This is a genomic window from Streptomyces sp. NPDC051664, assembly GCF_044453545.1.
Lineage (GTDB): Bacteria > Actinomycetota > Actinomycetes > Streptomycetales > Streptomycetaceae > Streptomyces.
On sequence record NZ_JBITCU010000019.1, the window covers coordinates 56,669 to 113,507 of the forward strand.

The 56,839-nt window shown below is 70.1% G+C and carries 49 protein-coding genes and 1 pseudogene (2 of these 50 cut by a window edge); 25 read left to right on the forward strand and 25 right to left on the reverse strand.

All coding sequences use genetic code 11. The annotated features are described in order from the left end of the window. The 5 genes in view from ACIA8E_RS28555 to ACIA8E_RS28575 are tightly spaced (at most 53 nt apart) and all read left to right on the forward strand, a layout consistent with a single transcriptional unit that may run on beyond the window. Positions 1-169, forward strand: partial view of a beta-ketoacyl-[acyl-carrier-protein] synthase family protein gene (locus ACIA8E_RS28555; RefSeq protein WP_399302171.1) — the 3' portion only. The gene continues 1,100 nt to the left of window position 1, outside the view; 169 of the gene's 1,269 nt are visible here — the last part of the coding sequence; the start codon falls outside the window, past its left edge; the stop codon is at positions 167-169. After that, complete coding sequence (locus ACIA8E_RS28560; RefSeq protein ID WP_399302172.1) at positions 166-1,416, forward strand: ketosynthase chain-length factor; 1,251 nt, start codon at positions 166-168, stop codon at positions 1,414-1,416. Before ACIA8E_RS28555 ends, ACIA8E_RS28560 begins: the two co-directional genes overlap by 4 nt. A 16-nt stretch (positions 1,417-1,432) precedes the next feature. Next, positions 1,433-1,690, forward strand: coding sequence for an acyl carrier protein (locus ACIA8E_RS28565; protein ID WP_030975370.1), 258 nt, complete (start codon positions 1,433-1,435; stop codon positions 1,688-1,690). Position 1,691: 1 nt separating this feature from the next. Beyond that, a complete protein-coding gene (locus ACIA8E_RS28570) occupies positions 1,692-2,171 on the forward strand; it encodes an SRPBCC family protein (RefSeq protein ID WP_399302173.1) in 480 nt (159 codons plus the stop codon). 53 nt (positions 2,172-2,224) lie between these two features. Next, positions 2,225-2,557: a TcmI family type II polyketide cyclase gene (locus ACIA8E_RS28575; RefSeq protein WP_399302174.1), complete on the forward strand. Its 333-nt coding sequence runs from the start codon at positions 2,225-2,227 to the stop codon at positions 2,555-2,557. A 93-nt stretch (positions 2,558-2,650) separates the two neighbouring features. On the opposite strand, the gene ACIA8E_RS28580 is transcribed toward ACIA8E_RS28575, so the two are convergent. The 3 genes from ACIA8E_RS28580 to ACIA8E_RS28590 all read right to left on the reverse strand — a co-directional run bounded on the left by ACIA8E_RS28580 (position 2,651) and on the right by ACIA8E_RS28590 (position 6,653). Then, complete coding sequence (locus ACIA8E_RS28580) at positions 2,651-3,703, reverse strand: methyltransferase (protein WP_399302175.1); 1,053 nt, start codon at positions 3,701-3,703, stop codon at positions 2,651-2,653. Between the two features lie 35 nt (positions 3,704-3,738). Continuing rightward, positions 3,739-4,830, reverse strand: coding sequence for a nitrous oxide reductase family maturation protein NosD (locus ACIA8E_RS28585; protein WP_399302176.1), 1,092 nt, complete (start codon positions 4,828-4,830; stop codon positions 3,739-3,741). 194 nt (positions 4,831-5,024) lie between these two features. After that, positions 5,025-6,653: an acyl-CoA synthetase gene (locus ACIA8E_RS28590; RefSeq protein WP_399302177.1), complete on the reverse strand. Its 1,629-nt coding sequence runs from the start codon at positions 6,651-6,653 to the stop codon at positions 5,025-5,027. 167 nt (positions 6,654-6,820) lie between these two features. Here ACIA8E_RS28590 and ACIA8E_RS28595 point away from each other — a divergent pair, with 167 nt between their 5' ends. The 5 genes from ACIA8E_RS28595 to ACIA8E_RS28615 all read left to right on the forward strand — a co-directional run bounded on the left by ACIA8E_RS28595 (position 6,821) and on the right by ACIA8E_RS28615 (position 11,141). After that, the gene (locus tag ACIA8E_RS28595; RefSeq protein WP_399302178.1) at positions 6,821-7,621 is read left to right on the forward strand and encodes a crotonase/enoyl-CoA hydratase family protein; all 801 of its coding nucleotides are present in this window, start codon (positions 6,821-6,823) and stop codon (positions 7,619-7,621) included. Positions 7,622-7,636: 15 nt separating this feature from the next. Next, positions 7,637-8,581, forward strand: coding sequence for a Zn-ribbon domain-containing OB-fold protein (locus ACIA8E_RS28600; protein WP_399302179.1), 945 nt, complete (start codon positions 7,637-7,639; stop codon positions 8,579-8,581). Then, positions 8,582-9,634 (forward strand): thiolase domain-containing protein, encoded by a 1,053-nt coding sequence (locus tag ACIA8E_RS28605; protein ID WP_399302180.1) that lies wholly within the window; start codon positions 8,582-8,584, stop codon positions 9,632-9,634. Then, the gene (locus ACIA8E_RS28610) at positions 9,627-10,793 is read left to right on the forward strand and encodes a thiolase domain-containing protein (protein ID WP_399302181.1); all 1,167 of its coding nucleotides are present in this window, start codon (positions 9,627-9,629) and stop codon (positions 10,791-10,793) included. Before ACIA8E_RS28605 ends, ACIA8E_RS28610 begins: the two co-directional genes overlap by 8 nt. 105 nt (positions 10,794-10,898) lie before the next feature. Beyond that, a complete protein-coding gene (locus tag ACIA8E_RS28615; protein ID WP_399302182.1) occupies positions 10,899-11,141 on the forward strand; it encodes a DUF397 domain-containing protein in 243 nt (80 codons plus the stop codon). A 24-nt stretch (positions 11,142-11,165) separates the two neighbouring features. Here the strand turns inward: ACIA8E_RS28615 and ACIA8E_RS28620 are convergent, their stop codons facing one another. Further along, positions 11,166-11,360 carry a pyridoxine 5'-phosphate oxidase C-terminal domain-containing protein gene (locus ACIA8E_RS28620; RefSeq protein WP_399302183.1) on the reverse strand — a complete coding sequence of 65 codons (195 nt, stop codon included), beginning with the start codon at positions 11,358-11,360 and terminating at the stop codon, positions 11,166-11,168. Then, a complete protein-coding gene (locus ACIA8E_RS28625; RefSeq protein WP_399302184.1) occupies positions 11,353-11,601 on the reverse strand; it encodes a pyridoxamine 5'-phosphate oxidase family protein in 249 nt (82 codons plus the stop codon). Before ACIA8E_RS28625 ends, ACIA8E_RS28620 begins: the two co-directional genes overlap by 8 nt. An 86-nt stretch (positions 11,602-11,687) precedes the next feature. Here ACIA8E_RS28625 and ACIA8E_RS28630 point away from each other — a divergent pair, with 86 nt between their 5' ends. The 4 genes and pseudogenes from ACIA8E_RS28630 (at position 11,688) to ACIA8E_RS28645 (ending at position 15,699) form a co-directional block, all read left to right on the forward strand. Next, on the forward strand, positions 11,688-12,134 hold the full coding sequence (locus ACIA8E_RS28630) for a CGNR zinc finger domain-containing protein (RefSeq protein WP_399302227.1): 447 nt from the start codon (positions 11,688-11,690) through the stop codon (positions 12,132-12,134). A gap of 28 nt (positions 12,135-12,162) precedes the next feature. Continuing rightward, a pseudogene (locus ACIA8E_RS28635) lies at positions 12,163-12,558 on the forward strand (ACT domain-containing protein); the annotation flags it as partial. Between the two features lie 98 nt (positions 12,559-12,656). Continuing rightward, entirely contained in the window at positions 12,657-13,157 is a 501-nt protein-coding gene (locus ACIA8E_RS28640) for a hypothetical protein (protein WP_030928952.1), read from the forward strand. 307 nt (positions 13,158-13,464) lie between these two features. Continuing rightward, entirely contained in the window at positions 13,465-15,699 is a 2,235-nt protein-coding gene (locus ACIA8E_RS28645; RefSeq protein WP_399302229.1) for a glycosyl hydrolase family 95 catalytic domain-containing protein, read from the forward strand. Here the strand turns inward: ACIA8E_RS28645 and ACIA8E_RS28650 are convergent. Then, positions 15,675-17,888 (reverse strand): germacradienol/geosmin synthase, encoded by a 2,214-nt coding sequence (locus tag ACIA8E_RS28650; protein WP_399302185.1) that lies wholly within the window; start codon positions 17,886-17,888, stop codon positions 15,675-15,677. The genes ACIA8E_RS28645 and ACIA8E_RS28650 overlap by 25 nt on opposite strands. 387 nt (positions 17,889-18,275) lie before the next feature. On the opposite strand from ACIA8E_RS28650, the gene ACIA8E_RS28655 reads away from it, so the two are divergent. Next, complete coding sequence (locus ACIA8E_RS28655; protein ID WP_399302186.1) at positions 18,276-19,610, forward strand: N-acetylmuramoyl-L-alanine amidase; 1,335 nt, start codon at positions 18,276-18,278, stop codon at positions 19,608-19,610. A gap of 152 nt (positions 19,611-19,762) precedes the next feature. Here ACIA8E_RS28655 and ACIA8E_RS28660 read toward each other — a convergent pair whose 3' ends face one another. After that, entirely contained in the window at positions 19,763-20,899 is a 1,137-nt protein-coding gene (locus ACIA8E_RS28660) for an aminoglycoside phosphotransferase family protein (RefSeq protein WP_399302187.1), read from the reverse strand. A gap of 231 nt (positions 20,900-21,130) precedes the next feature. Between ACIA8E_RS28660 and ACIA8E_RS28665 the strand changes: the two genes are divergently transcribed. Further along, positions 21,131-22,627, forward strand: a complete 1,497-nt coding sequence (locus tag ACIA8E_RS28665; RefSeq protein WP_399302188.1) for a hypothetical protein — start codon at positions 21,131-21,133, stop codon at positions 22,625-22,627. A 121-nt stretch (positions 22,628-22,748) separates the two neighbouring features. Here the strand turns inward: ACIA8E_RS28665 and ACIA8E_RS28670 are convergent, their stop codons facing one another. Further along, positions 22,749-24,191, reverse strand: a complete 1,443-nt coding sequence (locus tag ACIA8E_RS28670; protein WP_399302189.1) for a PP2C family protein-serine/threonine phosphatase — start codon at positions 24,189-24,191, stop codon at positions 22,749-22,751. Positions 24,192-24,829: 638 nt separating this feature from the next. Between ACIA8E_RS28670 and rpmG the strand changes: the two genes are divergently transcribed. Both rpmG and ACIA8E_RS28680 read left to right on the forward strand, forming a co-directional pair. Then, a complete protein-coding gene (gene rpmG / locus ACIA8E_RS28675) occupies positions 24,830-24,994 on the forward strand; it encodes a 50S ribosomal protein L33 (protein WP_399302190.1) in 165 nt (54 codons plus the stop codon). 62 nt (positions 24,995-25,056) lie between these two features. Further along, entirely contained in the window at positions 25,057-25,317 is a 261-nt protein-coding gene (locus ACIA8E_RS28680) for a type B 50S ribosomal protein L31 (RefSeq protein ID WP_399302191.1), read from the forward strand. Positions 25,318-25,481: 164 nt separating this feature from the next. Here ACIA8E_RS28680 and ACIA8E_RS28685 read toward each other — a convergent pair whose 3' ends face one another. Continuing rightward, positions 25,482-26,159 (reverse strand): YoaK family protein, encoded by a 678-nt coding sequence (locus tag ACIA8E_RS28685; protein ID WP_399302192.1) that lies wholly within the window; start codon positions 26,157-26,159, stop codon positions 25,482-25,484. 24 nt (positions 26,160-26,183) lie between these two features. Here ACIA8E_RS28685 and ACIA8E_RS28690 point away from each other — a divergent pair, with 24 nt between their 5' ends. Beyond that, positions 26,184-26,657: a hypothetical protein gene (locus ACIA8E_RS28690; protein ID WP_399302193.1), complete on the forward strand. Its 474-nt coding sequence runs from the start codon at positions 26,184-26,186 to the stop codon at positions 26,655-26,657. On the opposite strand, the gene ACIA8E_RS28695 is transcribed toward ACIA8E_RS28690, so the two are convergent. Further along, positions 26,593-27,657: a phosphatidylinositol-specific phospholipase C domain-containing protein gene (locus ACIA8E_RS28695; RefSeq protein ID WP_399302194.1), complete on the reverse strand. Its 1,065-nt coding sequence runs from the start codon at positions 27,655-27,657 to the stop codon at positions 26,593-26,595. The genes ACIA8E_RS28690 and ACIA8E_RS28695 overlap by 65 nt on opposite strands. Positions 27,658-28,123: 466 nt before the next feature. Between ACIA8E_RS28695 and ACIA8E_RS28700 the strand changes: the two genes are divergently transcribed. Beyond that, positions 28,124-28,897, forward strand: coding sequence for a DUF4389 domain-containing protein (locus tag ACIA8E_RS28700; RefSeq protein ID WP_399302195.1), 774 nt, complete (start codon positions 28,124-28,126; stop codon positions 28,895-28,897). Positions 28,898-28,939: 42 nt separating this feature from the next. Beyond that, complete coding sequence (locus ACIA8E_RS28705; RefSeq protein ID WP_399302196.1) at positions 28,940-29,455, forward strand: DinB family protein; 516 nt, start codon at positions 28,940-28,942, stop codon at positions 29,453-29,455. A gap of 85 nt (positions 29,456-29,540) precedes the next feature. Here the strand turns inward: ACIA8E_RS28705 and ACIA8E_RS28710 are convergent, their stop codons facing one another. The 4 genes from ACIA8E_RS28710 to ACIA8E_RS28725 all read right to left on the reverse strand — a co-directional run bounded on the left by ACIA8E_RS28710 (position 29,541) and on the right by ACIA8E_RS28725 (position 33,812). Continuing rightward, positions 29,541-30,029: a potassium channel family protein gene (locus ACIA8E_RS28710; protein ID WP_399302197.1), complete on the reverse strand. Its 489-nt coding sequence runs from the start codon at positions 30,027-30,029 to the stop codon at positions 29,541-29,543. A 382-nt stretch (positions 30,030-30,411) separates the two neighbouring features. Further along, positions 30,412-31,008 (reverse strand): dihydrofolate reductase family protein, encoded by a 597-nt coding sequence (locus ACIA8E_RS28715; RefSeq protein WP_399302198.1) that lies wholly within the window; start codon positions 31,006-31,008, stop codon positions 30,412-30,414. Between the two features lie 186 nt (positions 31,009-31,194). Then, a complete protein-coding gene (gene asnB, locus ACIA8E_RS28720) occupies positions 31,195-33,036 on the reverse strand; it encodes an asparagine synthase (glutamine-hydrolyzing) (RefSeq protein ID WP_399302199.1) in 1,842 nt (613 codons plus the stop codon). Positions 33,037-33,326: 290 nt separating this feature from the next. Next, positions 33,327-33,812 (reverse strand): SgcJ/EcaC family oxidoreductase, encoded by a 486-nt coding sequence (locus ACIA8E_RS28725; RefSeq protein WP_399302200.1) that lies wholly within the window; start codon positions 33,810-33,812, stop codon positions 33,327-33,329. Positions 33,813-34,010: 198 nt separating this feature from the next. Here ACIA8E_RS28725 and ACIA8E_RS28730 point away from each other — a divergent pair, with 198 nt between their 5' ends. Together ACIA8E_RS28730 and ACIA8E_RS28735 are read left to right on the forward strand one after the other, a co-directional pair. Continuing rightward, positions 34,011-34,958: a MerR family transcriptional regulator gene (locus ACIA8E_RS28730; protein WP_399302201.1), complete on the forward strand. Its 948-nt coding sequence runs from the start codon at positions 34,011-34,013 to the stop codon at positions 34,956-34,958. Between the two features lie 523 nt (positions 34,959-35,481). Further along, a complete protein-coding gene (locus tag ACIA8E_RS28735) occupies positions 35,482-37,143 on the forward strand; it encodes an ABC-F family ATP-binding cassette domain-containing protein (protein WP_399302202.1) in 1,662 nt (553 codons plus the stop codon). A 30-nt stretch (positions 37,144-37,173) separates the two neighbouring features. Here the strand turns inward: ACIA8E_RS28735 and ACIA8E_RS28740 are convergent, their stop codons facing one another. Next, on the reverse strand, positions 37,174-38,064 hold the full coding sequence (locus ACIA8E_RS28740) for a helix-turn-helix domain-containing protein (protein ID WP_399302203.1): 891 nt from the start codon (positions 38,062-38,064) through the stop codon (positions 37,174-37,176). Positions 38,065-38,238: 174 nt separating this feature from the next. Here ACIA8E_RS28740 and ACIA8E_RS28745 point away from each other — a divergent pair, with 174 nt between their 5' ends. Continuing rightward, a complete protein-coding gene (locus ACIA8E_RS28745; protein WP_399302204.1) occupies positions 38,239-39,177 on the forward strand; it encodes an SDR family NAD(P)-dependent oxidoreductase in 939 nt (312 codons plus the stop codon). A gap of 136 nt (positions 39,178-39,313) precedes the next feature. On the opposite strand, the gene ACIA8E_RS28750 is transcribed toward ACIA8E_RS28745, so the two are convergent. Then, entirely contained in the window at positions 39,314-40,114 is an 801-nt protein-coding gene (locus ACIA8E_RS28750) for a hypothetical protein (protein WP_399302205.1), read from the reverse strand. A gap of 635 nt (positions 40,115-40,749) precedes the next feature. Further along, a complete protein-coding gene (locus tag ACIA8E_RS28755; protein WP_399302206.1) occupies positions 40,750-41,283 on the reverse strand; it encodes a hypothetical protein in 534 nt (177 codons plus the stop codon). 647 nt (positions 41,284-41,930) lie between these two features. On the opposite strand from ACIA8E_RS28755, the gene ACIA8E_RS28760 reads away from it, so the two are divergent. Beyond that, a complete protein-coding gene (locus tag ACIA8E_RS28760) occupies positions 41,931-42,191 on the forward strand; it encodes a hypothetical protein (RefSeq protein WP_389038165.1) in 261 nt (86 codons plus the stop codon). 41 nt (positions 42,192-42,232) lie between these two features. On the opposite strand, the gene ACIA8E_RS28765 is transcribed toward ACIA8E_RS28760, so the two are convergent. The 8 genes from ACIA8E_RS28765 to ACIA8E_RS28800 all read right to left on the reverse strand — a co-directional run. After that, positions 42,233-42,556, reverse strand: a complete 324-nt coding sequence (locus tag ACIA8E_RS28765; RefSeq protein ID WP_399302231.1) for a substrate-binding domain-containing protein — start codon at positions 42,554-42,556, stop codon at positions 42,233-42,235. 255 nt (positions 42,557-42,811) lie between these two features. Next, a complete protein-coding gene (locus ACIA8E_RS28770) occupies positions 42,812-44,758 on the reverse strand; it encodes a N,N-dimethylformamidase beta subunit family domain-containing protein (RefSeq protein ID WP_399302207.1) in 1,947 nt (648 codons plus the stop codon). Next, on the reverse strand, positions 44,755-46,200 hold the full coding sequence (locus tag ACIA8E_RS28775) for a condensation domain-containing protein (protein ID WP_399302208.1): 1,446 nt from the start codon (positions 46,198-46,200) through the stop codon (positions 44,755-44,757). The genes ACIA8E_RS28770 and ACIA8E_RS28775 overlap by 4 nt, the downstream gene beginning before the upstream one ends. Further along, entirely contained in the window at positions 46,193-46,519 is a 327-nt protein-coding gene (locus ACIA8E_RS28780) for a phosphopantetheine-binding protein (protein ID WP_399302209.1), read from the reverse strand. Before ACIA8E_RS28780 ends, ACIA8E_RS28775 begins: the two co-directional genes overlap by 8 nt. Further along, complete coding sequence (locus ACIA8E_RS28785; protein WP_399302210.1) at positions 46,516-46,722, reverse strand: MbtH family protein; 207 nt, start codon at positions 46,720-46,722, stop codon at positions 46,516-46,518. Before ACIA8E_RS28785 ends, ACIA8E_RS28780 begins: the two co-directional genes overlap by 4 nt. Next, a complete protein-coding gene (locus ACIA8E_RS28790) occupies positions 46,719-49,838 on the reverse strand; it encodes an amino acid adenylation domain-containing protein (protein ID WP_399302211.1) in 3,120 nt (1,039 codons plus the stop codon). Before ACIA8E_RS28790 ends, ACIA8E_RS28785 begins: the two co-directional genes overlap by 4 nt. After that, positions 49,835-51,394 (reverse strand): AMP-binding protein, encoded by a 1,560-nt coding sequence (locus ACIA8E_RS28795; RefSeq protein WP_399302212.1) that lies wholly within the window; start codon positions 51,392-51,394, stop codon positions 49,835-49,837. The genes ACIA8E_RS28790 and ACIA8E_RS28795 overlap by 4 nt, the downstream gene beginning before the upstream one ends. Further along, positions 51,391-56,839, reverse strand: partial view of an amino acid adenylation domain-containing protein gene (locus tag ACIA8E_RS28800; protein ID WP_399302213.1) — the 3' portion only. It continues 527 nt past the right edge of the window; only the last 5,449 of its 5,976 coding nucleotides appear in the window; its start codon lies beyond the right edge, outside the window; its stop codon occupies positions 51,391-51,393. Before ACIA8E_RS28800 ends, ACIA8E_RS28795 begins: the two co-directional genes overlap by 4 nt.

The following is a 56,839-nucleotide window of genomic DNA, read 5'->3' on the forward strand; positions in this document are numbered from 1 at the left end:
AGTGCCGCCGACGGCGAACTACGAGACGCCCGACCCCGAATGCGACCTCGACTACGTGCCGCGTACCGCACGTCCCATGAAGCTGCGCAGCGTGCTGTCGGTCGGCAGCGGCTTCGGGGGTTTCCAGTCCGCGGTGGCCCTCACCAGAACAGGCGGGAGGACACGATGAACGTCCGAGAGGCCCGGCGCACCGTCGTCACGGGCATTGGTGTCGTCGCCCCCAACGGCACGACCACGGAATCGTTCTGGAAGATGACGCTGGAAGGGATAAACGTCCTCGGCCGCGTCACCCGCGAAGGCTGCGAACATCTGCCCCTGCGGGTCGCCGGTGAGGTCCGGGGCTTCGACCCGGTGGCGCTGGTGGAAGAACGTTACCTTGTACAGACCGACCGGTTCACGCACTTCGCGATGGCTGCGGCGGATCTCGCGCTCGACGACGCCCGGCTCGGCCGGGCCGACTACGAGAAGGCCCCGTTCGGCGTGGGGGTGGTGACCGCCGCCGGGTCGGGCGGCGGCGAGTTCGGCCAGCGCGAACTGCAACGGCTGTGGGGTCAGGGGTCCAAGTACGTCGGCCCCTACCAGTCCATCGCCTGGTTCTACGCCGCCAGCACCGGCCAGATCTCCATCCGGGGCGGTTTCAAGGGACCGTGTGCCGTCGTCGCCAGCGACGAGGCGGGCGGCCTGGACGCGCTGGCGCACGCCGCCCGGACCATCCGCCGCGGCGCCGACGCGGTCGTGGTCGGCGCGGCCGAGGCTCCCCTGGCCCCGTACTCGGTCGTCTGCCAGCTCGGGTACGAGGACCTGAGTGTCTGCGACGACCCCGCACGGGCGTACCTCCCCTTCACCGCCGACGCCTGCGGCTTCGTGCCGGCCGAGGGCGGCGCCATGCTCGTGGTCGAGGAAGAGGGAGCGGTGCTGCGCCGCGGGGCCAAGGTCCGGGCCGAACTGGCGGGCCATGCGGCGACGTTCACCGGGGCGTCCCGGTGGGCGGAGTCCAGGGAGGGCCTGTCCCGGGCGATCAGCGGTGCGCTCCGGGAGGCCGACTGCGCGCCGGAGGAGATCGACGTGATCTTCGCGGACGCGCTCGGAGTACCAGCGGCGGACCGCGCCGAGGCGCTGGCCATCGCCGACGCGCTCGGCGCGCACGGCAGGCGCGTACCGGTCACGGCGCCCAAGAGCGGGATCGGCAGGGCCTACTGCGGAGCGCCGGTACTGGACGTGGCTGCCGCAGTGCTGGCCATGGAGGACGGTCTGATACCGCCCACCCCCAATGTGGTCGACGTGTGCCACGACCTCGACGTGGTCACCGGCCGGGCGCGCCCCGCCGAGCTGCGGACGGCGCTCGTGCTGAGCCGCGGCCTCATGGGTTCGAACGCGGCGATTGTGCTGCGGCACCCCACCGACACCCACGCGTGAGAAGGAGAACCCCCTCATGACCAATCCACTGACGTACCAGGAGCTGGCCGCGCTGATGAAGAAGGGCGCGGGAGTCACCGTCGACCCGACCGAGATGGAGAGCCGGCCCGCGTCCGGCTTCGACGAGTTCGGCCTGGACTCGCTCGGCCTCCTCGGCATCGTGGGTGTACTGGAGAACCGGCACGGCCAGGCGCTCCCCGCCGACGCGGACCGCTGCAAGACCCCTCGTGAATTCCTCGACCTGGTCAACAACAACCTCGTGACAGGAGCCTGAAGTGTCCGGACACACCGAGAACGAGATCACCATCGCCGCCCCCCTGGACCTCGTCTGGGACGTGACGAACGACCTCGAGAACTGGCCGCGGCTGTTCAGCGAGTACGCGTCCGTCGAGGTCCTCGAGCGGGACGGCGAGAGCACGAAGTTCCGGCTGACCATGCACCCCGACGAGAACGACAAGGTCTGGAGCTGGGTCTCCGAGCGCACCACCGACCGCGCTGCGCGTACGGTCATCGCCCGCCGCGTCGAGCCCGGTCCCTTCCAGCACATGAACATCCGCTGGGTGTACTCGGAGGCCCCCGGCGGCACGAAGCTGCACTGGGAGCAGGACTTCGCGATGCGGCCCGACGCACCTGTCGACGACGCGTGGATGACCGACAACATCAACCGCAACTCCCGCGTCCAGATGGAACTCATCCGGGACAAGATCGAGCAGCGCGACCGTGAGCGGCGCACCGCCCCGGTCAGCGCCCGCTGACGTTCCGCCCGTCCGCCCCGCCGCCCGGCGGGTACCAGAAAGGCATCCTCTCGATGCACCATGCTCTGATCGTCGCCCGTATGGCGCCGGATTCGGCGCCGGACATCGCCGACCTGTTCGCCGCCTCGGACGGCAGTGAACTGCCGCACCTCGTCGGTGTAGCCCGGCGCAAGCTGTTCCAGTTCGGTGACGTGTACCTGCATCTGATCGAGTCCGACCGCCCCCCCGGCCCGGAGATCGCCAAGGTGCACCAGCACCCGGAGTTCAAGGATCTCAGCGACAAGTTGACCGCCTTCATCAGCCCGTACGACCCGAAGACCTGGCGTGGTCCGAAGGACGCGATGGCGCACGAGTTCTACCGGTGGGAGCGGGACTCCACCGCCTGAGCGGGAATGCGCGATTGCCCCGGGTCCGGCTCGAGAGCCGGACCCGGGGCGATTCCACGGCCCGTAGCTTCCACGGTCCGAGGAGCGAACGGGTCAGGCGGGGACGACGCATTCGAATGCGTGCAGATACGCATTGACCGGACTGATGTCGCCGACGATCAGGCCGGCCTCCGCCATTCGGCTCATCAGACTTTCCCTGGTGTGCTTCGCTCCGCCGACATTGAGGAGCAGCAGCAGGTCCATGGCCGTGGTGAACCGCATCGACGGCGTGTCGTCGACCAGGTTCTCGATGATCACGACCCGGGCACCCGGGCGGGCGGCCGTCATCACGTTCCGCAGCGTCCTGCGGGTGCTCTCGTCGTCCCATTCCAGGATGTTCTTGATGATGTAAAGGTCGGCCTGGACGGGGATCTCCTCGCGGCAGTCCCCGGCGACGATGCGGGTCCGTCCGGCGAGCGGACCGCCGTCCCGAAGCCGGGCGTCGGCCCGCGCCACCACGCCCGGCAGATCCATCAGCGTGCCGCGGACGGACGGGTGCTTCTCCAGCAGGCTGGCGAGCACGTGTCCCTGACCGCCGCCGATATCGGCGACCTCGGACACCTCGGCGAGGTCGAGGAGTTCGGCGACTTCCAGCGCGGACTGCATGCTGGAGGTGGTCATGGCCCGGTTGAAAACCTGGGCCGACTCGTGTGCGTCCTGGTGCAGGTAGTCGAAGAACCCCTTTCCGAACACCTCGGGGAAGACGCTCCTGCCGGTGCGCACCGCGTCGTCCAGGCGGGGCCAGACTTCCCAGGTCCAGGGCTCGGTGCACCACAGGGAGATGTACCGCAGGCTGTTCGGATCGTCCTCGCGCAACAGCCGGGACATGTCGGTGTGGACGAATTTGCCGTCCTCGGTCTCGGCGAAGATCCCGTAGCAGGACAGGGCGCGCAGCAGACGCTTCAGCGGCATCGGCTCGGCGCGCAGCTCCGCCGCCAGCTCCTCCGCGCCGGCGGGACTCTCTCCGAGCGCGTCGGCGACGCCCAGCCGGGCCGCCGCACGCACGGCGGCGGCGCAGGCCGCGCCGAAGACGATCTCACGCAGTCGCATCCCCGGATGCGGGGTGAGGGGGGTGGTGGTGATGGGGGTGGTGCTCACGGTGGTCATACCGTCTCGCTTCTCCTCGTGCGGGGGGACATGGGTCAGCACATTCCGGTCGGTGCGGACGTCGCGCATACGTTGCGGGCGAAGCTGTTGCGCTGTGCGGTTTCCTGGTTGGTCAGGTCCGCGGGCCGGTTGCCCATCGCCCGGTTGTCGCTGATGGTGTTGCCGGTGTTGTGAGCGCCCACGAAGCTCTTGAACAGCACGATCCCGCCGGAGAGCGGTGTGGCGCCCACGTTGTTCTCGACGGTGTTCGAGCGCACATCGGTGTCCACGGTGCCGGTGAGGATGATCCCGGAACCCTGGATCGCGGGCAGTCGCTCGGTCTTGACGCAGTACTTGTTGTTCTTGGTGACCCGGTTGTCGTGGATGGACATCGCCCCGGCCTGCGGCTTGCCCTCGTCGCCCACGACGAAGACGCCGCTGCAGTTGCCGGTGAGGGTGTTGTTGTGGATCGAGAGGTTGCGGACCCGGCGGGCGGTGAGGCCGATCCGGTTGTCCGTCAGCGTGTTGCCCTGGACCTTGGTGCCACGGGTGTCGGTTGCGCCACCCTCCTCGTCCACGGTGTTCGCGACGAAGATGCCGGCGTCGCCGTTGGAGCGGGCGGTGTTGTCCCGGATGTCGGAGCGGGTGGACCGCTCCTGGGCGATGCCCCAGATGCCGTTGGACCGGGACGTCACCTGCCGGACCGACAGCCCGTCGGTCCAGGAGGCCCAGACTCCGTTCTTCTTGAATCCGGAGACGGTCAGCGAGCGGATGCGCACACCGTCGACGGGATGTTTTGACGTGCCCTGGACGCAGATGCCGTTTCCGGCCTTCGCGCAGGCGTTGACTGCCTTGGTCCCGGTCCCGGTCGCGCGTGGCATGAGCACGGTCCCGGCCGTGGCACCCCGCAGGGTCAGGTTCGCCTTCTTGATCAGGACACTCTCGTGATACGTACCGGCCCGGACGTCGATGGTGTCACCCGGCCGGGCGGCATCCACCGCGGCCTGGATCGACTGGCCCGGACGCACCACGCGCACGACTGGGGAATCCACGGAACGGGAGGCAGCCGCGGTGCAGGCCGGCACAGCGGCGCCCACGGCGCTGGCCGCCACGGCGAGGCACAAGAGTTTGGTGTGACGTTTCTCCATGAGCCGAAACTATGGGCGAACACCCCTCGATGCCACGCAGGGTGAGCGGTTGGACACATCACGTGCCCGAATGGCTTACGTCGGAACAGCCGCCGCGCGCAAGTGGTGGACGCGCGGCGGCGCACTCGGGTGAGATTGCACGGCTCGGTGCCGGTCCTCGCACCCGGGACGGGCCCGGGATCAAGGAAAGGCGTTCAGGCCTGCGGTCCGCGGCCGGGCGCGACGATCGAGCGGGCCCACCGGTAGTCGGCCTTGCCGCTGGGTGAGCGCTGGATCCGCGGGGCGATCACCAGCTGCCGGGGGATCTTGTATCCGGCGAGACGGGTCCGGCAGTGCGCCTGGACCTCGTCGAGCGAGGGTTCGGCCGCTCCCTCCCGCAGTTGCACCACCGCCGCGACGTGGTTTCCCCACCGTTCGTCGGGCACCCCGGCGACCAGCGCGTCGTACACGTCCGGATGGGACTTGAGCGCCTGTTCGACCTCCTCCGGGTACACCTTCTCGCCCCCGGTGTTGATGCACTGCGAGCCGCGGCCGAGGACCGTGACGATGCCGTCCGCGTCGACGGTGGCCATGTCGCCGAGCAGTACCCATCGCTCCCCGCCCCTGCGGAAGAACGTCTCCGCGGTCTTGCGCGGGTCGTTGTAGTAGCCGAGCGGTACGTGGCCCCGCTGGGCGATCCGTCCCGGCTCGCCCGGCGCCACCGGTTCGTACGTCGCCGGGTCGACGACCGCCGTACGGGAGTTGACCTGGATGCGGAACCCGTTCTCCGGCCCCGAGTCGGCCGTTGCGGTGCCGTTGAAGCCGGACTCCGACGATCCGAAGTTGTTGAGCAGCATCACTGTGGGCACCAGCGACTGGAACTCCGCGCGCACCGAGTCGGACATGATCGCGCCCGAACTGGAGACGGAGAACAGTGACGAGCAGTCGGTGCCCTTCAGCGGCCCCCTCAGCGCGTCGATCAGTGGTCGCAGCATCGCGTCACCGACCAGGGACACACTGGTGACCTTCTCCTTCTCAACCGTACGGAGCACCTCCGCGGGCACGAACTTGCGGTGGACGACGACCCGCTGACCGAAGTTGAACCCGATGAACGCGGTCAGTGTCGAAGTTCCGTGCATCAGTGGGGGAGTGGGGAAGAAGGTGATGCCGTCGCCTCCCGCGGCGACCCGCTCGGCCAGCTCCTGTGGGGTTTTCACCGGGTCACCGGTCGGCGCGCCGCCGCCGAGACCGGAGAAGAAGAGGTCCTCCTGGCGCCACATCACGCCCTTGGGCAAGCCCGTGGTGCCACCGGTGTAGATGATGAACTGGTCGTCGGCCGATCGGGGCGCGAAACCGCGCCCGGGATCCCCGGCCGCCTCGGCGTCGGCGAACGCCACGGCATCCGGACCCGGGGCGCCCGCCGCCGGCGCACCGACCCGTACGAGATGACGGAGCTTGCGTGCTCTCGGTGCGGCGGCCGCGACCCGCTCGTCGAACTCGGCGTCGAAGACCAGGGCCGCCAGATCCGCGTCCCGGTAGAGGTAGACCAACTCGTCTTCCACATACCGGTAGTTGACGTTGACCGGAACGATGCGCGCCTTGAGGCAGGCCAGTACGGTCTGGAGGTACTCGATGCCGTTGTAGAGATGGAGCCCGAGGTGCTCGCCGGGGGTCAGACCCGCGTCGATCAGATGATGGGCGATCCGGTTGGCGGCGCCGTCCAGCTCCGCATAGGTGAGCCGCCGCTCGGCACCCGTACCGGGATGGTCGAGATACACGAGCGCCTCGCGATCCGGGACCGCGTCGACGACCGACTCGAACAGGTCGGCAAGGTTGTACTCCACCGTTCCTCCTGACCCCGGATGCTGAGTGGTCCGGCGGTCATTAGAGCGCCGACCGGCACAACTGGGAAGAGGCGCCGCCGAAGAAATCTGACTGCCTGTCAGAAAACTATTGAACTGGGCCCCCACCTACTGCAACCTGTTCTAGATCTGGAGACGGGAGGCAGGCAATGGGTGGTACGGAACACCTCACCGTGCAGCGCGAAGGCGCCACACTGGTGCTCACCTTGAACAGGCCGGAGGCGAAGAACGCGCTCTCGCTGCCGATGCTGGTCGGGCTGTACGACGGCTGGCTGGCCGCGGATGAGGACGACGGAATACGCTCCGTCGTCCTCACCGGCGCAGGAGGCTCCTTCTGCGCCGGCATGGACCTCAAGGCCCTCGCGGGCAAGGGCATGGAGGGCGAGCAGTACCGGGACCGGATGACGGCCGACCCCGACCTGCACTGGAAGGCGATGCTGCGCCACCACCGCCCCCGCAAGCCGGTCATCGCCGCCGTCGAGGGGTTCTGCGTGGCGGGCGGAACCGAGATCCTGCAGGGCACCGATATCCGTATCGCCGGTGCGAGCGCCACCTTCGGGCTCTTCGAGGTCAAGCGGGGACTGTTCCCCATCGGCGGCTCGACGGTACGGCTGCCGCGCCAGATCGCCCGCACCCACGCCCTCGAGATGCTCCTCACCGGACGCCCGTACAGCGCCGACGAAGCAGCCCGCATCGGGCTGATCGGCAGAGTCGTCCCCGACGGCACCGCACTGGAACAGGCCCTCGACGTCGCCGAGCGGATCAATGCCTGCGGCCCGCTCGCCGTCGAGGCAGTCAAGGCCTCCGTGTACGAGACCGCCGAGATGACCGAGACCGATGGGCTCGCCGCCGAGCTGAAGCGCGGCTGGCCGGTATTCGCGACCGCCGACGCCAAGGAAGGCGCCCGCGCCTTCGCCGAGAAGCGCCCGCCCGTCTTCCGGCGCGCCTGAGTCAAGGAGACAACCGTGCCCGACGTCCTCAGCGCACCACTGGTGGTCGAGTTCCCCTTCACCCGCTCCCTCGGCCCGGTCCAGAGCGCCTTCCTGACCGGGCTGCGCGAACGGACCGTGCTCGGCGTGCGGACCGGCGACGGAAGGGTCCTGGTCCCGCCCGTCGAGTACGACCCCGTCACCGCCGAGGAGCTGCGCGAACTGACCGAGGTCGCCACCACTGGCACCGTCACCACCTGGGCCTGGAACCCGGCCCCGCGCCGCGACCAGCCCCTGGCCACCCCGTTCGCCTGGGTGCTGGTCAGGCTGGACGGGGCCGACACCGCCCTGCTCCATGTCCTCGACGCACCGGGACCCGAAGCCGTGACCACCGGCATGCGGGTCCGGATCCGCTGGGCCCCGCAGCGCACCGGTGCCATCACGGACATCGCCTGCTTCGAACCGTACGAGAGTGAGGTGACGGCCGAAAGCGCCCTGCACAGCGGCGAGTTCGCCGACCCCGTCACCGGCATCGTGACCCCGGCCCGTCTCGACTACACGTACACCCCCGGCCGCGCCCAGAGCGCGTACCTCAACGCCCTCTCCGAGCAGCGCACCGTCGGCGAGCGCTGCCCGTCCTGTCGCAAGGTGTACGTCCCGCCCCGCGGCGCCTGCCCCACCTGCGGCGTACCCACCGCGGAACAGGTCGAGGTCGGCCCGCGCGGCACCGTCACCACGTACTGCATCGTCAACATCAAGGCGAAGAACCTCGACATCGAGGTCCCGTATGTCTACGCCCACATCGCCCTCGACGGCGCCGACCTCGCCCTGCACGGGCGGATCGGCGGCATCCCGTACGACCAGGTACGGATGGGGTTGCGGGTCGAGCCCGTCTGGACCGAGGGCGCCCGCCACCCCGACCACTACCGGCCCACCGGAGAGCCGGACGCCGACTACGACGCGTACAAGGAGCTGCTGTAGATGCGAGACGTAGCGATCGTCGCCTTCGCACAGACGGACCATCGGCGGCGCACCGACGAACTCTCCGAGGTCGAAATGCTGATGCCGGTCCTGCATCAGGTCCTCGACGCGACCGGCCTCAGGGCGCGCGACATCGGCTTCACCTGTTCGGGATCCAGCGACTATCTCGCCGGCCGCGCCTTCTCCTTCACCATGGCCCTCGACGGCGTCGGCGCGCAGCCACCGATCTCCGAGTCCCATGTGGAGATGGACGGCGCCTGGGCGCTGTACGAGGCATGGGTGAAACTCCTGACCGGCGAAGCCGACACCGCCCTCGTCTACGCCTACGGGAAGTCCTCGCCCGGTGAGGTGCGCGACGTCCTCACCCGCCAGCTCGATCCGTACTACGTCGGCCCGCTCTGGCCCGACTCCGTCGCGCTCGCAGCACTCCAGGCCCAGGCGCTGATCGACGCGGGCGAAACCGACGAGGCCGCCCTCGCCTCGATCGCCGCCCGCAACCGCACCGCCGCCGCGGACAACCCGCACGCACAGCTCGCGGGCTCCGTCCCGGCCGGCGACTACGTCGTCGGGCCGTTGCGCACCGGTGACTGCCCGCCGGTCAGCGACGGCGCCGCAGCCGTGATCCTCGCCGCCGGTGACACCGCGCGCGCTCTGTGCCCCCGCCCGGCCTGGATCCGCGGCATCGACCACCGCATCGAGGCCCACAGCCTCGGAGTGCGGGAGCTGACCGAATCGCCGTCGGCCCGGCTCGCCGCCGAACGGGCCGGGGCCTTCGAACGGCCCGTCGACACCGCGGAGTTGCATGCCCCGTTCACCTCCCAGGAGGTCGTGCTCCGCAGGGCGCTCGGGCTCGACGACAGTGTCCACGTCAACCCGTCCGGCGGTGCGCTCGCCGCCAACCCCGTCATGGCCGCCGGGCTGATCCGGCTCGGCGAGGCCGCGGCCCGTATCCACCGCGGCGAGTCCGACCGGGCGCTGGCCCACGCCACATCAGGACCCTGTCTGCAGCAGAATCTGGTCGCCGTCCTCGAAGGGGAGACCACTCATGTCTAAGGAGCCTGTGGCCGTCGTCGGCATCGGCCAGACCAAGCATGTCTCCGCCCGCCGGGACGTCTCCCTCGCCGGGCTCGTCCGTGAAGCCGCCGTCAGTGCGCTGCAGGACGCCGCACTGACCTGGGCGGACATCGACGCCGTCGTCATCGGCAAGGCACCCGACTTCTTCGAGGGCCTCATGATGCCGGAGCTCTATCTCGCCGACGCCCTCGGCGCGGTCGGCAAACCGATGCTCCGCGTGCACACAGCGGGCTCGGTCGGTGGTTCCACCGCGCTCGTCGCCGCCAATCTCGTCGCCGCGCGGGTGCACCGCACCGTGCTCACCCTGGCCTTCGAGAAGCAGTCCGAGTCCAACGCCATGTGGGGACTGTCGCTGCCCATCCCGTTCCAGCAGCCGCTGCTCGCGGGCGCGGGCGGCTTCTTCGCCCCGCACGTGCGTGCGTACATGCGCCGCACCGGGGCGCCCGACACGGTCGGCTCCCTCGTCGCCTACAAGGACCGGCGCAACGCGCTCAAGAACCCGTACGCACACATCCACGACCCGGACATCACCCTGGAGAAGGTGCAGGCCGCACCGATGCTCTGGGACCCGATCCGCTACTCCGAGACCTGCCCGTCATCGGACGGCGCGTGCGCGATGATCCTCACCGACCGGACAGGCGCCGACCGTTCGCCGCATCCGCCCGCCTGGGTGCACGGCGGCGCGATGCGCAGTGAACCCACCCTGTTCGCCGGCAAGGACTTCGTCTCACCGCAGGCGGGCAAGGACTGCGCGGCAGACGTGTACCGGCAGGCCGGGATCACCGACCCGCGACGGGAGATCGACGCCGTCGAGATGTACGTCCCGTTCTCCTGGTACGAGCCGATGTGGCTGGAGAATCTCGGCTTCGCAGCCGAGGGGGAGGGCTGGAAGCTCACCGAGTCCGGGGTCACCGAACTCGACGGCGACCTGCCGGTGAATCCCTCGGGCGGTGTGCTCTCCACCAACCCCATCGGCGCGTCCGGCATGATCCGCTTCGCCGAAGCGGCCCTGCAGGTACGCGGACAGGCAGGCGAACACCAGGTGCCGGGCGCCCGTAAGGCGCTCGGCCACGCGTACGGCGGCGGGGCGCAGTTCTTCTCCATGTGGCTGGTCGGAGCCGAACCTCCCCGCACCTGAGCCGAGCGCCGTCCCGGGCCGGCCGAGCAAGCCTTGGCCGCGGCCTGTCCGGGACCGCTCGCGGTGGCTAGGCTTTGGCCGGGACGACTAGCGGGAGGAGCCGACGTGGCGGAGAGCACCACCACCCAGCAGCCCTTTGCCGGCTGGGACAAGCCGGACCTCGACCTCAGCAAGGCCGACTGGCAGTCGGGCACACAGGGGGCCGGGGATGTCCAGATCGCCTTCGTCGAGGGATTCATCGCGATGCGCAACGCCGGTAAGCCCGGCAGCCCTTCGCTGATTTTCACCCCGGCCGAATGGCGGGCCTTCGTGGTGAACGCCCGCGGCGGCGAGTTCGACCTCACCTGACGGCGCGGCACGCGCGGAGCGGACTCAGGGCCACAGCAGTTCGCCCTCCCAACCGGCGTCCGTGGCACGGTAGTTGGACCGGGCGTGGTTGCGCTGTTTGTCGCCCTGCCAGAACTCCACGGTCTGCGGCCGCACCGAGTGCAGCGTCCATCCCGGCGGTGCGAGATCCGGCTCCCGCTCCACCCGGGCGAGCGACCGACGTACTGCCGCGTCACGCACCGCGAGATCCGTCAGCGGGCTGCTCTGCCGACCGAGCAGCGCCTCTGCCCCGGCCCCCGGTCCACGGGCCAGGAAGTCCGCGGCTCCGCTCGGCGCTGTCGGCGACGACGGGCCCGCGCACCCGCACCTGGCGGGCCGGCTGCGGCCAGTAGCAGGTGAGGGCTGCGAACCGGCGGTCCGCCAGGTTACGGCCTTTGACGCTGCCCGCGTCCGAGGCGAACTGCCAGCCCTGCGCGGACACGTTCTTGAGGATCAGCGTGCGGGCGGTCGGATTCCCGTCGGCACCCGGGCCGACTCCGCGGCGGCCGATGTCCGGGCGGTCGATACCTGGGAGGCCGACGAGGGGGCCTCGCTGCCGTACGGTCCCTGCGTGCCGCCGTCCGGACTCTCTTCGCGCACGCCGTACGCCCCGACGAACGGAGTCCCGCCGACGCCCGGAACCTGATGCCCGTGCCGAGGCACTCGACCGGCTCAATGCCGCGGCCGCAGCTGTCCCGACCGTCCCTCGTCCTGACTGGCCGGACGAGGGCGCCCCCCTCGTCTCCCACCACCCGACCGGTGCAGCGCAGGGACGCCCTGCCCGCCGCCCTGGCCCGCGCCGTGATCGGCTTCCTCGCCGGACCGGACCGCGCCGCGCTGCGTGCCTGTCACGCCCCACGGTGCGTGCGCTACTTCATCAAGGCGTACTCCCGCCAGGAGTCGTGCAAGCCCTCCTGCGGCAACCGAGCCCGGGTGGCCCGCCACCATGAGCGGCACCGCTCGTCGCACCCGTAGCCGGGTGAACCGCCGTAGCGTGGTGATCATGACTGGCGAACGCGACCTGCGAACCCTGCTGAGCGGCATGAGGCCGGAGCTGAACGCCGGCCGGTACGTCTTCACCACGGTGCCCGACGGTGCTGCAGCCGCCGGTGTCGCTCCCGTGGTGACGGTCACCGAGCGCGAGGGTCTGACCTTGGTGCTCCCGGAGGAGGAAGCCGTCGCCGCAGGGCTGACGTACGACTATGTGGCGGCCTGGATCACCCTGCGCGTCCACTCCGCGCTGGACGCCGTGGGGCTCACCGCCGCCGTGGCGCTCGCTCTCACCGACGCGGGGGTGAGCTGCAATGTGGTGGCCGGCTACCACCACGACCACCTGTTCGTCCCGCACGGACGCGGCACCGAGGCGGTGGGCGTCCTGGAGGCGCTGGCCGAGGAGTCGGGCCATGATGCGCCGGACAAGCCTTGGCCCGCCGGTCGGCCGTCCGACGTGCGCGGGCCCGGCTCCGCAACGTGAGCCGGGACACGTAACATGTCTGCATGTCCTTCCTCCGCCGCCGTAGCGCCGCCACACCCGCGGGCCCGGATTTCGACGTCCTGGCCATGGACCCGGGGGACTGGCCCGGAAACCTCGGCGCCGGTCTGCTGCCCGCACCCGACGGGAGCTGTCAGGGTGTCTTCCTGCGGTACGACCTGTTCGGCGGCCGCGGTCCCGCGATGATCATCGGCAACCTCCCGGAGGGTTCGCCCGCCCGCGAGACCGAGGAGGGCCAGGTCCCGTTCGAGGTCGCCCAGCTGCTGCTCGCGTTGGAGAACGACGAGCCGGTCGAGGTCACCGGCACCGACGACATGCCGGTGATGCAGGGTGACAACTTGCTGATCGTCCGCCGGGTGAAGCTGTCCGAGACCCGGATCTCCTGCGTCCAGTTCGACCGCAGCGACGGGGTGCTCGTCACCATCGCCAGCTGGGACCGGCCCATCACCGACGATCTGTACACCCTGCTGAAGCCACTGCCCGCCGAGCTGTTCCAGCAGGGCTGAAACGTCCCTGCCGCGGCCGTCCGCACCGATCCGGACGGCCGCGGGGCACTTTTGTCCAACCCTGAGCAGCCTCCGTCCAAGAGGCTGCTTTGTCACGCACCTTGTCCGGACAGTCGTCGGACCTTTAGCGTCGTGCGCCATGACGCCCGGGATGACGCGACGCACCACAGTGAAGACAGCCATCGGCGCAACAGGAGCCCTGGCGCTGGGGGTTCCCGCACTCGCCGGAACGGAGGCTGCCGCCAGTACCTCCGATGAATCGCCCGGATCGCAGGGGTCGGACGGGGCCAGGACGCTGGTGGACCCGGTGCTCTGGTACCGCACCCCCGCTGCCGACTGGGAACGCGAATCACTACCCATCGGCGGTGGCGCCCTGGGGGCGAGCGTCTACGGAACGCTCGCCTCCGAACGGCTCACCTTCAACGAGAAGACGCTGTGGACCGGTGGCCCCGGCTCCGCCCAGGGGTACGACTTCGGGAACTGGACCGCCCCCAGACCGGGCGCTCTGGCCGCAGTGCAGCAACGCCTCGACAGCGAGGGCGCCATCGACCCGGACTCGGTCGCCGCGGAGCTCGGCCAGGCACGCCGCGGCTACGGCGCCTACCAGGTCTTCGGCGACCTGCTGCTCGATCTGCCGAATGCCCCGGCCGCCCCCGACGCCTCCTACCGGCGCGCCCTCGACCTGCGGACGGCGCTCGCCACCGTCGCCTACACCCACCAGGACGTCCACCACACCCGGGAGTTCTTCGTCTCCCACCCCGGCAGCGTCATCGCCGGGCGGCTCGGAGCGGACCGCCCGGGACAGGTCTCCTTCACCCTGCGCCACACCTCGCCGCGCAGCGACTTCACCGCGACCGCCGCTGGAGACCGGCTGACCGTACGGGGCGCGCTGAAGGACAACGGACTGCGCTTCGAGGCGCAGATCCGGGTCCGTACGAGTGGCGGCCGCGTCACCGCCGGGCCCGACGGCACGCTGACCGTCACCGACGCCGACAGCGCCTGGTTCGTCCTCGCCGCTGCCACCGATTACGCCGACCGCTATCCCGCCTACCGCGGCGACGACCCGCACCGTGCGGTCACCCGCACGGTGGACGAGGCGGCCGGAACGTCGTACGAGAAGGTCCGGGCCGCCCACGTACGCGATCACGGAGCACTCTTCGACCGGGTCGCCCTCGACATCGGCCAGCAGCTGCCCGACCTGCCGACCGACCAGCTGCTCGCCCGGTACACCGGCGGTACGAGCCCCGCCGACCGGGCGCTGGAAGCGCTGTTCTTCCAGTACGGCCGCTATCTGCTGATCGCGTCGTCGCGGGCGGGTTCGCTGCCCGCCAACCTCCAGGGCGTCTGGAACAACTCCACCACCCCTCCGTGGTCCGCCGACTACCACAGCAACATCAACCTTCAGATGAACTACTGGCTCGCCGAGGCCACCAACCTGGCCGAGACCAACGCACCGTACGACCGCTACATCGAGGCGATGCGCGCACCGGGGCGCCGGACGGCGAAGGAGATGTTCGGGACGGCCGGCTGGGTGGTGCACAACGAGACCAACCCGTACGGCTTCACCGGCGTCCACGACTGGTCGACCGCCTTCTGGTTCCCCGAGGCCGCCGCCTGGCTCACCCGGCAGATGTACGAGCACTACCGGTTCAGCGGCTCCACCGGCTACCTGCGCTCCACCGCCTATCCCGCGATGAAGGAGGCCGCCGAGTTCTGGTTGGCCAATCTGCGCACCGACCCGCGCGACGGGCTGCTCGTCGTCACCCCCAGCTACTCTCCCGAGCACGGTGACTTCACCGCGGGCGCCGCGATGTCCCAGCAGATCGTCCATGACCTGCTCACCAACACCCTGGAGGCGGCCCGGACGCTCGGCGACGCCCCCGCCTTCCGCAGTCGCCTGCGGACGACCCTCGACCGGCTCGACCCCGGGCTGCGGATCGGCTCCTGGGGACAGCTCCAGGAGTGGAAGACCGACCGGGACGACCCGGCCGACGACCACCGCCACGTATCGCACCTCTTCGCCCTCCACCCCGGGCGGCAGATCGAACCCGGCAGCAACTGGGCCGAGGCGGCCAAGGTCTCACTCGGGGCGCGTGGCGACGGCGGCACCGGCTGGTCCAAGGCATGGAAGATCAACTTCTGGGCGCGGCTGCGCGACGGCGACCACTCCCACAAGATGCTCGCGGAGCAGCTGAAGAGCTCCACCCTCCCCAACCTCTGGGACACCCACCCGCCGTTCCAGATCGACGGCAACTTCGGTGCCACCTCGGGCGTCGCCGAAATGCTGCTGCAGAGCCAGTACGACGTGATCGAGATCCTCCCCGCCCTCCCGGCCGGCTGGCCGGAGGGATCGGTGCGCGGACTGCGCGCCCGCGGAGGCTTCACCGTCGACATCGAATGGTCCGCCGGGCAGGCCCGCCGTGTGGTGATCACGGCGGGCCGAAGCCGCGAAGTGACCGTCCGCAGCTCCCTGTGGCCGAGCGGCGAGAGGACCTTCAAGGCCCGTGCGGGTGGCCGCTACACGCTGGTGGCCGAGAGCTGAGCGAACAGTGCGGTGACCCGCGCCGCCGAGACTCCGCGCCCCGTGGGACCACTGAGGTGCCACGGGGCGCCGGTACCCCGCCGCAGATCTTCTTCGCGGTAGCGGCGGCAGTCCCGGTGCCAGATCAGGATGCCCGCGATCCAGTGCCTGAGCTCCTCCACGTAGCCCGCCAGGATCTCCCTGGCCCCGGCGTCCAGCCCGAAGTCGTCGTACAGGACCGGGAGTTCCTGCTCGGCGACATGAAGGAACTGGCGCAGCCGCGAGTTCATCAGGTCGTGCACGATCGCCACCGCCGTCGGATAGTCGACCCCGAAGAAGTTCTGCACGACCAGGACGCCGTTGTGCACCTCACCCTCGTACTCGATCTCCTTCTGGTACGAGAACAGGTCGTTGAGCAGCGCGGCATAGTCCGCCGCCGCGTTCTCCAGGGAGCGCAGCGGGCCGCTGCGGTAGATCTCCTCCGGCACCTTCTTCCCGTGACCGAGCCGGCACAGACTCATCGTGAGGTCCGAACCGAACGTCAGCCGCCGCATCTCGATGTAGTCCACCGGGTCCGGGATCCGGTTCTGCGCCTGGTTGGCCAGCTCCCAGAGCCAGCTCGCCGTCATCGACTCGATGGCCGTGCGGAACGCGCGCCGTGCGCGGTCGTCCATCGGGGCCGCCGTCCGCTGCCATAGATCGGCGAGACCGCGCTCCAGCGCATTGACCGGCTCCGGCGCCGCGGAGCCGTCCAGAGGCATGAACAGCGAGAGACGCGCATTGGCCAGCCGCGCCCCGGCCAGGTCCCGGGCCCGCCCGTGCACCACCGGGAACCAGTCGTCGCCGTAGGTACCCCAGGCCAGCCACCCCGAGGAGAGATCCAGCTCGTCCGCCGTCGCGTCCGGATGCAGACCCGCCGCGCACAACGGCAGATCGATCGCGACGAGCCGCTCCTCGTCCCAGATGTGCGAGCCCGGCACCCCCGGCTGCGCCTCCAGGATCCCCATGCGACGCGCCCAGTCGACGATCCGGACCCGGGCCCCGTCCAGATGCGGACTGAGCGTCGTACCGAACGGCAGGTCGAACTCGGGCAGCAGCGACGGGCCGACGTGCCGGTAGGGCACATGGGTGTGGCTGTGCAGGCGGGCCCGCTCCGACCGCGGTGTGAAGCGGATCGACGCGGCGGACATACCGAAGCCGAGGGCGGCCTCGCCCGCCCCGCCATCGTTCATGTAGCGGCTGGAGCGCATGTGCCACTCATGGCCGCCGGACTGCCAGTCCTGCAACCCCTTGACGTACGCGAGAACCGTCGCGGTCTCCGTCGGATCGAGTCCCTTCTCCGCGCACAGTGGCCCGAGTTCGGTGAGCGCGGTGTTCTCGAACTGCTGGAGCCGTGAGGTCAGCAGATCGTTCACCGCCTCGGCGGCCTCCTGGGTGGAGCAGTTCAGAAACGTCTCCAGCACCAGCACACCGTTGCTGTTCTCGCCCTCGTCCTCGACCTCCCGCTGGTACGAGAACAGGTCGTTCCGCAGATGCACACCGTCGGAGAAGGCGTCCCGCAGCACCCGCAGCGCACGTTCGTCGGCCACCGAATCGGGGACCTCGGCGCCCGCCGCGTACTCCACGAGCCCCGCCGACCACGGCGCGCCGCCCACCTTGCGGCGCATCTCGATGTACTCCACAGGGTTCGCGATGCGGCCCTCGTTGATATTGGCGAGTTCCCACAGTGACTCGTTGAGCAGGTTCTCGGTCGCCTCCGCGAACCGGGCCCGCCAGGCGTCGGACATGCTCGGCACAGTCCGCGCCCACAGATCGGCCAGCCCCGCCTCGACCGGGTTCGTCGGCTCGGGTGTCCGCGCCCCTCGTTCCATCGGCATGAACGCCGGCAGCCGGTCCAGATACTTCTTGCCGCCCTCCCGGTCCGGGGTGCGCTTGAACAACTCCAGGAAGTGGTCGTCGAAGAAGAACACCCACACATACCAGTCGGTGACCAGTGACAGGGCCTCCGCCGAGCAGTCAGGGTGGGTGTACGCGCAGAGCAGCGCGTAGTCATGGGAGTCGAGGTCCGTCTCCTCCCAGATGCCGGACCCTTCCACCATCCCTATGCTGCGCGCCCAGGACTTGGTGTGCTGTCGCGCCTCCTCGACATGGGGGTTGAGCCGCGCCGGATACGGAACATAGAAGTCCGGCAGGGTGAAGGGCTGAGCCATGTGCGTCCGGCCTTTCCGAGAAATTCCGCGCGGGGCCCGCGCGGACCTTGCGTGTCCGCGCGAGCACTACCCTTCGGCCGTCCGAGGCACGCACACCAGGAATTAGTCGCATAAAAGGTACGTATGCGTGCGGGGTATCGGCGGACCGCGGCGCATGCCCGTCCGCTCCGTAAAACTCAGGTAACGCCCCACCGCCACACAGTCGTTGCTTCCTGACCTTCGCAGGTCAGAGCCCCTGCCAGTGGTCTGGTCCAGTGGCTCGTCCGACAACCCGCCTTGCGCTCTTGACGCGCTATCACCTGAGGTCACAGAGTGTGCGCCCATAGCCGAACAGTGACATCGGACCACGTACGACTTTCGAAGCGCGCAGCTCCAAGAAGGGTTGTCATGACGTCCAAGCAGAGGACCAGACTCACTCTCGCCCTGACCACCATCGGCGCCCTGAGTCTCGCGCTGCTCTCTCCCGCGGCGCAGGCCGGTGCGGACGGGGTGCGGCCCGAGTGTCCCCGCGGCCTCGACTGCGACTGGGTCCCGGCGGCCTATCAGCAGACCGGCGATCCGGCCGACAAGGAGACGTACGGCAACTACGACACCGCGGACCGCCCGCACAGCAACAAGATCAAATTCATCGTTCTGCACGATACCGAAGAAGACTTCGACACCACCCTGAAGATCTTCCAGAACCCGCTGAATCAGACCTCGGCCCACTATGTGGTGCGCTCGGGCGACGGTCATGTCACCCAGATGGTCAAGGACAAGGACGTCGCCTGGCAGGCGGGCAACTGGTACGTCAACACCCACTCCATCGGCATCGAGCAGGAGGGTGTCGCCGTCGAGGGTGCCAAGTGGTACACCCCCGAGCTGTACAACTCGACGGCGAAGCTGGTGCGTTACCTCGCCGCCAAGTACGACATCCCCCTCGACCGGCAGCACATCATCGGCCACGACGGTGTGCCGCCCACCAGCACGGCCGGTACCAAGAACATGCACTGGGACCCGGGAACGTACTGGGACTGGAACCGCTTCATGGCGCTGCTCGGCAAGCCGACGACCGTGCCGAGCGCACCGAAGAGCAGCCCGCTCGTCACCGTCAGCCCCCGCTTCAAGGACAACAAGCAGGCTTTCCGCGACTGTGAGAAGAACGTCGACCTGCCGGTCCAGGGCAGCAGCGCCGTCCCGCTCCACACCGAACCGTCCACCGACGCACCGCTGTTCTCCGACCCGGGCCTGCACACCGACGGCTCGCCCGGCACGAACTGCGCGGCCGACTGGGGCAGCAAGATCAGCGCGACTCAGCAGGCGGTGGTCGCAGACCACGCGCCCGGCTGGACGGCGATCTGGTGGTACGGCCAGAAGGCCTGGTTCGAGACTCCCGCGAAGGCCCGGACCGCCGTGCCGACCGCCGGCTACGTCGTCCGGCCGAAGGCCGGCCGTACCGATGTGCCGGTGTACGGGGTGGCCTACCCGGAGAAGTCGGAATACCCGGCGGACTTCGCGGACCAGCGGGTGGGAACGCCGCTGCCCTACACGATCAAGGCCGGGCAGTCGTACCCCGGCGGGGGCGAGGCGCCGACCGGGTTCTTCTACGCGCCGACGATCGATGCGTCGTACCCGCTGGACCATGCGTACTTCAAGGGCGGGGAGAAGTACGTGACGGTGCAGATCGGGCACCGCATCGCGTTCGTGAAGGCGTCGGAGGTGGATGTGGTGCGGGTGCGGTGACGGCTCGGGGCTGAGCGGGCGAGGCCCTTCGGGGGCTCTGCCCGCGAATCCGCCCCCGCTCCGCGACTGCCGGAGGTGCTGACCTCAACAGGGCGCTGCGGGCCCGGTGTGTCGGCACCGGACCCGCAGCGCGCATCCCTCGTGGAGCCGCGTCAGCGAGTGCCGACCGCAGCACGCACGGCCCGCCGGGCCATCGCGCAGTCGTCGTGCAGCCGCCGCAGCAGCAGCCGCTGCTCCTCGCCCGACGACAGCACGCCCGGACGCTCCTGACCGCCGCCCGTAGGTGCGGTCTCCCGCATCGCCCGCTGCACAGCCGTCTCGTACGTACGGATCTCCCGCGTCAGTACGAGCATCAGGTTCACCAGGAACGCATCCCGCGCCGCCGGACCCGTGGCCTGTGCCAGCTGGCTGATCTGGCGCCGCGCGACCGGCGCGTCGCCCAGCACCGCCCACAGCGTCGCCAGGTCGTACCCCGGCAGATACCAGCCCGCGTGCTCCCAGTCCACCAGTACCGGACCCGTCGGCGACAGCAGGATGTTGGAGAGCAGGGCGTCACCGTGGCAGAACTGCCCCATGCCCTGACGGCCGCCCGCGTGCGCCAGGCCGTGCAGCAGCTTCTGCAGGTCACCCAGATCACGGTCGGTGAAGAGACCCAGCTCGTGATAGCGGGCGATGCGTGAGGCGTAGTCCAGCTGGGCGTCGAACAACCCGGCGGCCGGCCGCCAGGCGTTGACCCGGCTGATCGCGCCCAGCGCGGCCCGTACATCGGCCCTGGGCGGAGCCTCCGACGGGTGCCTCGTCAGCGCCGCCACACGTCCCGGCATCCGCTCGATGACCAGCGTGCAGTTCTCCGGGTCCGCTGCGATGAGCCGCGGCACCCGGACCGGCGGACGGTGCCGGACGAACGCCCGGTATACCGCTATCTCGTGGCGGAACCGCTCCGACCAGACGGGGGAGTGGTCCAGTAAACACTTCGCGACCGCTGTCGTGCGTCCGGTGGTGCCGACGAGCAGTACCGAACGTCCGCTGCGGCGCAGCACCTGGACCGGGTTGAACTCCGGGCAGATCCGGTGCACCGAGGCGATCGCCATCCTCAGTTGCGCGCCCTGCGGACCGGACAGATCCAGACGCCCGCTGAGCGGTGGGGCGCCCGGCCCCGCCGGCCGACGGGGTCGGACCGTGCCGGGCGCCGGCGGACCGGCATGCGGGGCGAGGTACGGTCCGGCGCCCGCCCCCATGGGACGCAGGGGCCGGGGCGGTGCGGACACGGAGGACGATGCTGTGTACATGGGCGAGACAGATCCCTTCGTGCGCCGACAAGATGCGTGCGCCGCCCCGGCCGGCGGCCGTTCGGCACCCTGGGGAGTGCCTAGGGCTGCCGGGCGGGGTGGCGCTTTCCTACCTGACACCGGTTCGCGGGTGGCAGACCATCTGGCGGACCCTGGCGAACCCTGGCGAATAGTCGCAAGGCATCTGACAGGGGGTTACTGTCAACTCAGCCGAGAACCTGGGGGCTTGACGTGACCGGAGAACCCAACACCCGTCTGTCGGATCTGTTCGGCCTTGCCGGCTGGTCCAAGGGCGAACTCGCGAGAATGGTGAACCGGCAGGCGGCGGCCATGGGCTACCCGCAGCTGGCCACCGACACCTCGCGCGTGAGGCGCTGGATCGACATGGGGGAGTCCCCCCGTGATCCCGTGCCCGAAGTGCTGGCAGCCCTGTTCACCGAGCGACTCGGTCGTGTCGTGACCATCGAGGACCTCGGGTTCGGTCGGCGCGGGCGTGTGGGGAAGCGGCAAGAGGTCGGGACGGAACACAATCCCGACGGTCTGCCGTGGGCGCCCGAACGGACGGCAGCGGTCCTCACCGAATTCACGGGAATGGACCTCATGCTCAACCGACGCGGCTTGGTGAGCGCGGGCGCCGCGCTCGCCGCAGGATCGACCATCACCGGCCCCATGCACGACTGGCTGCACACCGACCCCGTGTTGGCGGCCGACGCTCCACGGATCGACGATCCCCTCCACGCGGACCCGGCCGGCTTCGACCGGTACGAGGCCGCACCCATCGGGTCGGAGGAGATCGAAGCACTCGAACGGTCCGTCGAGGTGTTCCGCGCCTGGGACGCCTCCCGGGGCGGCGGACTCCAGCGCAAGGCGGTCGTGGGCCAGCTCAACGAGGTGGGCGGCATGCTCTCCTACCACCACCCCGACCATCTGCAACGCCGCCTCTGGGGTGTTGCCGCCAACCTCGCCGTACTCGCCGGATGGATGTCCCACGACATCGGCCTCGAACCCACCGCCCAGAAGTACTTCGTCATCGCCGCCCATGCGGCGCGCGAGGGCGGCGACCGCCCGCGCGCGGGCGAGGCGCTCTCCCGCGCGGCCCGTCAGATGGTCCACCTGGGCCGTCCCGACGACGCGCTGGACCTGATGAAGCTCGCCAAGTCCGGTTCCGGGGACATGGTGCTGCCACGCACCCAGGCGATGCTGCACACCATCGAGGCCTGGGCGCAGGCGTCCATGGGCCGCGGTCAGGCCATGCGCCGCACACTCGGCAAGGCCGAGGAGCTCTTCGTATCGGACAAGACCGATGTTCCGCCGCCCAGTTGGATGCAGCTGTTCGACGAGGCGGATCTGCACGGCATGCAGGCCCTGGCATTCCGTACGCTCGCCGAGCACGATCCGTCGGTGGCCGTCATCGCCCAGCGCCATGCCAAGCAGGCCCTGGAACTGCGCGCCAACGGGCGCCAGCGCTCCAAGATCTTCGACTACATCTCGCTCGCCTCGGCGTGCTTCATCGCAGACGACCCGGAGCAGGCCGACCGATACGCGCGGCTCGCCCTGGTGACGATGGGGGAGACCTCCTCGCACCGAACCTGGGACCGGCTGCGCCAGATGTACCGGCTCACCGGGCAGTTCGCCGGGTACGCGAAGATCGAGGACCTACGTGAGGAGATCAATCTCGCGATGCCGCAGACCTCCGTGATCAAGCGGCCGAGAAGCTCGGAGATCTGATCCAGGGGCGCTGCGACGACAGGGCTCCGATCACCCACCGTCCGATCACCGCACGACACGAGCAGGCGACTTCCGTCTGCGTCCCTGTGCTGTGCACTCGTGCTCTTGACCCGACCCGGGCTCACACCCCGATACGGGCGACCAGCACGCATGCGTCGTCCAGGCGCTCGGTGCCACCGAACTCCTCGACGACCGTCCGTACGCAGTCCTGTGCCGTGCGCGCCTCGGCGAAGCGCGGTGCGAGCGCGAGCAGCGCCTCCGGGCCCGCCCCCCGGTCGCTGCGGCGGGTCAGTCCGTCGGTGTGCAGAACCAGCACATCGCCGGGCAGCAGGGTCACTTCGTCCTGCTCGTACGCCACCGAGGAGGCGGCGCCGAGCAGCACCCCGTCCGGTGATGGCAGGGGTCGTCCCGCTCCGTTGCGGAACAGCAGCGGTGCGGGGTGGCCGGCCTGTGCCCAGGCGAGAGTGCCGGTCACGGGGTCGAAACGGCAGCACATCGCACTGCCGAGCGCGGGCTGCACGGACGCTTCGAGTAATTGGTTGAGGTGGCCCATCAGGGCGCCCGGCTCGATGCCCGCCACCGCCATCCCGCGCAGTGCTCCCAACAGCATCGCCATTGCCGAGGTGGCCGGGATGCCGTGACCGGTCAGATCGCCGACCGTGAGCAGTGTCCTGCCGTCCGGCAGTTCCAGCGCGTCGTACCAGTCGCCGCCGATCAGATCACTGGCATGCGACGGCAGGTAGCGGGCCGCGACATCCAGTGCGCCGGGTCCGCGCTGTGGGAGCAGCAGCGAGCCGCGCCACGCGGGGAGTACGGCCTCCTGGAGCTCGACCGCCATACGGCGCTCGGTCTGCGCCATGTGCTGCTGGCGCCGTAAGGTGTCGCCGGTCTGGCGCACCACGCGCTGGCTGCGTCGCAGTTCGCTGACATCCCGCAGGACGGCCCACATGGAGGCGGTGCAGCCGTCCGCGTCGAGAACAGGCTCGCTCATCATGTGCAGGGTGCGCATCCGGCCGTCGGTCCGCAGGATGCGGAACTCGCCGTCGATCGGCCTTCCGTCGACCAGACAGTCCGTCACCAGCGTGGTGAGCAGTGGCTGGTCCTCTGGGAACAGCACGGACGGAAGTTCGTCGAGCGACAGCGGTCCCGCCTCCGGAAGCCGGCCGAAGATCTCGTACAGCTCCTCCGACCAACTGACCTCGTCGGTCAGCAGATTCCACTCGGCGCTGCCCACCCGGCTCAGCAGCGCAGCGGCCTGCGGCTCGGCGACGGTCTCCTGCTGCACCCGCTCCGCGCCCTGTGCCGGCTGCTCCGCCGACCCGGGCGGCGGGCCTTCCTTGAGCTGTCCCAGATGCGTGCCGAGATCGTCGAGATGATGGACCGCCAGCTCACAGAGCGCGCGCTGCCAGCGCAGCTGAGGATCGTCCTCGTCGGCCAGCGCCGCGTCCCGCCGCACAGCATCCACATCTCCGCGCAGCCGACGGGTCCGGTTGATCAGCACGTCGACGGCGTCGCGCTCGGGAGGCTGTGGGGCGGGGCGGTCCGCGGACAGATGGGACGGCATCTCGTACTCCGATACAGGCGCGGCACAACCAGGTCTGAAAGGTGGACCGAAGACGACTGTGGCACAGGCTGCGGGAGCCTGTAAGTGGTTTGGCAACACTCGATACGTTGTTGCTTCTGGCATATGCCATAGGCCGTGCAGAGCCCCGGTTCTTCGAACAGCCTTGCCACCCACGGCCGTTGATGCAAGTCATCAGGCGCGTGCGGCTCGCCCCTCGCCCGTGCGCGTCGTTCCTGCGCGGGTCACCGCACCTGATCGGGGCATATGCGCTGGAGCCTCCGCCGCTGAGCTGACGCTCCGTCGGGCCGGGACGAGGGCGCACCGGGCTGCGGGGCGGTCCGTCACGTGTTCACGGCGGCGCTCCGCGACGGTGGTCCCGGCCTCGGGGCCGGTGCAGGGCCCGAAGGAGGTGAGGTCGATGTCCGGATGGCATGTGCACGGTGGATCTTCCCGATTCGTCGTGGGGCGGGCTTTCGGCACCCGGTGTCCGAGACGGGGCAACCCTCGTTTGCTTCCCTCCGGGCAGGCGTCCGCGACGGGAATGCGGCCCGGCCCTCTCGCGTTACAGCACCAGAACGAAAACGACACCCATTCCCACAAGAAAGGGATGGGGTCGGTGTCAGCGTCCGGAGGTGCCCATGGCACGCAGTGAAGCCCGTCCCGTCGTCACTCTGAGGTCGACCGCGGGCACGGGACAGACCTATGTGACACGCAAGAGCCGTCGTAACGATCCCGACCGGCTGGTCCTGCGCAAGTTCGACCCCGCCACCGGGCGGCACGTCCTCTTCCGCGAGGAACGCTGACCCGTCGGGTACGGCCGGCATCAGCAGTCCTCCCCATTCATGACGCCAAGGAAGGAACGCATATGAAGCCCCGCATCCACCCCGTCTCCCGCCAGGTCGTCTTCCGCGACCGCGCCGCGGGGGTGGCCTTCCTCACCCGTTCGACCGCTGACGCAGATCAGCGTGTGGAGTGGGAGGACGGCAACAGCTACCCGGTCATCGATGTGGAGACCTCGTCCGCGAGCCATCCGTTCTACACCGGGACCAACCGGGTGGTGGACACCGCCGGACGAATCGAGCAGTTCCGGCGCCGCTACGGAACGACGGTGCCCGCCGGACACTGAAGCCCCGTGCGACGCGTCACAGTCGGCGGTGCCGATTCCGTGGAACAGGGCGCGATGGTTTATCGTTCACCTATATGTGGATGACGCGCTGAGCGCCCACACCCAAAGCTGCCCCGGCTGGATTCCCCCGATCCGGCCGGGGCTTCTCGCTGTCCGCCCGTTCCTCACCCCCGGGACGGTCGCCCCGGCACCACCTCGGCGAGCAGGGCTCCCGCCGCCAGCGCCGCGGCGACGCAGGCAGCGGCGCCCGGCCAGAGCCGGACCGTCAACGCGGTCGCCGTCGCACCCACCACGACAGCGATCAGCCGGCCCATCACCCAGCCGTCCTCGCCGCGCAGGGACCGCAGCGCCATCCGCCCGACAAGCGACGTCAGCGTGCCGGTGAAGTAGTTGGTCGGCGTTGCGCGGATCCGGCCCTGAATCCCCATCGCCAGGGAGATCACCGCCAACAGCCCGAGCCGGTCCCCGTCGGACGTGATCAGCTCCAGCCCCCACAGCACGGCGCCTGCCGTGAGCAGCACCACCTCGACCAGTAGCATCATCGGCAGCCGCCACCGCAGCCCCTCACCCATCCACGCGCCGCACGCGACCCCACAGCCGTACGCAACGAGCGCGGTGACGACACGCAGTGCGACCCCGTGCTCCCCGACACCGGCGGCGGAGCCTCCCAGCAGCACGAGATTGCCGGTCATCACCCCGGCGAACACCTGGCCGAGACAGATGAAGGCGAACGCATCCGCAGCCCCGGACGCGGCGGACAGAAGTATCAGCGCCCACTCGCCCCATGGATCGCGTGCGGGATCCGCGCTGAACCGGCCGGTGGGCACCGTAGGAGTGGACACGCTGCCACCCTAGGGTTCCACTTCGTGAACCGACAGATACGTTCCGTGCGACTCCACAACTTCGGCGACGTCGGTGGATGCACCGGCGCCGACGGGTGCCCCGTCCTGCGGGGCCGGCTGACCGTTCCGACTCGTTCGGCAAGGTCGGGGGGAGGACGGCTCGACGAGGGCGGCATCGTCGCCGACGCCGCCCTCACCGGCCTCGCCGGCGAGCGCCTCCTCGCCGTCCGGCGGGCGGACCCCGAGGACCAGGAGCCGAACCGGCCCGGCTACGGCACGGCCCCCGCCGCCGTCATGACCCGCTTCCCGGCGGATTTGGCCGCCGCGTCCTGCTCCGTACGCGGCTACGTCGCCGAACTGCTCGGCGCGGACGACGAACTGGTGGCCGCGCTGCTCCGTAACCCGTCGGACCCGTCGGACCCATCGGCCTCCGTCAGCCCGCCGCGCGCGGCACGACTGTCGAGAGCACCTGACTCAGCGCATGCCAGTCCGCGGTGATGATGCTCGCGTGCTTCCCCGCCAACAAGGCGAGCCGGTCGAGGGCCTGAGCCTCTGTCGGGCTCGTGCCGTCGATGGCGGGCGCCACATTGTGGGCGTCGGTCATCACGACGAGATACTGGTTCCGGGCGTACCACCCCGTGTCGATGGACCCACCGGCGTACGTGGCGGCGTCCCCGTCGAAGACGACGAACCAGGGCCGGATACCCGCGTCCGTGTAGCGCCCTCTCGGGTCACCGGCCTCGGCCCGGTGCACAGCGGGGAAGGCGGCCGCGTCCCCCAGCCGCCCGGCCGCCGCGAGATCGCGCAGATGAGTGGCGTACTCCCGGTCGGTCCACAGCGTGTCGGCGGGGTTGCCCTCTTCGACGGTCCCGGGGATCAGCTCCACGACGAAGCGCCCGGCAAGCGCGGACCGGGCGGGCCAGCCGCCGGCACGCACCGCCTCGTCGAGCGTGGCGTGGCCACCGGCCAGATCGGCGGGCCGGAACAACGCGCTGCCGAGCTTGTCGGACAGCAGGGCGTCCAGCTGGGCGGGGCCCCGGCCGTTGTTGGCCTGGAAGCCGTCCTTGAGTTCGAGCTTCAGCACCACCGGCCGGTGCCCGGGGTGCGCGTCGTGCCAGGCTCTGATGTCCGCGAGGCAACCGGCCAGATTCTGATTGCGCGCCTTGGTGCGCAGCTGGCTCGCATTGGCGGCGTTCTCGCAGTTGTTGTCGTTGCCGATCGGATTGCTGTGCGAGACCCGCCAGGAACTGCCGAAGACATTGGTCCACACATCGAGTTCGAGGAGCGCCGCACCGGAGTCGAGTGCGTCGGCGAAATAGGGATAGGTGCCCTTCTCGTACGCGTTGTGCACACCGACACCGGTGGTCCCCGAGTAGGCGGACTCACCCGTGTCGGCCGAACGGGCAGATCCGGCAGTCAGTCCGACAGCGAGCAGACCGGCCGCCGCGGTCGTCAGCCCTCGACGCCATCCGTGTCCCATGTACCGTCCGTCTCCCATGACCCTCACCCTCATCGTTGATGCGAACGCGTCAAACGACTGGCACGATAGGAGAGTTGGGTGACGGGCAGGGGTACGGAAACCGGCCGTTCGGGTCCGACAGCGACGACAGGTCGTCATGCCCGGCCCTACGGCCCGGGCGCTGGGCGTGACGGAGCACGACGGGACCCGTACCGCCCTCGGTCGTGAACGGTCCGTGGACCGGGTGCGGGTCCGGATGCGGCCCTGGGGAGGTCCGACCGGCTGGGGCTGGTCCTCGTTCTCAGCGGCCGGGACGAAGGCATCGCGACCTGATGGGTCGACACGGCCCCGACCGCACCGGGCCGGACGCCACCATCACCCGGTCGGCCGGGTGCATCGGCCCCGATCGGCCGGTGACCGATTGCGGGCCGGCTTCCGAGGGCCCAGCGTGGGGTGATGACGTGTGTGCCGATGGCGTACGCGTCACCCGCCGAGGAGGAGCGACATGGCTGACGCCCAGTGGACGGGCCCCAGGGGAGCGGACCTTGGCGAATGGCTGCCCGTCCTGGACCTCGTCGAGCCGCCGGGACAACGGCGACTCACCGTCCTGGTGCGACTCCTCCTGCTGATCCCGCACTTCATCGTGTTGTTCTTCCTCCACATCGCGGCCTTCTTCACCGTCATCGTGGGATGGTTCGCCGCCCTGGTCCTGGGGCGGCTGCCCGGACCGGTCTTCCGCTTCCTCGCCGGATATCTCGGCTACCGGATGCGGGTCGGCGCGAGTGCGATGCTGCTGATCGACCGCTATCCGCCGTTCACGCTGACCCCGCCGCCGGACTACCCGGTCCGGATCGAGGTACGGCCGACCGAGCTCAACCGGGCGGCCGTCTTCTTCCGGCTGTTCCTGATGATTCCGGCGGCCGTTGTGCAGGGCCTCGCGTCGTCGGGCTGGTGGGCCCTGTCCTTCATCTGGTGGCTGATCACGCTCATCCTGGGGCGCATGCCCCGTCCCCTGTTCGAGGCCTCGGCCGCCACACTCCGCTACAGCATGCGCTTCTCCGCCTACTTCATGATGCTCACGTCGGCCTACCCCAAGGGGTTCTTCGGCGACGACGCCCTCTCCGTACCGGAGCAGCAGACGCGTTCTGCCACCCGGCCGCTGGTCATGAGCGGTGCAGGGAAGGCCCTGCTGACCCTCTTTCTGATCATCGGAGTGGCCACCGACATCACCACCTCCACGACAACCGCATGGACATCCGACACCGCCGACAACTGGTAAAAGGCCTGGCACGGAGTTCGGGCCAACAGGCATGATCATGCGATGACTTGGACAGCACCTGAAGCGAAGCGCACCCCTGGCTCCTTGGTCGCCGGCGAGCGGGAGATGCTCACGGGTTATCTCGGCTGGTTCCGCAGCACACTGCTGCAGAAGTGCGCCGGCCTGACCGGTGAACAGCTCGCCGAAAGGACCGTTCCGCCGTCCAACCTCACCCTTCTCGGGCTGCTCCGCCATATGGCGAAGGTCGAACGCACCTGGTTCCGGGAGCGATTCGCCGGACAGCCGCTGGACCCGATGTACGACCCGGCCCGGGGCAAGGACGCGGACTTCGAGGACCTGGACCCGGCCCGTGCGGCCGACGACTATGCGCGCCTGGTCGAGGAGTGCCGACTCGCGGACGCCGTCGTCGCCGATGCGTCGCTCGACGACACCTTCACACATGGCGGCGAGGTCTTCTCACTGCGCCTGGTGCATGTCCACATGATCGGGGAGTACGCGCGTCACATCGGCCACGCCGACCTGGTGCGCGAACGCCTCGACGGGGTGACGGGGGGCTGAGCGGCGACCCCGTCGCTGCTCCCGCTTCCCGCACACGCCGGGGACCGTGGCCGCGCCCGACGGGTGGCCGGCTGCCGGTCGGCACCTATCGTTCGCCGTTTCTCTCGAGCAGTCGCTCCACACGGTCGAACCTCTCGTGCAGCGCCCGAAGCTCGGCGTCGAACACATCCTCACCGTGCCGGGCATAGCGGCGAACCGCCCTGCCCACTTCCTGGGCATCCTGCTCGGCCCGGCCGACGAACCATGTGGCGATGGACGCGGTGACCATGCCGAAGGTGGTGATGCCGGCCAGCATCATCACCGAGGCGATCACCCGCCCCCATGCGGTCACGGGGTACAGATCCCCGTACCCGACCGTCGTCGCGGTCTCGATGGACCACCAGACGGCTTTGGGGAACGAGGTGATGTTCGCCCCGGGCGCGCCCTCCTCGGCGGGAACGACCAATGCCGCCCCGGCCAGCAGGACCGCGGTCGTGGCCGCCGACACCGACAGGGCGGCCCGGGCATGAAAGGTGCGCCACCACCGGTTGGTCAGTAGGCGACCGAGCAGAAGCGCGAAGAACGATTGCTGCACGGGCAGAACCCCCCGGGCTCCAGGCAGAGAGAAGAGTGAGGGCGACGCTACCGTCGAACGGTCCTGGTGAGCGGCCTGACACACGCCGGTCCCGGCCAGGAAACCGCGTCCCGGCTCCTCGTTACGGCACCGGCGTGACCGGACCCGTTCCGAGCCTTTCTCGCCTGCTGCGGCACAGAGCGCCGCCACCCGCTGCCGGCAGTGCCGCCGCTGTTCCCGGTGGCTGCCGGGATGACCCACGCTCCGCGTGGGCTCCCTCCGCCGCCTTGCAGCTGCACGCACCACGGTGACATCAGCCGCCCCGCGGCGGGCCGCTCCCTGATCCAGCCCGATCCGAACGAAAGACCCTGGGCGCGCCCGCCGTATGCCCAGCTGCCCCGGCCTACCGCGCGGCGACCGGCCGGTAGGTGCACACCTGCACGCCCGTCCCGCTGGTGACCGTGGAAACCAGTTGCAGCGTGCGTTGCGCACCGTCGTCGGGGAAGATCGTCTTGCCGCCACCGAGGATCACCGGCATGATCATGAGCCGAAGCTCGTCGACCAGGTCCTCGCGCAGGAGGGTGCGCACGAGTGTGGGGCTCCCCATGACCAACAGGTCGCCTCCGTCGGTCTCGTGCAGCTCCCGGATGCGGGCGACCGCTTCGTCGCCGGAGATACGCGTGGTGTTGACCCACGCCAGTTTGTCGTCGCCCAGCGTCGCTGACACGACGTACTTCGGGATGGCGTTCATCCGGTCGGCGAACGGGTCACCGGCTCGCTCGGGCCATGCCGCTGCCATCGTCTGCCAGGTGCGGCGACCGAACAGCAGCGCCTCGGCCTTGGTCAATGCGTCGTCGAAGGCACCGCCCACCACCTCCGGATCGAAGAACGGGTGCGACCAGCCGCCATGGGCGAAGCCGCCGTCCGTGTCCTCGTCGGGTCCGCCCGGCGCCTGCACGATGCCGTCCAAGCTCATGAACTCACTGATCACGATGCGCATGGGCTCGCTCCTTTTCGCTGTTCGGGTGTGCAGCAATGGAGACTGCCGCGCCGCGCGAAAATCATCGCGCGTGTGTGGCATCGGCGAGTGACGACTCCACGAACACGTGGGCACTGCCCGTGTCGGCACACCGGTGGGCCGTTGTGAGCGAGCGGTGGCAGGAGCGTTCGGATCTCGCCGGCCGCATCAGTCCAGCAGCAGCTCAGGATCGTAGAGATCGAGCCAGACAGCCAGATCCAGGGTGCGCTCCAGCCCGCGCCGCGACGCCTGGGTGATCTGCGGGAGTTCACGGTGCGCGGCCCGCTTCAGCCGGTCCCGGTCCACGAGTTCGAAGACCCGGTGGGAGGGTGCGGCCAACAGATCCTTGGCCTGCTCCTGCAGGGCGATCGCGTACTTCGGATCCTGTGTCGACGGATACGGGCTCTTCACCCGGTCGTACACCGACTGGGGGAGTACATCGCGGGTGGCCTCCCGCAGCAGGCTCTTCTCCCGTCCGTCGAACGACTTCAGCGACCATGGCGTGTTGTACACGTACTCGACGAGCCGGTGGTCGCAATAAGGCACTCGGACCTCCAGACCGACGGCCATGCTCGTCCGGTCCTTGCGGTCCAGGAGTACCCGCACGAAGCGGGTCAGGTGCAGATGACAGATCCGCCGCATCCGGTACTCGAAGTCGGACTCGCCGTCCAGGCGGCGGATCCCGGCTGTGGCGACCGCGTAACTGTGGCGGATGTACCCGGGCAGGTCGAGCGCGTCCGTCAGGTCGGGGCGCAGGACATCGGCGTCGTCCCCGAAGTGCTCCGCGAACTTCACCAGCCACGGGAAGGTGTCGGCGGCGCGGGCCTCCTCGTCGAAGAACTGGAGGTAGCCGCCGAACACCTCGTCGGCGGACTCGCCGGAGAGGGCCACCGTGGAATGCTCGCGAATCGCCTTGAACAGCAGGTACAACGAAGCGTCCATGTCGCCGAAGCCCATCGGCAGGTCACGGGCCCGGATCACCCGCGCTCGCACGTCGGGATCGGCGAGCGCCTGGGAGTCGAGCACGATGTCGAGATGCTCGGTACCGGCCGCCCGGGCCACGTCGTGCACGTACGGGGTGTCGGGCGTGGCGCGAAGCTCGTCCGCGACGAAGTTGTCGGCTTGCCCCACGAAGTCCACGGCGAAGCTGCGTACCGTCTCGCCGCGTTCCGCGAGATGCCGGGCGGCGATGGCGGTCATGGCGGACGAATCCAGACCGCCCGACAGGAGTGTGCAGCGCGGTACGTCGGAGACCAGCTGGCGGCGCACGATGTCGTCGAGCAGCTCGCGCACGGTGGCGATCGAGGTGGCCTGGTCGGCGGTGTGGGGCCGCGTCTCCAGGGTCCAGTAGGTGTGCCGGTGCAGCCCGTCGCGGTCGACGGTGACGACCGTGCCGGGCTCGACCTCGTGCATCCCGTCCCACACGGCGTGCCCCGGGGTCTTCACGAAGGCGAACAGCTCACGCAGCCCGTCCAGGGTGACCGCGCGCCGCGCCAGAGGGTTGGCGAGGATCGCCTTCGGCTCGGAGCCGAACAGCACTCCGTCCGCCGTGGGGGCGTAGTAGAAGGGCTTGATGCCCATGCGGTCGCGGATCATCACCAGTTTCTGTGTGCGGGCGTCCCACACGGCGAAGGCGTACATCCCGTTGAGCCGCTCGGCCACCGCGTCCCCCCACTCCAGGTAGCCGTGGAGCACGACCTCGGTGTCGGAGTCGGTCGTGAACCGGTGTCCGAGACCGGCCAGTTCGACTCTGAGCTCGGGGTAGTTGTACGCCTCGCCGGAGTACACCATCGCCACGTCGCCCTGCGGGGTCCGGGCCGTCATCGGCTGACGGCCGCCCGGCAGGTCGATGATGGCGAGCCTGCGGTGCCCCAGGCCGGCCGGCCCGTCGAAGAACGTGCCGCTGTCGTCGGGGCCCCGGCACGCCATCGTCGCAGTCATCGCGTCCAGTACGGCGGACTCGGACCGCAGATCGCGGTCGAAGGAGATCCAGCCGGTGATACCGCACATAGATGCCTCCTGCTTATGGCTCGACCTCGCGAGGCATCGCCGCGGATCTTCGCGCGCCTCTTTCGCGACAATCGAACAACATGTATCTCGCACTTATATGACGAGCGTGTGCCTCCCCGTTGCAATCGTCAACGCGACGACACCCCGATGGCTCCGGGAGCCCCGCCGTTCGGGTCTGTCGGGCCTACGGCGAGCGGATCAATCGATTCCGAGTATCTGTGCTGCGCAGGGATTGCGTACGACCGGGTCGAGGCCCGCACGCGCCCGTTCGGCCACCGGCAAGGTCTTGATCAGCCTTGATACCGACCGTGCTCTGCCCGGAGCACCTGCTGAAGTTCGCCGGTGTGCTGCTCCACCAGATCCGGACGCTGGTGATACGCCGCCGGAGTGTTCTGGAACAGGGCCACGCGCCATGATCCGGAACCGTACTCGGCAACCAGGGTCTGCACCGCATTCACCGCGGGATTCGGCTCGGACTGTCCCGGCGGCACCATCCCCGCTATGGCGCACAGCATGGCCACGTTGCCGCCCAGTGGCCGCACCTCCCGCACCTTCCACACATATGCCGCGGTCGGATGGTCGGCGAAGATCGGTGCGAGATGACGCTCCACCTCCGAGCCGCGCACCTGGCTTCCGTCGAACCCGATCATCGCGGCATCAGGGGTGAACAGCGCCGCATAGGCGTGAGCGTCGCGGCGGTTCCAGGCGCGGAGCAGCTCTTCGTAGAGATCCCGCACCGCAGGTGTTACGGACTCCTCATCGGGGCTCTCGTTCATGGCGCCGATCCTGCCACGGTCCGTGTCGCCGCGGGCCGCGACCAGGCGTCACCATCGCGGTGCGTCATGCCCTGCCCAAGGGTGCCGCGCTCCGCCTCAGCAGCAGCTCGCTGATCCGGCGCACCGTCGGCGAAGGGTGTTCGATTGGTGGCCGACCGAGCTTGAGTCTCCAGCCGGGGGAGACAAGAAGGTGGGGGCATGGACGGCGACACGCTCTACTCGATCGGCGACCTGGCCCGGCGCACCGGGCTGACGGTCAAGACCATTCGGTTCTACTCCGACCGCGGGATCGTGGCGCCGACAGGCCGCAGCCCGGCCGGCTACCGCCTGTACGACATCGACGCCGTTGCGCGCCTGGACTTCGTGCGGACTCTTCGCGCTCTGGGGCTGGACCTGCCCACGATCCGCAAGGTCGTGGACCGGGAACTGCCGCTGCCCGAGGTTGCCGCAGCGCACGCCGAAGCACTGGCGGTGCAGATCCGCACCTTGCGCCTTCGGCGCGCGGTGTTGACGGCGGTGGCCAGGCGCGGGCCCACCCCTGAGGAGATGGATCTCATGCACAGACTCGCCAAGCTCTCCGAAAAGGAACGCGGAGACCTGATCACCGAATTCCTCGACGACGTCTTCGCCCACCGGCAGGCCGACCCCGCATTCACGGCGGTGATCCGCACGATGACGCCCGAGCTGCCGGACGACTCCGAGTCGGAGCAGGTCGAGGCGTGGGTGGAGCTCGCCGAGCTCTCCCAGGATCCGGACTTCCGCGCCGCTGTGCGGCGGATGGCGGACGATCTGGCGGCCGAGCGCGCCCAGGGCGACACCGGGGTGGTGCGCCGCGACTTTGCCGCAGTCGTCCGTGACCAGGTCGGCCCTGCCCTGTCAGCGGGCGTCGCCCCCGCCTCGCCCGAGGCCGACCCTGTCGTCGCCGCGCTCACGGCTCATTACGCGTACGTCTCCGGTCACCGTGATGACAGCGATCTCCGACGCCGGCTCCTGACCCGGCTGGAGACTGTGAACGACCCGCGCAGGGAGCAGTACTTTCAGCTCCTCGCCGTGATCAACGGCTGGCCGGTCCCGCACAGTCTGACCATGGTGTTCGACTGGTCCATCCAGGCATTGCGCGCCCGGATACAGCGCGCCCGGCCGTGATCGCATCGCCGGTGAAGCGGTCCCGGGCGGCCGACGGCACCACGCGGCCCCGGCGGTCGGCATGTTCGCAGGGGCGATCCGGGTAAGGGCTGTGAGGAACAGCGCCGGACCGCATCGCCGTTTCATCCGGATCGGCGATGTGGTCGATGGCCCCGGACTCGCCTTCGATCCAGCGGCAGACCGACCACACCCACGGACAGCGGTCGGCCGGCCGCCCCATCGAGGTGCCGGACACCGAGTGGGTGGTTGAGGTACAGTTTTTGAGTCCTGTTGTCTCCGATAGAGGTGGACGTTGCGCATCTGAGGTTCGCGATCATCGCGCGGTACGGCATCGCCCGTACGCCCGTCACGCTGCTGCCGGCTTTCTTGCCGCCCGTGACCCCGCGTGGATGCGACCTCGGTGCATGAGCCGTCCCTCACCTTTCGGAGGGCGGCCACACCCCCTTTTCTTCCCGGTTCGGTCGCCGCGTGGTGCTCGCATACGAAGCCCCCTGTCCCTGCGCTTGTGACTGCGAGAATCATCATGACCAACCCCATTGCGCCCAGCACCTCCGTGACCTGCTCCGCCCTGTCCTTCCGGTGGCCGGACGGCACGACCGTCTTCGACGGGCTCTCCCTCACCATCGGCCGGGGCCGCACCGGCCTCGCGGGCGCCAACGGCACCGGCAAGTCCACTCTGCTGCGACTGCTGGCCGGCCAACTGCGTCCCTCGCAGGGATCGGTGACCGTCGGCGGCAGCCTCGCCTACCTGCCGCAGAACATCACCCTCGACACGACGCTCCGCGTCGACCAGGCCCTGGGCATCGCCGGGCGGCGCGCGGCGCTGCGCGCAATCGAGGCCGGAGACGTGAGCGTCGAGCACTTCGAGACGATCGGCGACGACTGGGACGTCGAGGAGCGGGCCCAGGCAACACTCGGCTCGCTCGGACTCGGCGACATCGAACTGGACCGCACGGTAGGCCAGATGTCCGGCGGGGAGACCGTTCTGCTGCGCCTGGCCGCGCTGCTGCTGGAGCGTCCCGACGTACTCCTGCTCGACGAACCGACCAACAACCTTGACCTGTTCGCACGCCGTCGGCTCTACGAAGCCGTCGACTCCTGGCGCTCGGGTGTACTGGTCGTCGTCAGCCATGACCGTGAGCTGCTGGAGCGGGTGGACCGCATCGCCGAACTGCGCTCCGGATCAGTGAGTTGGTACGGGGGCGGCTGGTCCGCCTACGAGGCGGCGGTGGCCACTCAGCAGGAGGCGGCCGGCCGGATGCTGCGGGTCGCCGAGGGGGATGTCCGCCGGCAGAAGCGCGAACTGGAGGAGGCCCGGATCAAGGCGGCGCGACGCCAGCGGCACAGCAAGAAGATGGATGCCGAGCGGCGGGCCCCGAGAATCGTCGCCGGTGAGCGCAAGCGGTCCGCGCAGGAGTCGGCGGACAAGCTCCGCGGTCTGCAGGAGGACCGTCTTCACGAGGCGCGCGAGCGGCGCGAGGAGGCTGCGGACGCGGTCCACGACGACGCCGAGATCAGGGTGAGCCTGCCCCATACCGCCGTGCCCGCCGGCCGCACCGTCCTGAGTCTGCAGGACCTGGGCCTCCGGTTCGGCAAGCTGCGCGGAGGCAATCTCCAGGTGCACGGGCCCGAACGCATCGCGCTGGTCGGGCGCAACGGAGCCGGAAAGACCTCTCTGCTGCGCACCCTCACCGGGGAGCTCGCACCGCTGTCCGGTGAGGCCAGGACCTTTGTGCCGCTGCGGTTCCTGCCGCAGCGCCTGGATGTGCTGGACGAGGAGCTGAGTGTCGCAGCGAACGTGGCACGCCTGGCTCCCGGCATCACCGACAACCACATCCGCTCCCAGCTCGCGCGGTTCCTGTTCAAGGGGGCACGCGCCGAACAGCCGGCGGGCACCCTGTCGGGCGGCGAACGCTTCCGGGCCGCCCTCGCGGCGTCCATGCTCGCCGCACCGGCCCCGCAGTTGCTCATGCTGGACGAGCCAACCAACAACCTCGACATGGCCAGCGTGCGACAGCTCACGAGCGCGCTCGACTCCTACCGGGGCGCGCTCCTGATCGCCGGCCACGACCTGACCTTCCTCGAATCGGCGGGCATCACCCGCTGGTTGCTCCTCGGTGAGGAAATCCAGGAGACGAGCGCCGAAGAGGTCCGCGACCTGCTCGAAGCGCCGGAGGCCGGTTGAGCGCCGCCGCGGGGCGGATGAGCCCGGAGCTCACTGGTCCGGCGCCTGCGTGGCCTCGGCGGAGGCAGCCGTGTCGGTGTCGGTACGCGCGGGCGGCGGCGGGGGCGCGGCCAGGTGCGCGAGCATCTGAAGCCGTTCCCCCGTGGGGGAGCCGGGCTCGGCGTGGTAGGTGATGAGCATCTGACCGGGGGCGCCGGGAAGCGCGAGTTTCTCGTAGTGGAGATCGAGAGGACCGACCTGAGGGTGGAGCAGGCGGGTGACTCCGCTCGTCTTCTGCCGTACGTCCTGGCGGGCCCAGAGCGTACGGAAGCGCTCGCTGCGCAGGCTGAGTTCGCCGATCAGCTGGACGAGCTCGGGGTCGTCGACGGCGGCTGCGCTGACCGACCGCAAATAGGCGACGGCCTTGGCGGTCATCTTGTCCCAGTCCCGGTAGAACTCGCGCAGCTCCGGCTCGAGGAATGCGGCTCGCATTGTGTTGATCCCCGGCGCGAAGAGGGGGTTGAGCGCGATGGCCATCGGGTTCGCGGCCAGCGTGGTCATGTAGCGGCCATGGACGAGGGCGGGCGTGATGGGCCAGCCGTCGATCAGGTTCTGGATGCTCGCGCTCACCCTCTCCGGGCGGGCGGTCCTGCGCGTGGCCGTCCGGGGCGAGTGGGCGAGCGCGTGCATGTAGACGCGGGCGTCGGTTTCGAGCCGCAAGGCGCAGGCGATGCTGTCGAGGACCTGGTCGGAGGGGTGCCGGTCGCGGCCCTGTTCCAGACGCAGGTAGTACTCGGCGCTGATACCGGCGAGCAGGGCGACCTCCTCCCGGCGCAGACCGGGCACCCGTCGGCGCTCTCCGGCGGGCAGTCCGACATCCCCGGGGCGCACCTGTTCGCGGCGGGCTCGCAAGTAGTCACCCAGCTTGCTTGCTGTTGCCATGAATCCCAGGGTAGGTCCCGTCGGCCGCCGGATCCTGTCCCTGTCGGTACCAGGGACAGCGGGGCCTGGCAGGTCTGGCGGGCCGAATCTAGCGTGAACAGGAAGCAGCCGCAGGCACCCGGAGTCCGGCTGCGGCACACAACGCCACGCGAACAGAAATGAGCACGTCGCACCATGGCCGACCTCCTGCGTACGCCTTTCGGATTCTCCTCCACCGCCGACGACGTGATCGCCGGGATCGACCTCACAGGACGGCGTGCGTTGGTCACCGGCGCGACATCCGGAATCGGGGTCGAGACCGCGCGCACCCTGGCCGCAGCGGGCGCCGAAGTGGTCCTCGGAGTCCGGCGCCGAGAAGCCGGTGACCGCATCGCCGCACAGATCACCGAACGGACGGGTAACCCCCTGGTGAGCGCCCGTGCACTCGACCTCGGCGATCTGCGGTCGGTGGCCGCCTTCGTCGCGTCCTGGGACGGCCCGCTGCACATCCTGATCAACAACGCCGGGATCATGGCGCTGCCCGAGCTGGAACTGACCCCGGAAGGGCACGAACTCCAGTTCGCCACGAACTACCTCGGTCACTTCGCCCTGACCAGTGGCCTGCACGACGCACTCGCCGCGGCTTCCGGCGCCCGGATCGTCTCGGTCAGCTCGAGCGCGCACCAGTTCTCGCCGGTGATCTTCGACGACCTGGACTTCCGGTACCGCCCCTACGACCGGTGGGCGGCCTACGCCCAGTCCAAGACCGCCGATGTGCTGCTCGCGGTGGAAGCCGACCGTCGGTGGTCGCACGACGGCATTCTCGCCAACGCCCTCAATCCCGGGGCGATCGCCACCGGGCTGCAGAAGCACACCGGCGGCCTGCAGACCCCCGTCGACAAGCAGAAGACGCCCGCGCAGGGGGCCGCCACCTCCGTGCTGCTCGCCGCATCGCCCCTGGTCGAGGGTGTCGGCGGGCGCTACTTCGAGGACTGCGACGAAGCCCCGGTCCTGCGTGGCAAGCCCGTCATGTTCGGCGGCGGAGTCGCCCCGTGGGCGCTCGACGTCCACAACGCGGAGCGGCTGTGGGACACCTCGACCGAACTCGTCGCACGCGCCACGATCGTGCGCTGAGACCCTGACGGTCTCCTTGCGGATCGCTCTCACCGGCCCCACCGCGTCGACAGCGAGGCCGGTCGCCGGTCATCGCACGGTCACGTCGCAACCATTTTCGGATGGCTGCGACGTGACCGTGCGAGCTGCATCAGAGTCAGAGGGTGGGGAGACCTGTCTCGGAATGCGGGGCTCCGATGTGCGGCTTTGCCGTCTCCGTGGCCCGTACGCGGGTCGAATCGATGACCACCGGTGAAGGATCGGCGGACCCTGGTCGGCTGTTGCGTCCGACTTCGCCCGATGAATTCTCCCCGCGGACCTCGGTCCGGGGCCGGACCGGGAGCGGCGGACGGTGCACGTTGGTTGTCGGAACCTCGGAGTAGGGCGGCACCTGCTGCGCCGCGCCCCCGCTCTTCAACACGTAGATGAGCGCGGCGATGACGGCGTCCTCATCGACGGTCGGTGTCCGGGAGACCTGCGGGCGCGTTCTCACCGACGGCAGCAACGGCCGTGCGATCTCTCGCAATCCGCCCGGAACACTCCATCCACGTCGCCCGATTTCCTTGATCCGCTCCAGGGCGTACGCGTGGTCCGTGTGTCCGTCTCCGACCGGAAGCGCCAGGGCATCCCTGCGCTCCTGGATGCGCTCGAACTGGCAGATGATGTCTGCTACTTGGGACGGGTCTTTCAAGGATCCGGTGGCGAGCTGTTCCTTTGCCTCCAGAAGTTCGCGGTACATCGCCCCGTATGTGCTGCACAGCTTGATGGATTCGTCCCCGCGATCGCTCAGGCCGATGGCATGAGGGGCGACGATCGTCAACGCGGCGACACCCGACAGCACCGAGATGAGCACCTGAGCAGTGAGGTGCGAGGACTCTCCGATGACGGGCCAGGCCAGGAGCCCTGTGATAAGGCTGAGTGCTGCGGCGGTGGAGGTGTACAGACGGACCTTCTGCACCAGCCGAGCCGCTTCCCTCGGCATTCTGTTCGCCCAGTAGCCGGCACTTTCGATGCTTTCCTCAAGCCGCTGCGACATTGCTGCGTCAGCCGGGTTCTTCGACCCTCTGAAAATCTTGGACAGGAGTTTCATGACACCTCTCACGATCGGAGGGCGGTGGGTGAACAGTGACATCCCCGGCTCGTGGTTCCAGACATCAACGCACATACAGTCGGTTTAATAACCTGGGTGGAGTAGTAGGGGGTGTTTCGGCTGCTCCGTCGGTGGTCGAGCCGCTCGTCATCCGAATCCGTGACCGCGCTCGCAGACCGCGGTAGCTGCCGGGGATGGTTGCCCCACCGGGTCGTGTCCGGTCGCTAGGTGCTCCGGCGGGCCGCGTGCGCATTTCGTCACGCGTTCGGCGGTTCCTTTGCACGCGGGCCGTCATGTATGGGTTCGGGTTCGAGTCCGCCGTCCGCGACACACTTATGCCCAGTTGACGCTCGAAATGGCATAGAGGGTGTATAGGAGACACCGGGCCCGGGCCGCACATGTATGTGGCCCCCCGGAGGAGGCAACCGCCGAGAAGCTCCCCATGGGGAAACCCCGGCCCGATTCCGACGGGCCGGGGTTTCCGTGTTGTGCGGGTGGAGCTGTTACCACTCGCCGCGGTGTTCCCTGACCACTCGGAAGCTGCCCACGACGCCGTTGCGGACCTTCACGCCGCCGTGGATCTGGCGGGTGAAGACGCCGTTGCTGGTGCTCCAGGGGCCGACCGTGGCGACAGGGGAGCCGTTGTCGCAGGTCGCCCCACGGAAGACCTCGACGGTGTGACGGCTGTCGTTACGGACGTTGAAGCTCCGCGAGCCCAGCCCGCTGACCACAGTGATGCAGCCGTCCGGGCGGCCGGAGTACGTCCGCTCGTTGAAGTGGATCCTTCCCTCGTAGTAGTGGCCACCGCCGCCGCCGCCGTAGCCGCCGCCGCCGTAGCCGCCCTCGTTGCCCTTGCCTTCGTTCCCCTTCGCCGTTCCAGTGGTTCCACCGTCACCGCCGAAGGGGGCCGCGGCAGGAGCCTGGATGGACGGGGCCGCCTGGGTGGAGCCGGCGGCCGATGCGTAGGTGATACCAGTTGTAGCGAGAACCGCGGCGCCAACTACAGCGGCGGTCACTGCGACGGTACGCGTGGTCATGTCACTTCTTTCTTCTCAGAGACGTCGACTGGGGTGCCGACCTGTGAATGAAAGTACGGATAGTCGGTTTATCTGCCAAATCCGACATGCCGGAAATATGAATACTGTCACTCAATCGGCAGCATGCCGCTGGTCCCGGCGCGGCGCAGGCGCACACCCGCACCGTCCTGAACAACCGTCATCGGCGTCCACATCCCGCCCTCTTGACCGCTGCTGCGGCCTGTCGCACATCTCCTGCCGCACCATCACAACGACACCTGGCGACAGGACCGGCCCGGTGGTTGAACTCGTAGTTGCAGGTACGGGTGCAGCGGGCGGGAGTCCGGGCGAGCGAGTTGAGTCCGCATCCGCCGATGCCGACCTCCTCCTGGCGCTGTCCGGCGTGGTATTCCATGCGAACCTCCAACAGAATGATCAATGGAGTGATTGGATCCCACCCGGTGTCAGGTCACTTACGTTGCGGGGGTACTGGGATGGCGCGCGGAGATGCCCTACGAAGCACGTGACAACGTGTGGGATGTGATCGAGTTGCTCTTGCACCCGCCGAGAGGTCACCGGCTCGATACGCTTCGGCCCCACCGCGCCCGTCGGCACCTTCACCCTCGGACGGCCGCACCGTCGTCGTCACCGTCCATCAGGAGCAGCCCATGACCACCGAGCAGGAAGCCCGCGACGCCATCCTTCACGCGTTCGGCGACACGGCACACGTCGAGGTGGAGACCTTCCCCGGCGGAAACCTGTCCATCACCATCACCAAGGGCAAGCACGCGGCAACCATCGACGGACACCCCGAAAGTGGGTGGGGCTGGACCGTGGACCCGGGCGAGGACGACGGTTTCAGCGGTCACGAGAACGTTGCGACCACCCTCGACGAGGCGCTCGCCGACGTGCGCGCCGCACTCGTCTGACCCGGCGGGCCAGAGGCCACGGCCCCGCCTCGTCGTTCGTCTCATCGAGGCAGCGTGACTCGGCAGCAGGCCGGGGCCGAGGTCAGACGCGCGGGCCCCGTCGATTCACGCAGTACGAGATGGGTGGTGAACTCCACGTGCAGAGTGTCCACGGTGTGGCGCTCCAGCAGCCGCATCAACAGTGAGACGGCCATCCGGCGCGTCTCCTCCAGGGGCTGACGAACCGTCGTCAGTCGAGGCACAGTGCTGCGGCCCGGATCGGTGTCGTCGAACCCGGTGATCGACAGATCGTCCGGCACCCGCAGATTTCGTTCGTACGCGGCCCGCAGGGCTTCGACCGCCGTCCTGTCGTTGTACGCGATCAGCGCAGTACGCTCGGGCGTGGGAGGTCTCCGTCAGCGACGACGGAACCACCGGGCACACCGCGGCCACTACCGGAACCGGCCGGCTCACCCACGTCGATCTGCGTCCCACCACCGCGCCACGTCCGCGTGACAGCGACCGGCACCGCCGCAACTGGTGGAGCCTGGCCGACGTCGGCCTCTACCGCTGACCACGAGAACCATCGGCTGCCGGCTCGGTCTGTGGCATCAGCCGTGCCGGTGGCAGGTTCTGTGGCATCAGCCGTCCCGGTGGCAGATGGGGCGTGGGGCCGGAGGGCGCCACATCCGCAGAGGGCCCCCCGCGGCAGCGGCGTACAGAATGCCCGCGCAGGCCGCCAGTGCCCTGCTGCCGCCGGACGGGCCCGGCGAGGGGTGGTCCCTGAAGGCGGCGGGGCCTGCCACCGGCAGCCGGGTGCGGAGTCTGCCGTCCGCGGTCACCGCCCACAGCCGGCTGTTCATCGTGGTGAGCGCGACAGCGCCACCCGCGTCCCCGAGCACCTGCCAAGGCTCCTCCGGCCGCAGCGCGGACAGGTGATACAGGGTGTCGTCGTGCGTGGTGACGGCGAACACCCCGGCGTTGCACAGGGCCACCGCGGTGGTGCCCGGCGGCACACTGCCCACCTCATGCCAGGGGGCCGGGCCCGGAACCGCCTCCCGGCGCAGCAGCCGCCCGTCGTCCGTCGTCGCGTACAGCTCCAGCGGCAACACGCCCGCCGCCTCGCGCGAACTGGCAAGACAGACCACACCGGCGGCGTCCCCGACCGGGCGCCAGGGCAGATTCTGGCCCGACGGCGCCCGGCACAGCAGCCGGCCCGCGCGGTCCGCGCCGAACAGCGTTCCCTCACAGACAGCGAGGGCATGCACATCGGCCGGGTCACCCGCCCTGTCCCAGCCGTCGGCGGGAGCCGCCCCGCTCAGCCGGTCCAGCACGTTGCGGGTGATGCGGTCCACGACAGGGTCGTCGCTCACCACGCTGCCCCAGTTGATGGTGGCCGCGTTGAACACCGTGCCGGCGCCGAGCCGGAACACCCCCATCGTGGCCGCGCCACCCTGCCCGTAGTCGCGCCAGTGGCGCAGGTCCGCGGTGGCGAGCACCACGAAGGAGGACGGCGTGGAGTCGCTGCCGGTCGCCCGGGGGACGCCGCTGATCCACTCCACCTCGCAGGCATCGGTCTCGTATCCCAGTGCGCCCCGGGCGAACTGCTCGCCGTCGGTCAGCCCCGTACCGTCGAAGACCCAGTGCCCGGCGAACCGGGCCGTGTACGCGTCCTTGCGCATCACAGCCATGCCGTCGCCCCAGGCTCCCGCGCCCCGGCGGAAGCTCACCCCGGTCATCGCGTTCTCCGGACGGTCGACGGGCGCACTGGACCATTCGACGGTCACCCGGCGCGGATCGATGTTGCTCATCGGGTCCTCGGGGGCGTCCCGATGACAGACCATCGTCCGCAGACCGTCCTCCAGTCGCATCTGCCACCAGGCCGTGTTCGCAGCGAAGAAGGCGAGGTTGCCGCCCTGCCGGGCGAAGGTCTCGACGCTGTCGCGCATCTCCATCGACCAGTACTCGTCGTGCCCGTTCACGACGAGCAGCCGGTAGTGGGACAGCAGTTCGTCACCCCTGTGCAGATCGAGACCGGAACAGAACTCGGCCGGGTAGCCGGCCGTGGGGAGCCAGCGCAGCAGCCCCTCCTCCCAGCGCTCGGGGGGCGGGCCACCGCCGGGCGAGGCGAAGGACACCCGGGCGGCACGGTCCGGCTGTTCGGTGAAGTAGAGGCTGCGGCCCGGCTGTCCGGCGTGGGTGTAGGCACGCCAGGTGGCGAACGGCACGGAGACCAGGATCGGGGATCCGGCACCGGGGCGGGCGGCACGGACGGCGAACCAGACGTCGTGCTCCGGCTCCTCACCCGGCGGCAGGGCGGGCGGCGTGTGCCCGTCGCGGTGGAACGTGGCGCGGTAGAGGGAGCTGGGCCAGGTGTCGGGGACGTCCAGGGTCCAGTCGGGGCCGGAGATCGTGGAGGAGAGGCGTACCTCGTCGGTGACCTCGTCGCTGATGACCACCCGGCAGCCGACCGGGCCGCCCTCCGGGGCCGACAGATGGAAGGCCAGCTGCCCGCCCTGGACGCAGGACGTCCGGTCCGCCCAGGCCCGGATCCCGGATGCCTCCGCAGGCTGCTCCCCGGACGTCATGGCCGCTCCCTTCCCGATGCGGCCAGCAGGTCGGGAAGGGCGGCCACAGCGGGCTCTTCTCCCGCCGCGCTCGCCACGATGAGCTCCTCCATCGCGTACAGCTGCGCGCGGATGGAGTCCGGCGGCAGGTAGGCAGTGTCGGCGGTGAGTGCCACCGCCAGCGCGCCCCCCTGCTCCGTGATGTGCAGGCAGTAGCGGCAGGCCACTTTGTCCTGGGTGGCGGGGAAGCCGAACCGGGTCTCCCGCTGCGCCGCACGCAGCTCGTCCGCGCCGGGCAGCGGATCGGTGGGCCCGGGGCGTTCGACCAGGCGCATGTCGTTGAAGCAGCAGTACGGGTGCACCTCGGCGCCCCGCTCCGTCCGCATCCGTTCGCCGAGACGGTCCCACTCCACGGGGTCGTACGCAGCGGCCCGGTAGGCACGCAGCGCCGCCCGGTAGGCGAAGGGCAGCAGGTCGGTGAAGGCCGAGCCGCTTCCCGCCGCGTCCAGGTCCAGGACGAACAGGCCGTCCTGGGAGAGCGTGGAGACCAGATCGCGGTGGGCCGGGGCGGTCCGGTTGGCGGCGATCGGCATGACCGCAGCCGTACGGTGCCCGTTCGCGGCGGCAGCCAGCGCGGCCGAAGCCGCGAGCAGCACGGTCGACCCGCTGACCCGGTGTGCGGAGGCGGCGGCGTCCACGGCGCGGGCCAGGGCGGTGGACACGATCCGGCCGGTCCAGAAGCGGGGGGTGCGAGGAGCGGCGATCCGCTCGGGGAACATCGTCGGGGGCGCGGCCCGATAGCCCGCTTCCCAGTGTGCCAGCGCGGCCGCCCCGCGACCGGCCCCCGCGTCGCCGTGCTGAGCGCGTGCCAGGTCCATGGGGGTCGTGGTGGGCGGGCGCCCGGCCGAGCCGCGCCGGACCAGCAGCCTCAGATCCCGTACCAGGACTTCCGCGCCGTGCCCGTCGGCGGCCAGATGGCAGAGCACCAGAACGGCGTGCGTGACCCGGCCGCCGCTGGTGACCAGGGCGGCGCGCAGGGGCCACCGGCCCGCGTAGTCGAAGCGGGTGGCCGACAGTTCGTCGACCAGCCGCTGAGCCGCATCGGCCGCGCTGTCCGGGTCGGGTGCGTCCACGACGGTGATCGGCAGGCGGCCGGCGGCCACGAGCCGCTGGCCCGGCTCGCCGTCGGCCACAGACAGCTGTGTACGCAGGGCCTCATGACGTTCCATCAGCCGGGCCAGCGCCTGCGCGACCTCGGTCGCGGCGGCCGGGCGACCGCGGTCCGCCAGTGGCAGTACGCGACCGATGTTGAAGTAGTGGTCGTTGGGGGCGGTGCGGCCGATGGCGTGCCAGATCGCCCGCTGCCCCCAGGTCAGCGGGGCCCGTCCGGAGCGCTCACCGCAGAAGTCCACGGTGATCGTCGTCGGAGCGGCGGCGGTCCGCGGACCCACGGAGTCAATCATCGCCCCGCCCCGCGCCCTGCTCGGCCAGGTGGCCGACCAGATCGTCGAAGTCGTCCAGCATCAGCACCGGCCCGTCGAGATCCAGCACGACGCCGAAGTCGTCCTCCAACGCGTCGATGAGCCGCAGGAACGTGAGGGAGGTGACGCCGACGGCGGTCAGTGAGCCTCCGGCGTTCAGGATCTCCTCCACGGCCACCTCGCCGTCGCTCGCCCGGGATACCAGCGCGGCCACCCGGTGGCGCAGTGCGTCGTGTCCTCGATGGCCCGCGGCCCTTGTTGCGGCCCGTGGCGTGGCGCCGGGCTGTGCGGCGGCGGTCACCGGTGGGCCTCCTCAGCGAGCCGGCGACGCAGACTGAGCGGTCGGATGTCGGGCCACACCTCGTCGACGTGGGCCATGCACTCGGCCTCCGTTCCGGTGAAGCCGTCCGGGCGCCAGCCCTCGGGCGGGTCGGTCCTGGCCGACCAGAGAGCGTGCTGTTCCTCGTCGTTGACGACCACCTGGTAGTGCATCGGATCGCTCATCGGTCCTCCTCCTGCTGTAGTTCGGCCACCGCGTCCGCGACGCCGCTGATGGTGGGGGTGTCGAAGAAGACGTCGAGCGGAACGTCGACGCCGAGTCGCTTGCGGATCCGCACGGCGATGGCGGTGATCGTGAGCGAGTGCCCGCCGAGGTCGAACAGGTCCTCGTCCGGACCGATGTCGTCGAGCCGCAGCACCTCCCGCCAGATGTCCCGCACGACATCGGCGGCCCCGTCCAGGAGGCCCGTGGCCTTCGGGACGTCGTCCTCTGCGCTCTCGGATCCCCGGGTGCGGGGCGGTTCGGGCAGCCTGGCCCGGTCCAGCTTGCCGTTGGGGGTGAGCGGGAAGGCGGCCAGGGACAGCCAGGCGGAAGGCAGCATGGCGGCGGGCAGAGTCCGGGCGAGATGGGCGCGCAACTCCTGCGGGGAGGGGGCGTCGCCGTCCTCGCCGGCGGGCACGGTGTACGCCACCAGTCGCGCCTGCGTTCCCGGGTCCGTCCTGAGCACGACGGCCGCCTGGCGCACCTGCGGGTGCTCGTCGAGCCGGGCCTCGATCTCGCCGAGTTCGATGCGGTGGCCGCGCAGCTTGACCTGACTGTCGGTGCGGCCGGCGAACTCCAGTCGGCCGTCGGGCAGTCGGCGCACCAGATCCCCGGTGCGGTAGAGACGGGAGCCGGGCGGGCCGTAGGGGTCGGGCACGAAACGCTGGGCGGTCAGGCCGGGCCGGCCGCGGTAGCCGTGCGCGACGCCCGCACCGCCCAGGTGCAGCTCGCCGGTGAGGTCTGCGGGAACCGGCTGTCCCTGCGGGTCGCGGACATGGGCGCTGGTGGCGTCCAGCGGGCGTCCGATCGAGACCGGTTCGCCGGGGACGAGCGCGGCCAGGGTGGACCACACCGTGGCCTCCGTAGGTCCGTAGACGTTGATCAGCCGGCCGCAGGCCGCGATCAGTTCCTCGGCCAGCGGGCCGGGCAACGCCTCACCGCCCGCCACGGCGACCAGTCCGGGCCGGTGGAGTCCGGCTTCGAGCATGAGCCGCCAACTGCTGGGCGTGGCCTGCAGATGGGTGATGCCGTGGGCGTCGACCAACTTGAGCAGGGCAGCTCCGTCGCGCTGTACGCCTTCCGGCACCAGCACCGCCCGGCCGCCCGTGGTGAGCGGGAGCAGCAGTTCCACGGTGGAGATGTCGAAGGAGAGCGTGGTCAGACCGAGCCAGCGGTCCCCGGCGTCCGCTCCCGTCCTGCGGCCCATCGCGGCAATGAGATTGGCGAGAGCTCCGTGCGGCACCTCGACCCCCTTGGGGGTGCCGGTCGAGCCGGAGGTGTAGATGACGTACGCCGGGTCGCCGGGACGAGGCGCCGATGCCGGCGGCGCGGGAAGGGGCGAACTCTCCGCGTCCGGCAGCGGGCCGGGCGTCAGCACCGGCAGCCCGTCCGGTGCGGGACCGTCGGTGACCAGGGCGCGGAGCCCTGCGTCGGTGCGTACGAAGTCGAGCCGTTCGGCCGGGTACTCCGGATCGAGTGGCACATAGGCAGCGCCGGCTGCCAGCACACCCAGCACCGCCACCAACTGTTCAGTGCAGCGCGGCAGTTCCACACCCACCAGGTCACCGGCGCCCAGTCCCAGCGCGCGGACCCGCTCGGCGAAGCCGACCACGGCGGTGTACAGCTGCTGGTAACCGGTCTTCCGGCCGTCCACGTCGACGACGGCAACGGCGTCGGGTGACGCCGCCGCCTGCGCGGCGAACATCCCCACCACCGTGGCGTCGGGCGGACAGGCCGGAGCAGCGATCTGCTCGGCGCCCGCTCCATGGCCGCGTTCGTCACCGCTGAACAGCGTCAGTTCGGCAAGCGCGGTGCCCGGGGCAGCCAGCGCGGCCTCCATCAGTGCACCGAAGTGCTCGACGATCCGGGCGGGCGCACCGGGCGTGAAGGCATCGGCGCGATACTGGAGGGAGCCGTCCAACCGGTCTTCAGTGTCGACCAGTTGGAGATGGGCGAGATTGCGGACGGTGTGGGTGAATCCGGTCCACTCGACCTCGGCCGTCAGCGCCTCGTCGAATTCCGGCTCCGCCTCTTCGGCGCGCCGCCGGTAGCCGATGGACAAGGGTGTGAGGGCGGTGCGCGGGGTCAGCCCACGGACCGCACGGCCGAGCGGGACCGTGCGGTGCGCATACAGTGTGCGCAGTTCGGCCCGTACCTCCCGGACGAACTCCGCGAACGGGAGGTGTGCACGGGGACGGGTGAAGACCGGCAGCTCATTGACGTAAAGACCGATCAGGCCGGAGTCCCGGGGACCGCGGGTGGAGAGTTCCAGCGCGGTCACGGGAGAGGGATCGCCGTAGCGCAGCAGGAGGGTGTGCCAGAGCGCGAGAAGCAGTTCGAAGCGGGTCACGCCCAGGGACTCGGCCACGGTGCGCAGCCGTGCGTGCTGCCGCGCCTCCAGCGCGAACGGCACGGCGGCGCCCGGTGCGGGCGCGGTGATGTCGCGTATGGAAGCAGGCAGCCCCGGCAGCACCGGTGCCGCCGGCTCGTGCCAGCGCGGGGCCCAGAAGTCCGCCGCGGCCGTCACGGCCACATGGTCCGGTCCGGCAACGGTTCTCTCCGGCGGGCTGACCGGCCCCGGAGCTCCTTCCGACCGGTAGGCGGCGGCCAGTTCGGCGACCAGTATGTCCTTGGAGTTGCCGTCGAAGACCAGGTGATGAGCGACAGTGTGCAGGACGTGATCCTCCGGGCCGACGTTGAGGAGGGTGAACCGCACCAGCGGGCCGACGGTCAGCTCGAAGGGGCGGACGGTCTCCTCGTGCAGCGCCGCGTCGAGTCTGTCCAGCGGGCAGGGCCGCACGTCCGGCGTGACCGCGCGGCCAGGATGGACGAGTGCCGGTTCCTGTGGGTCCAACCGGGCGCCGAGCAGCGGATGGCGCGCGGTGAACCGCTCGCACGCGGCGGTGAGCGCGGCCACGTCCAGCGGGCCGGTGAGCCGGACGGTGACGGCGAGATGGTGGGCGGAACCGGCCCGCAGTACGTGCTCCGTGACCCACATCCCGTGCTGGGCCGGGCTGAGCGGAACGTGGGTTGCCGGGTGTTCCGTGGAGGAGGTGTCCGTGCCAGGGGTGGTTGTCATCGCAGTGCCTCGTCGTCCAGGAGCAGGCGCAGTTCGCGCTTGAGGATCTTGCCGCCCTCGTTGCGGGGCAGAGAGGGGCGGAACAGCAGGCGGCTGGGCAGCTCGTGCGCCGCGAGCCGGTCCAGCAGAAACGTCCGCAGGGCGGGAGCGGTCAGCTCACCGCGCGGCACGACCACAGCGGCGACGACCGACCCCAGGACAGGGTGCGGCACGCCGACGGCGGCTGCGTCGGCGACCGACGGATGCGCGTGCAGCGCATCCTCGACCTGCAGGGTGGAGACCTTGTACGCACCGGACTTGATGACGTCCCGCTCGCGGTCGAGAAGATGCAGAAAGCCCTCCTCGTCCAGTCGGCCGAGATCGCCCATCCGTACCCATCGGCCCCGGAACACCTGCGCCGCAGCCCGGGCGTCCGCGTGGTAAGTGCGAGGAGAGGCCGGGGTACGCAGCCACACCTCGCCCGTCCCGCCCGGAGCGAGTACCCGTCCGTCGGAGTCGGTGATGCGCAGTTCGCGGAGCGACGCGGGCCGCCCGGGCGAGTCCGGACGGTCCGGGTCGAAGAGCAGGGTGATCTGGGCGGGGGCCGCCTCGGTCGAGGTGTAGTAATTGACGATCTGGGCTTGCGGGAACGCCTTGGACAGCCCCACGGCGACCGCCTGAGGAAGCGCAGCGGCCGTCGAACCGACCAGCCGCACGGAAGCGGTGGAGTGGCGGCGGGCGGCCTCGGAGCCGAGGAGTTCGATGGCCATGGCCGGGACCACGAAGACGCTGCCGACCCCGTGCTCCTCGATGAGCCGGGCGAAGCGCGCCGGAGTGAACTGCGGCGCGGCGATACCGGCCGCCGCAGCATCCAGCGCGTTGACGAGCATGGTCTGTCCGGCGTTCGTCCCCACGGGAAAGGCGTGCAGGAAGTACGCCGAGTGCCGCAGCGGGCGACGCCGCTCGTCCAGGGTGCAGCCGTACGCCAGGTTGGCGTGTGTGGCCGTCACTCCCTTCGGGGTGCCCGTGGTGCCCGAGGTGTAGAGGATCTGCGCCAGGGTGGTCGCGGCGGGAAGCGGGAGGCCCTCGGGACCGGTCGCCGGATCGCCCGCGGCTTCGAGGCCCGCCGCTTCGACGTCCTGCGCCGTCGCGGTCCACGGCGCGGGACCGGACAGGTCCTCGGGGCCGGAGCGCAGCGGTGGCGGGGTGTCCCACCGGTGGAGCACGGCAGCGGCCCCGCTGTCCGCCAGCAGGTACGTCAGCACCGCCGGGGCCTGTCGGTCCGACACGGGTACGGCCACGCATCCGGCCCGCAGCACACCGCAGTACGCCACCGCGTACTCGATCCAGTCGCTGCTGCCGTACCGCAGAGCGACGCGGTCACCGGGCGCGAGGCCCCGCGCCCGCAGTCCGGCGGCGAGTGCGTCGGAGCGTGCCCGCCATGCGCCGAAGGTCAGCTGTTGCGGTCCGCAGATCAGCGCGACGCGTTCCGGGTCCGCCTCGGCCCGATGGGCCAGCAGGGCGGGGAGGCCGGCCGGCGCCGGCGGGACACGCCGCTCCGGCGGCGGCGCAGTCATGCGCCGTCCTCCTCACCGGCGGCCGGGACGGCGACCGCAGCAGTGGTCACCGGACCTGACGCGGTGCCGGTGCCCTGCGCCCGCGGGGCGGTCGGCTCGGTGCACGAGCCGTCGTCCTGAGCCCGTACCGCGCCGGCCTCCCGCCTCGGTGCAGCCCCAGGTCCGGCCGGGCCGCGCAGCTGACCCCGAGCCCGCGCCCGCCCTGCGCCCGGCCCGGTACCGTCCAGGGCCGGGCTGCCCTTCCCGGATGCGGTCTCCTCGGACCGGCCGGCCGGGACCGCCGCCTTCCGGCGTTCGCGTTCCTGGATACCCACCAGATCGTCGGGGAGGGCATCCGGTACATCGATATCGAAGCGGGCCAGGACCCGCATGCGGAGACCGACCGCCACCAGGACGAGCATGGCCGCACCGAAGAGCAGATACATGAAGCCGATCCCGCGCCCCGGCCCGGTACCGATGACCTCACCGACGGAGGAGGCCAGCGCGCCGTCGTCCTGCAGCAGCGGGCCGAACAGCGCCGAGCCCGCCGGGGCGATGATGCCGTGCCCGATCGGCAGCGTGGACCACGCGACCATCGTGTTGAGCGCGAACACCCGGCCGTGGAACCGTTGCGGGACCTTCACCTGCACGATCGTCGTGTAGACACCGTTGACCAGGGACAGCGCGAAGGACATCCCGAACGCCCCGGCCCCGATCACCCACAGATCCGCCCGCACCCCGACCAGCGCACTGGCGAGGGCGAGCAGCGCGGCCAGCCCCAGCATGCCGCGCAGCCGGTGCCGCACGGGCCCGCCCCAGAAGCCCATCGCGATGCCGCCGAGGATCGCGCCCGCTCCTCCGGCGACCGAGACCCGCGCCGCGGCTTCGAGGGTGCCGAAGGACAGCACCAGCGGTGTCAGCAGCAGAAAGAGCGGGGAGAGGAAGATGTTCAGGCCCGCGAACCACAGCAGCATCGCGCGGAACCCCCGGTTACGCCAGGAGTGCGCGAACCCGTGCCTGATCTCGGCGACCAGCGATTCGCGTCGCGTCCAGGCCAGCGTCCTCGGGAACTTCACACAGAGCAGCACACCGATGGCGACGGCGTAACTCGCGATGTCGAGGACGAGGATGCCGCGCAGCCCGATCGCCGCCATGAGGGCGACCGCTACCAGCGGGACGACGAACTGCGCCACGCCGAAAGCCATTTGGACGATGCCGTTGGCGTGACCGAGGTACTGCTTGGGCACCAGCTGCGGTACGGCGGACGCGTAGGCGAGCCGTTGGAAGGTCAGCGCCATCGAGAGCACGGCCAGCAGGACGTAGATGTGCCAGGACGCCAGATGTCCGGACAGCAGGAGCGAGAGAAGAGCGGCCTGGGTGGTGGCGGCCACCAGATCACTGACGAACATCACGCGCCGCCGGTCGAGCCGGTCGACGATCGCCCCGGCGAGCGGGCCGACCAGGATCCCGGGCAGCATTCCGATGACCGCGTACAGGGCGTATCGGCCCATGGAGCCGGTTTCCAGGTAGATCCACACCGGCAGGGCGAACTCGGTGAGCGCCGATCCTGTGATGGAGAGCAGCTGCCCCAGGGCGACCAGCAGGAATCGCCTCATGCTGGGGGCCGGCCCGGTATCGGCCGCCGGTGAACCCGGCGCGGATTCCCGCTCCTGCACACCGTCCGGTGGCGGGGACTGACCGTCACGCGTCGGTGCGGAGCCGCTCACGCCGTGGAACCACCACGGTCCGTCGTCCTCCTCGGACGGAAGATCATCGACCGACGTACCGGAGAGCACCGCCGGATGCGTACGAGTGACGATGTCGGCGAGCTCGGCCGCCCGGTACTTCAGGAAGAAGTGCCCGCCCTCGTCGAGCACCACCGCGGCGGACCGCTCGGCGAGCATCTGCCATTCGCGGAAGCGCTCCTGGTAGAAGTCGGTCGCCGGGTCGCGGTTGCCGATCACGGAGATCACCGGCGCCCGCAGCCGTTCCCCGCCCGCCTCCACCTCGGCGAGCACGGTGGTGAAGTACTCCTCGGCCGCTTGGGAGTCCCGGCGCATGTTGCCGATGATGAACCGCATCTGGCCGTCGTCGAGTTCGCCCACCTCCGCGCCCATCGACCGGAGCCAGTTCAGGTAGACCCGGTCACCGAGCAGCGGTTCCAGGGCGGAGATGCGGCTCAGCAGGCCCAGCAGTCTGCTGCGCGGCCGGGCGAACGGGAACTGTGCCCCGATGTACACCGCATCCAGTTTCCGCCCGGATCCTTCGAGGAGGCGCGCGACGGCGACCGTGAGCGCGCTGCCCACCCCGCAGTGGCCGTAGAGGGCCACCGGACCTTCGACCCGTTCGCGTATCTCCGCCGCGATGCCTGCCGCCAGTTCCTCGAAGGGCAGATGCTTCTCGGTGACCCCCACGTCGTGCCCGGGGATGGCCACGGACCACAGCTCGTACCCGGCCGGCAGCTCGTCGGCGACCGGCTGGTAGACGACCGCGCTGCCGCCCCCGTACGGAACACAGATCAGCGACAGTGTGCGCTCGGCGGCGGGCAGCTGCCTGGTGAGCCGGTGCAACAGGCGGCTGGGGCCGCGCTCGGACTCGTCGAGGTCGGCCAGCGCGGCCAGTTCCCTGACCGTGCGGCAGGTGAACAGGTCCATGACGCTGACCGGCCGCGCGCCCGCCTCCGGCAGGCGCTTGCGGGCCCGCGCCACCACTTGAGTGGCGAGCAGGGAATGGCCACCGAGGTCGAAGAAGTCGTCGTCGATGCCGACCTCGGGCAGGGTCAGCACCTCGGACCAGATGGCCGCGAGGACCCGTTCGGTCTCGGACCCGGGCAGCGCGAGAGCACCGCCCGTCGCCCTGCGGGCCTGCGGCGTGGGCAGCACCCGCCGGTCGAGCTTGCCGTTGGGCGAGAGCGGCAGGGCAGGCAGCGCGACGAAGGCGGCGGGCACCATGTAGTCGGGCAGTGTGCGGCGCAGTGCGGTACGCAGTGCGGCGGCATCGGGCTCGGCGGGGGCGTCGTCCGTGCCGTCCGTGCCGTCCGTGCCGTCCGTCCGGCCCGTCCCGTACGCCTCCGGCGCCGGGGCGGCCGGCCTCTGGTGAACCGCGGCCGGAACCACGTACGCCACCAGCCGTTTGTCGCCCGGGTTGTCCTCTCGTACGATCACGGCCGCCGCGGCGACCGACGGCTCGGCGCGCAGCGCGGCCTCGATCTCGCCGGGCTCGATGCGCAATCCGCGGATCTTCACCTGCTCGTCGATCCGGCCGAGGTGTTCCAGTTGTCCGTCCGGGCGCCACCGGGCCAGGTCGCCGGTGCGGTAGAGCCGCGCCCCCGGCGGTCCGTACGGATCGGGCACGAAGCGTGCGGCGGTCAGGCCGGGTCTTCGGTGATAGCCGAGCGATATCTGCGTTCCGCCGATGTGGAGTTCGCCGGGGGTGCCGACCGGTGCGGGCAGGAGGTCCTGGTCCAGGACGTACAGCCGGGTGTTGTCGACCGGGGCGCCGATCGGCACCGAATCCAGTGGACCCGCGCACTCCCACGAGGAGACGTCGACGGCGGCCTCGGTCGGCCCGTACAGGTTGGCGAGCCTGCACCTCGGCAGCCGGGCGGCGAACTGCCGCGCGGTGTGCGGGGCGAGCTCCTCACCGCTGCACACGACCCGGCGCAGCCCGGTGCAGCGCTCGATGTCGTCCTCGGCGAGGAAGACGTCCAGCATCGACGGCACGAAATGCGCGACGGTGACGCCCCGGTCGGTGATCGTGTCCCGCAGGTGCGCCGCGTCCTTGTGCCCGCCGGGCTTGGCCACGACGAGGCGGGCGCCGGTGATCAGCGGCCAGAACAGTTCCCACACCGAGACGTCGAATCCGGTCGGGGTCTTCTGCAGGACCGCGTCCGTCGGCTCCAGACCGTAGACGCGTTGCATCCACAGCAGCCGGTTGACGATCGCGCGGTGGGTGTTGGGCACACCCTTGGGCCGTCCGGTCGAACCGGAGGTGTAGATCATGTACGCGACGTCACCGGCATCGCATCCGGATCCGGCGGAGTCCTGCGCGGGCCATTGCCCGGCGTCGTCGAGCAGCACGACCCGGGCCGTGCACCCCTCGGGCACCGGAATGTGCGCCTGGGTCAGCAACAGGCTGGCTGCGCTGTCCTCCAGCATGAACGTCAGCCGCTCGGCCGGGTACTCCGGATCCAGCGGTACGTAGCCGGCTCCGGTCCGCAACACACCGAGCAGTCCTGCGACGAGTGCGAGGGAGCGCTCCGCGCTGACCGCGACAAGGGTGCCGGGACCCGCGCCTTCGGCGCGCAGCCGGCCGGCGATCCGGTCGGCCGCCCGGTCGAGCTCGGCGTAGGTGAGGGTCTCGCCCTCGAAGTCGACGGCGACGGCGTCGGGAGTCAGCGCGATCCGGCCGGCGATCAGTTCCGGCAGCGTGGCGGTGTCCGGGACGTCCACCGCAGTGTCGTTCCATTCGGTGAGCACCCGGTGCCGCTCGGCCGGGCCCAGGCCGCCGAGGCCGGAAACAGGGGTGTCCGGACGAGCGGCGACGTCGCGCAGGAGCCGGCCGAGATGGTCGGCGATGGAGGCGATGTCGGCCTCGTCGAACAGGTCGGTGTTGTAGTTGAAGGCTCCGTGCAGTCCGTCCGGCCACTCCATCAGGAAGAGCTCGACGTCGAACCGGGTCCCGGCAGCCCGCAGCCCGAACACCTCGGTCTCCAGGGCGGATCGCTCACTCCGGTCGTCGCTCTGCACCGCGTAGTTCTGCATCGCCAGAATCGCCTGGAACACCGGCGAGCGCGAAACGTCCCGCTCCACCCTGAGCTCGGAGACCAACTGTGCGAACGGCAGCTCCTGATGGGCGTACGCCTCCAGACAGGTCTCCCGGGTCCGGGCCAGCAGTTCGGTGAAGGCCGGGTCGCCGTCCAGTCGCGCCCTGAGCGCGAGCACATTGACGAACATGCCGACGAGACCCTCGAGTTCGGGCTCCGGCCGTCCGGCGACTGGCGAGCCGACGGCGAAGTCCCGCTGCCCGGAGAAGCGGGAGAGAACCAGCTGGAAGGCGGCGAGCATCACCATGTGCACGGTCGCTCCGTGCTCCCGGCCCAGTTCGGTGAGGCTGGCCAGGAGCTCCCGGTCGACGTCGAAGGCGTACCCGGCGCCCTCGAAGGTCTGCTGCTCGGGCCTCGGCCGGGCAGTGGGCAGCTCCAGCGGCCGGACGCCGGACAGCTCGCGCTCCCAGTAGGTGACCTCGGCAGCCAGCCGGTCACCGCTGAGCCGGTCCCGCTGCCAGAGAGCGAAATCCCCGTACTGAACGGGCAGTTCGGGAAGCGGATCGCTCCCGCCCGCGGCATGGGCCGTGTATCCGCGCAGCACCTCGGAGACCAGGACCTCGCTGGACCAGCCGTCGCTGACGCTGTGGTGCACCACGAGGAGCAGCACATGGTCGTCGTCGGCCAGGCGTACCAGCAGT

Excerpts from the sequence above, each read along its gene's own strand:
- ACIA8E_RS28560 (WP_399302172.1), top strand. The coding sequence starts at position 166 with ATGAACGTCCGAGAGGCCCGGCGCACCGTCGTCACGGGCATTGGTGTC.
- ACIA8E_RS28565 (WP_030975370.1), top strand. The coding sequence starts at position 1,433 with ATGACCAATCCACTGACGTACCAGGAGCTGGCCGCGCTGATGAAGAAG.
- ACIA8E_RS28575 (WP_399302174.1), top strand. The coding sequence starts at position 2,225 with ATGCACCATGCTCTGATCGTCGCCCGTATGGCGCCGGATTCGGCGCCG.
- ACIA8E_RS28580 (WP_399302175.1), bottom strand. The coding sequence starts at position 3,703 with ATGACCACCGTGAGCACCACCCCCATCACCACCACCCCCCTCACCCCG.
- ACIA8E_RS28585 (WP_399302176.1), bottom strand. The coding sequence starts at position 4,830 with ATGGAGAAACGTCACACCAAACTCTTGTGCCTCGCCGTGGCGGCCAGC.
- ACIA8E_RS28595 (WP_399302178.1), top strand. The coding sequence starts at position 6,821 with ATGGGTGGTACGGAACACCTCACCGTGCAGCGCGAAGGCGCCACACTG.
- ACIA8E_RS28605 (WP_399302180.1), top strand. The coding sequence starts at position 8,582 with ATGCGAGACGTAGCGATCGTCGCCTTCGCACAGACGGACCATCGGCGG.
- ACIA8E_RS28610 (WP_399302181.1), top strand. The coding sequence starts at position 9,627 with ATGTCTAAGGAGCCTGTGGCCGTCGTCGGCATCGGCCAGACCAAGCAT.
- ACIA8E_RS28640 (WP_030928952.1), top strand. The coding sequence starts at position 12,657 with ATGTCCTTCCTCCGCCGCCGTAGCGCCGCCACACCCGCGGGCCCGGAT.
- ACIA8E_RS28650 (WP_399302185.1), bottom strand. The coding sequence starts at position 17,888 with ATGGCTCAGCCCTTCACCCTGCCGGACTTCTATGTTCCGTATCCGGCG.
- ACIA8E_RS28655 (WP_399302186.1), top strand. The coding sequence starts at position 18,276 with ATGACGTCCAAGCAGAGGACCAGACTCACTCTCGCCCTGACCACCATC.
- ACIA8E_RS28660 (WP_399302187.1), bottom strand. The coding sequence starts at position 20,899 with ATGTACACAGCATCGTCCTCCGTGTCCGCACCGCCCCGGCCCCTGCGT.
- ACIA8E_RS28670 (WP_399302189.1), bottom strand. The coding sequence starts at position 24,191 with ATGCCGTCCCATCTGTCCGCGGACCGCCCCGCCCCACAGCCTCCCGAG.
- rpmG (WP_399302190.1), top strand. The coding sequence starts at position 24,830 with ATGGCACGCAGTGAAGCCCGTCCCGTCGTCACTCTGAGGTCGACCGCG.
- ACIA8E_RS28680 (WP_399302191.1), top strand. The coding sequence starts at position 25,057 with ATGAAGCCCCGCATCCACCCCGTCTCCCGCCAGGTCGTCTTCCGCGAC.
- ACIA8E_RS28695 (WP_399302194.1), bottom strand. The coding sequence starts at position 27,657 with ATGGGAGACGGACGGTACATGGGACACGGATGGCGTCGAGGGCTGACG.
- ACIA8E_RS28700 (WP_399302195.1), top strand. The coding sequence starts at position 28,124 with ATGGCTGACGCCCAGTGGACGGGCCCCAGGGGAGCGGACCTTGGCGAA.
- ACIA8E_RS28705 (WP_399302196.1), top strand. The coding sequence starts at position 28,940 with ATGACTTGGACAGCACCTGAAGCGAAGCGCACCCCTGGCTCCTTGGTC.
- ACIA8E_RS28715 (WP_399302198.1), bottom strand. The coding sequence starts at position 31,008 with ATGCGCATCGTGATCAGTGAGTTCATGAGCTTGGACGGCATCGTGCAG.
- asnB (WP_399302199.1), bottom strand. The coding sequence starts at position 33,036 with ATGTGCGGTATCACCGGCTGGATCTCCTTCGACCGCGATCTGCGGTCC.
- ACIA8E_RS28725 (WP_399302200.1), bottom strand. The coding sequence starts at position 33,812 with ATGAACGAGAGCCCCGATGAGGAGTCCGTAACACCTGCGGTGCGGGAT.
- ACIA8E_RS28730 (WP_399302201.1), top strand. The coding sequence starts at position 34,011 with ATGGACGGCGACACGCTCTACTCGATCGGCGACCTGGCCCGGCGCACC.
- ACIA8E_RS28735 (WP_399302202.1), top strand. The coding sequence starts at position 35,482 with ATGACCAACCCCATTGCGCCCAGCACCTCCGTGACCTGCTCCGCCCTG.
- ACIA8E_RS28740 (WP_399302203.1), bottom strand. The coding sequence starts at position 38,064 with ATGGCAACAGCAAGCAAGCTGGGTGACTACTTGCGAGCCCGCCGCGAA.
- ACIA8E_RS28745 (WP_399302204.1), top strand. The coding sequence starts at position 38,239 with ATGGCCGACCTCCTGCGTACGCCTTTCGGATTCTCCTCCACCGCCGAC.
- ACIA8E_RS28755 (WP_399302206.1), bottom strand. The coding sequence starts at position 41,283 with ATGACCACGCGTACCGTCGCAGTGACCGCCGCTGTAGTTGGCGCCGCG.
- ACIA8E_RS28760 (WP_389038165.1), top strand. The coding sequence starts at position 41,931 with ATGACCACCGAGCAGGAAGCCCGCGACGCCATCCTTCACGCGTTCGGC.
- ACIA8E_RS28770 (WP_399302207.1), bottom strand. The coding sequence starts at position 44,758 with ATGACGTCCGGGGAGCAGCCTGCGGAGGCATCCGGGATCCGGGCCTGG.
- ACIA8E_RS28775 (WP_399302208.1), bottom strand. The coding sequence starts at position 46,200 with ATGATTGACTCCGTGGGTCCGCGGACCGCCGCCGCTCCGACGACGATC.
- ACIA8E_RS28785 (WP_399302210.1), bottom strand. The coding sequence starts at position 46,722 with ATGAGCGATCCGATGCACTACCAGGTGGTCGTCAACGACGAGGAACAG.
- ACIA8E_RS28790 (WP_399302211.1), bottom strand. The coding sequence starts at position 49,838 with ATGACAACCACCCCTGGCACGGACACCTCCTCCACGGAACACCCGGCA.
- ACIA8E_RS28795 (WP_399302212.1), bottom strand. The coding sequence starts at position 51,394 with ATGACTGCGCCGCCGCCGGAGCGGCGTGTCCCGCCGGCGCCGGCCGGC.